General features: G+C 67.9%; 57 protein-coding genes and 1 tRNA gene (2 of these 58 cut by a window edge). 33 read left to right on the top strand and 25 right to left on the bottom strand.

Annotated features, from left to right (window positions below; all coding sequences use genetic code 11):
* The 8 genes from BM436_RS04695 to BM436_RS04730 all read left to right on the top strand — a co-directional run.
* Positions 1-1186, top strand: the 3' portion of a protein-coding gene (locus BM436_RS04695) for an NAD(P)-binding protein (protein ID WP_093554041.1). It extends 458 nt beyond the left edge of the window; only the last 1186 of its 1644 coding nucleotides appear in the window; the start codon falls outside the window, past its left edge; its stop codon occupies positions 1184-1186.
* 106 nt (positions 1187-1292) lie between these two features.
* The gene (dgoD, locus tag BM436_RS04700) at positions 1293-2441 is read left to right on the top strand and encodes a galactonate dehydratase (RefSeq protein ID WP_093554043.1); all 1149 of its coding nucleotides are present in this window, start codon (positions 1293-1295) and stop codon (positions 2439-2441) included.
* A 2-nt stretch (positions 2442-2443) separates the two neighbouring features.
* Positions 2444-3424, top strand: a complete 981-nt coding sequence (locus BM436_RS04705; protein WP_093554045.1) for a 2-dehydro-3-deoxygalactonokinase — start codon at positions 2444-2446, stop codon at positions 3422-3424.
* 14 nt (positions 3425-3438) lie between these two features.
* Entirely contained in the window at positions 3439-4074 is a 636-nt protein-coding gene (locus tag BM436_RS04710) for a 2-dehydro-3-deoxy-6-phosphogalactonate aldolase (protein ID WP_093554047.1), read from the top strand.
* Between the two features lie 46 nt (positions 4075-4120).
* Positions 4121-5083: an SMP-30/gluconolactonase/LRE family protein gene (locus BM436_RS04715; RefSeq protein ID WP_093554049.1), complete on the top strand. Its 963-nt coding sequence runs from the start codon at positions 4121-4123 to the stop codon at positions 5081-5083.
* A complete protein-coding gene (locus BM436_RS04720) occupies positions 5080-6075 on the top strand; it encodes a substrate-binding domain-containing protein (RefSeq protein WP_093554051.1) in 996 nt (331 codons plus the stop codon). The genes BM436_RS04715 and BM436_RS04720 overlap by 4 nt, the downstream gene beginning before the upstream one ends.
* Positions 6076-6212: 137 nt before the next feature.
* Positions 6213-7166: a LysR substrate-binding domain-containing protein gene (locus BM436_RS04725; protein WP_093554053.1), complete on the top strand. Its 954-nt coding sequence runs from the start codon at positions 6213-6215 to the stop codon at positions 7164-7166.
* A 64-nt stretch (positions 7167-7230) separates the two neighbouring features.
* Complete coding sequence (locus tag BM436_RS04730) at positions 7231-8037, top strand: PPK2 family polyphosphate kinase (RefSeq protein WP_093554055.1); 807 nt, start codon at positions 7231-7233, stop codon at positions 8035-8037.
* Between the two features lie 30 nt (positions 8038-8067).
* Here the strand turns inward: BM436_RS04730 and BM436_RS36935 are convergent, their stop codons facing one another.
* Together BM436_RS36935 and BM436_RS04740 are read right to left on the bottom strand one after the other, a co-directional pair.
* Positions 8068-8469, bottom strand: a complete 402-nt coding sequence (locus BM436_RS36935) for a hypothetical protein (protein WP_177306957.1) — start codon at positions 8467-8469, stop codon at positions 8068-8070.
* A 3-nt stretch (positions 8470-8472) separates the two neighbouring features.
* Positions 8473-9579 (bottom strand): extracellular catalytic domain type 2 short-chain-length polyhydroxyalkanoate depolymerase, encoded by a 1107-nt coding sequence (locus BM436_RS04740; RefSeq protein WP_093554057.1) that lies wholly within the window; start codon positions 9577-9579, stop codon positions 8473-8475.
* Positions 9580-9713: 134 nt separating this feature from the next.
* Here BM436_RS04740 and BM436_RS04745 point away from each other — a divergent pair, with 134 nt between their 5' ends.
* Positions 9714-10304: a glutathione peroxidase gene (locus BM436_RS04745; protein WP_093554059.1), complete on the top strand. Its 591-nt coding sequence runs from the start codon at positions 9714-9716 to the stop codon at positions 10302-10304.
* A gap of 13 nt (positions 10305-10317) precedes the next feature.
* Positions 10318-11490, top strand: coding sequence for an esterase/lipase family protein (locus BM436_RS04750; RefSeq protein ID WP_093554061.1), 1173 nt, complete (start codon positions 10318-10320; stop codon positions 11488-11490).
* A gap of 32 nt (positions 11491-11522) precedes the next feature.
* Here the strand turns inward: BM436_RS04750 and BM436_RS04755 are convergent, their stop codons facing one another.
* Positions 11523-11927, bottom strand: a complete 405-nt coding sequence (locus BM436_RS04755) for a rhodanese-like domain-containing protein (protein ID WP_093554063.1) — start codon at positions 11925-11927, stop codon at positions 11523-11525.
* Between the two features lie 96 nt (positions 11928-12023).
* On the opposite strand from BM436_RS04755, the gene ftrA reads away from it, so the two are divergent.
* Together ftrA and BM436_RS04765 are read left to right on the top strand one after the other, a co-directional pair.
* Positions 12024-12980, top strand: coding sequence for a transcriptional regulator FtrA (gene ftrA / locus BM436_RS04760; protein WP_093554065.1), 957 nt, complete (start codon positions 12024-12026; stop codon positions 12978-12980).
* A gap of 98 nt (positions 12981-13078) precedes the next feature.
* Positions 13079-13438, top strand: a complete 360-nt coding sequence (locus BM436_RS04765) for a DUF1428 domain-containing protein (protein ID WP_093554067.1) — start codon at positions 13079-13081, stop codon at positions 13436-13438.
* On the opposite strand, the gene BM436_RS04770 is transcribed toward BM436_RS04765, so the two are convergent.
* From BM436_RS04770 to BM436_RS04790, 5 genes are all read right to left on the bottom strand, one after another.
* Positions 13439-14653 (bottom strand): sensor histidine kinase, encoded by a 1215-nt coding sequence (locus BM436_RS04770; RefSeq protein ID WP_229489055.1) that lies wholly within the window; start codon positions 14651-14653, stop codon positions 13439-13441. It lies immediately after the preceding gene.
* Positions 14654-14661: 8 nt separating this feature from the next.
* A complete protein-coding gene (locus BM436_RS04775) occupies positions 14662-16839 on the bottom strand; it encodes an ATP-binding protein (RefSeq protein WP_143132970.1) in 2178 nt (725 codons plus the stop codon).
* Between the two features lie 157 nt (positions 16840-16996).
* Positions 16997-18868, bottom strand: coding sequence for an aminodeoxychorismate synthase component I (gene pabB, locus BM436_RS04780; protein ID WP_093554071.1), 1872 nt, complete (start codon positions 18866-18868; stop codon positions 16997-16999).
* Position 18869: 1 nt separating this feature from the next.
* On the bottom strand, positions 18870-19445 hold the full coding sequence (gene slmA, locus BM436_RS04785; protein ID WP_093554073.1) for a nucleoid occlusion factor SlmA: 576 nt from the start codon (positions 19443-19445) through the stop codon (positions 18870-18872).
* A 29-nt stretch (positions 19446-19474) separates the two neighbouring features.
* Positions 19475-20200, bottom strand: coding sequence for an HAD-IA family hydrolase (locus BM436_RS04790; RefSeq protein ID WP_093554075.1), 726 nt, complete (start codon positions 20198-20200; stop codon positions 19475-19477).
* 24 nt (positions 20201-20224) lie between these two features.
* Here BM436_RS04790 and BM436_RS04795 point away from each other — a divergent pair, with 24 nt between their 5' ends.
* A complete protein-coding gene (locus BM436_RS04795; RefSeq protein WP_093554077.1) occupies positions 20225-21145 on the top strand; it encodes a TraB/GumN family protein in 921 nt (306 codons plus the stop codon).
* Between the two features lie 84 nt (positions 21146-21229).
* Here the strand turns inward: BM436_RS04795 and BM436_RS04800 are convergent.
* Positions 21230-21304 (bottom strand) — tRNA-Thr (locus BM436_RS04800).
* A gap of 42 nt (positions 21305-21346) precedes the next feature.
* Positions 21347-22273: an acetylglutamate kinase gene (argB, locus tag BM436_RS04805; protein WP_093554079.1), complete on the bottom strand. Its 927-nt coding sequence runs from the start codon at positions 22271-22273 to the stop codon at positions 21347-21349.
* Between the two features lie 118 nt (positions 22274-22391).
* Between argB and BM436_RS04810 the strand changes: the two genes are divergently transcribed.
* Genes BM436_RS04810 through BM436_RS04830 form a run of 5 tightly spaced genes read left to right on the top strand, consistent with a single transcriptional unit; the run spans position 22392 to position 27630 of the window.
* On the top strand, positions 22392-22976 hold the full coding sequence (locus tag BM436_RS04810) for a sigma-70 family RNA polymerase sigma factor (protein ID WP_093554081.1): 585 nt from the start codon (positions 22392-22394) through the stop codon (positions 22974-22976).
* Positions 22977-22992: 16 nt separating this feature from the next.
* The gene (locus BM436_RS04815) at positions 22993-23202 is read left to right on the top strand and encodes a zf-HC2 domain-containing protein (RefSeq protein ID WP_093554083.1); all 210 of its coding nucleotides are present in this window, start codon (positions 22993-22995) and stop codon (positions 23200-23202) included.
* Positions 23199-23411: a cysteine-rich CWC family protein gene (locus BM436_RS04820; protein WP_093554085.1), complete on the top strand. Its 213-nt coding sequence runs from the start codon at positions 23199-23201 to the stop codon at positions 23409-23411. Before BM436_RS04815 ends, BM436_RS04820 begins: the two co-directional genes overlap by 4 nt.
* Before the next feature lie 26 nt (positions 23412-23437).
* On the top strand, positions 23438-26470 hold the full coding sequence (locus BM436_RS04825; RefSeq protein ID WP_093554087.1) for a hybrid sensor histidine kinase/response regulator: 3033 nt from the start codon (positions 23438-23440) through the stop codon (positions 26468-26470).
* A gap of 11 nt (positions 26471-26481) precedes the next feature.
* Positions 26482-27630, top strand: coding sequence for a response regulator (locus tag BM436_RS04830; RefSeq protein WP_093554089.1), 1149 nt, complete (start codon positions 26482-26484; stop codon positions 27628-27630).
* 12 nt (positions 27631-27642) lie between these two features.
* Here BM436_RS04830 and BM436_RS04835 read toward each other — a convergent pair whose 3' ends face one another.
* Positions 27643-28575 (bottom strand): extracellular catalytic domain type 1 short-chain-length polyhydroxyalkanoate depolymerase, encoded by a 933-nt coding sequence (locus BM436_RS04835; RefSeq protein ID WP_093554091.1) that lies wholly within the window; start codon positions 28573-28575, stop codon positions 27643-27645.
* A 227-nt stretch (positions 28576-28802) separates the two neighbouring features.
* Between BM436_RS04835 and BM436_RS04840 the strand changes: the two genes are divergently transcribed.
* The 3 genes from BM436_RS04840 (at position 28803) to BM436_RS04850 (ending at position 30972) form a co-directional block, all read left to right on the top strand.
* A complete protein-coding gene (locus BM436_RS04840; RefSeq protein WP_093554093.1) occupies positions 28803-29018 on the top strand; it encodes a DUF1289 domain-containing protein in 216 nt (71 codons plus the stop codon).
* A 1-nt stretch (position 29019) separates the two neighbouring features.
* A complete protein-coding gene (locus BM436_RS04845) occupies positions 29020-29937 on the top strand; it encodes an MBL fold metallo-hydrolase (protein WP_093554095.1) in 918 nt (305 codons plus the stop codon).
* A gap of 81 nt (positions 29938-30018) precedes the next feature.
* Positions 30019-30972, top strand: a complete 954-nt coding sequence (locus BM436_RS04850) for an NAD(P)H-dependent flavin oxidoreductase (RefSeq protein ID WP_093554097.1) — start codon at positions 30019-30021, stop codon at positions 30970-30972.
* Between the two features lie 103 nt (positions 30973-31075).
* On the opposite strand, the gene BM436_RS04855 is transcribed toward BM436_RS04850, so the two are convergent.
* The 10 genes from BM436_RS04855 to BM436_RS04900 all read right to left on the bottom strand — a co-directional run bounded on the left by BM436_RS04855 (position 31076) and on the right by BM436_RS04900 (position 41051).
* Positions 31076-31684, bottom strand: coding sequence for a helix-turn-helix domain-containing protein (locus BM436_RS04855; protein WP_093554099.1), 609 nt, complete (start codon positions 31682-31684; stop codon positions 31076-31078).
* 49 nt (positions 31685-31733) lie between these two features.
* Positions 31734-32303, bottom strand: a complete 570-nt coding sequence (locus BM436_RS04860; RefSeq protein WP_093554101.1) for a hypoxanthine-guanine phosphoribosyltransferase — start codon at positions 32301-32303, stop codon at positions 31734-31736.
* A 102-nt stretch (positions 32304-32405) separates the two neighbouring features.
* Positions 32406-33659 (bottom strand): phenylacetate--CoA ligase family protein, encoded by a 1254-nt coding sequence (locus BM436_RS04865; RefSeq protein WP_093554103.1) that lies wholly within the window; start codon positions 33657-33659, stop codon positions 32406-32408.
* Positions 33656-34009 (bottom strand): MmcQ/YjbR family DNA-binding protein, encoded by a 354-nt coding sequence (locus BM436_RS04870; RefSeq protein WP_093554105.1) that lies wholly within the window; start codon positions 34007-34009, stop codon positions 33656-33658. Before BM436_RS04870 ends, BM436_RS04865 begins: the two co-directional genes overlap by 4 nt.
* 8 nt (positions 34010-34017) lie before the next feature.
* Positions 34018-34851, bottom strand: a complete 834-nt coding sequence (locus BM436_RS04875) for an ABC transporter ATP-binding protein (RefSeq protein ID WP_093554107.1) — start codon at positions 34849-34851, stop codon at positions 34018-34020.
* A 51-nt stretch (positions 34852-34902) separates the two neighbouring features.
* Complete coding sequence (locus BM436_RS04880) at positions 34903-36219, bottom strand: ABC transporter substrate-binding protein (protein WP_093554109.1); 1317 nt, start codon at positions 36217-36219, stop codon at positions 34903-34905.
* Positions 36220-36256: 37 nt separating this feature from the next.
* The gene (locus BM436_RS04885; RefSeq protein ID WP_093554111.1) at positions 36257-37315 is read right to left on the bottom strand and encodes a branched-chain amino acid ABC transporter permease; all 1059 of its coding nucleotides are present in this window, start codon (positions 37313-37315) and stop codon (positions 36257-36259) included.
* Between the two features lie 22 nt (positions 37316-37337).
* Positions 37338-38234, bottom strand: a complete 897-nt coding sequence (locus tag BM436_RS04890) for a branched-chain amino acid ABC transporter permease (protein ID WP_177306965.1) — start codon at positions 38232-38234, stop codon at positions 37338-37340.
* A 25-nt stretch (positions 38235-38259) separates the two neighbouring features.
* Positions 38260-39075, bottom strand: coding sequence for an ABC transporter ATP-binding protein (locus tag BM436_RS04895; protein ID WP_093554115.1), 816 nt, complete (start codon positions 39073-39075; stop codon positions 38260-38262).
* Between the two features lie 14 nt (positions 39076-39089).
* Positions 39090-41051, bottom strand: a complete 1962-nt coding sequence (locus BM436_RS04900; RefSeq protein ID WP_177306959.1) for an AMP-binding protein — start codon at positions 41049-41051, stop codon at positions 39090-39092.
* A gap of 132 nt (positions 41052-41183) precedes the next feature.
* On the opposite strand from BM436_RS04900, the gene BM436_RS04905 reads away from it, so the two are divergent.
* Entirely contained in the window at positions 41184-41876 is a 693-nt protein-coding gene (locus BM436_RS04905) for a Crp/Fnr family transcriptional regulator (RefSeq protein WP_093554119.1), read from the top strand.
* 112 nt (positions 41877-41988) lie between these two features.
* A complete protein-coding gene (locus tag BM436_RS04910; protein ID WP_143132971.1) occupies positions 41989-42279 on the top strand; it encodes a hypothetical protein in 291 nt (96 codons plus the stop codon).
* A gap of 7 nt (positions 42280-42286) precedes the next feature.
* Here the strand turns inward: BM436_RS04910 and BM436_RS04915 are convergent, their stop codons facing one another.
* The gene (locus BM436_RS04915; RefSeq protein WP_093554123.1) at positions 42287-43063 is read right to left on the bottom strand and encodes a nucleotidyltransferase domain-containing protein; all 777 of its coding nucleotides are present in this window, start codon (positions 43061-43063) and stop codon (positions 42287-42289) included.
* A gap of 59 nt (positions 43064-43122) precedes the next feature.
* Here BM436_RS04915 and BM436_RS04920 point away from each other — a divergent pair, with 59 nt between their 5' ends.
* From BM436_RS04920 to BM436_RS04945, 6 genes are all read left to right on the top strand, one after another.
* Positions 43123-44937 (top strand): aminopeptidase P family protein, encoded by a 1815-nt coding sequence (locus BM436_RS04920; protein WP_093554125.1) that lies wholly within the window; start codon positions 43123-43125, stop codon positions 44935-44937.
* A complete protein-coding gene (locus BM436_RS04925; protein WP_093554127.1) occupies positions 44934-45197 on the top strand; it encodes a hypothetical protein in 264 nt (87 codons plus the stop codon). The genes BM436_RS04920 and BM436_RS04925 overlap by 4 nt, the downstream gene beginning before the upstream one ends.
* A gap of 11 nt (positions 45198-45208) precedes the next feature.
* Positions 45209-45952, top strand: coding sequence for an MgtC/SapB family protein (locus tag BM436_RS04930; protein ID WP_093554129.1), 744 nt, complete (start codon positions 45209-45211; stop codon positions 45950-45952).
* A gap of 22 nt (positions 45953-45974) precedes the next feature.
* Positions 45975-46562, top strand: coding sequence for a DUF924 family protein (locus BM436_RS04935; RefSeq protein ID WP_093554131.1), 588 nt, complete (start codon positions 45975-45977; stop codon positions 46560-46562).
* Entirely contained in the window at positions 46562-47383 is an 822-nt protein-coding gene (locus BM436_RS04940; RefSeq protein ID WP_093554133.1) for a Rossmann-like and DUF2520 domain-containing protein, read from the top strand. The genes BM436_RS04935 and BM436_RS04940 overlap by 1 nt, the downstream gene beginning before the upstream one ends.
* Before the next feature lie 157 nt (positions 47384-47540).
* Complete coding sequence (locus BM436_RS04945; RefSeq protein ID WP_093554135.1) at positions 47541-47903, top strand: hypothetical protein; 363 nt, start codon at positions 47541-47543, stop codon at positions 47901-47903.
* Positions 47904-47916: 13 nt separating this feature from the next.
* On the opposite strand, the gene BM436_RS04950 is transcribed toward BM436_RS04945, so the two are convergent.
* The gene (locus BM436_RS04950; protein WP_093554137.1) at positions 47917-48495 is read right to left on the bottom strand and encodes a putative pterin-binding protein; all 579 of its coding nucleotides are present in this window, start codon (positions 48493-48495) and stop codon (positions 47917-47919) included.
* 17 nt (positions 48496-48512) lie between these two features.
* Here BM436_RS04950 and BM436_RS04955 point away from each other — a divergent pair, with 17 nt between their 5' ends.
* Complete coding sequence (locus BM436_RS04955) at positions 48513-49118, top strand: alpha-ketoglutarate-dependent dioxygenase AlkB family protein (RefSeq protein WP_093554139.1); 606 nt, start codon at positions 48513-48515, stop codon at positions 49116-49118.
* 191 nt (positions 49119-49309) lie between these two features.
* Complete coding sequence (locus BM436_RS04960) at positions 49310-49900, top strand: outer membrane beta-barrel protein (RefSeq protein WP_093554141.1); 591 nt, start codon at positions 49310-49312, stop codon at positions 49898-49900.
* A 129-nt stretch (positions 49901-50029) separates the two neighbouring features.
* Here BM436_RS04960 and ettA read toward each other — a convergent pair whose 3' ends face one another.
* Both ettA and rarD read right to left on the bottom strand, forming a co-directional pair.
* A complete protein-coding gene (gene ettA, locus BM436_RS04965) occupies positions 50030-51697 on the bottom strand; it encodes an energy-dependent translational throttle protein EttA (protein WP_093554143.1) in 1668 nt (555 codons plus the stop codon).
* 148 nt (positions 51698-51845) lie between these two features.
* Positions 51846-52736, bottom strand: a complete 891-nt coding sequence (gene rarD / locus BM436_RS04970) for an EamA family transporter RarD (RefSeq protein WP_093554145.1) — start codon at positions 52734-52736, stop codon at positions 51846-51848.
* Positions 52737-52876: 140 nt separating this feature from the next.
* Between rarD and BM436_RS04975 the strand changes: the two genes are divergently transcribed.
* Entirely contained in the window at positions 52877-54754 is a 1878-nt protein-coding gene (locus BM436_RS04975; protein ID WP_093554147.1) for a potassium transporter Kup, read from the top strand.
* A gap of 144 nt (positions 54755-54898) precedes the next feature.
* A protein-coding gene (locus BM436_RS04980; RefSeq protein WP_229489057.1) for an FKBP-type peptidyl-prolyl cis-trans isomerase crosses the window boundary here: on the top strand, positions 54899-55073 show its beginning. It continues 641 nt past the right edge of the window; the window shows 175 of its 816 coding nt (coding positions 1-175); its start codon is at positions 54899-54901; its stop codon lies beyond the right edge, outside the window.

Below are 55073 nucleotides of genomic sequence, written 5' to 3' on the forward strand. Positions count from 1 at the left end.
CTTCCTGCTGCACGCGCCGGAGGAGCGCCTGCTGTACCAGGGCAAGTGGCAGGAAGGCTTCATCCCCACCGAGGGCGTGGCGCCGGAGGAGCTGGCGGAACACAAGCGCTTTTTCGCCGAGGTCGAGCGCCTGCGCCAGACGCGCGGCGCCGACGGCAGGCGGATTTTCGTGTTCCCCACCGTGTTGTCGTCGGAGGACCCCGAGTGGCGCAAGCTGGACGACATCACCCTCAAGCGGTGGCTGGAACAAAACGGCTACCGCTCGCCCACCCTGCACTGGTACCTGAACTACTGCTGCCGCGACGACTACGGCACCCGCTACGACCAGGTGTCCGCCTGGGCCGGGCTGCACTACTACTGCAGCCGCTGGGGCGAGGCCGCCAACGCGGCGCCCGGCGCCTGGCTGACCTGGCCCGGCGGCCTGCAGCCGGTGGCGTCGGCCATGGAAAAATCGGCCGGCGTCGAGCGCATGGCCGGCGCCGCCGTCAGCGTGCGCCACACGGCGGCCGGCGTGGAAACGCTGTGCTTCGCGCTGGAGGACGGGCCCAGCGGTCCCCGGCCGCGCACCTGGCTGGTGAAATCCCGCAAGGCCATCTGCGCGATGCCGCTGTACGTGGCGGCGCGCGTGGTGGAGGGCATGGAGCGCCACGGCTTCGACGCTGAGCGCCACACGCCGCTGTACGCGCCCTGGCTGGTGGCCAATTTCCTGCTCAAGCGCTTCCCCCTGGAGCCGCAGGGGCGGGGCGACGCGCCGCTGTGCTGGGACAACGTGGTGTACCAGGAGCCGGGCCTCGGTTACGTGGTGTCCACCCACCAGGACATCCGAGTGCGTCCGCCGGAGAAAACCGTGTTCAGCGCCTACGTGGCGCTGTCGGACCGCAATCCGTCGGCGGCGCGGCGCTGGCTCGCCAGCGCCACCCCGGCCGAGCTGCTGGCGCTGGCCGGCGCCGACCTGCACACGGCCTACGGCGCCGAGTTCGCCTCCTGCGTGGAACGGGTCGACATCACGCTGCGCGGCCACGCCATGGCGGCGCCGCTGCCCGGTTTCCGGAGCAACGCGGGGCTCAAGGCGCTGCGCGAGCTGGACGGCCCCATCCTGTTCGCGCACGCCGATTTGTCCGGCTTTTCCGTGTTCGAGGAGGCCGCCTGGTGGGGATGCCGGGCGGCCGCGCTGGCGGCGGCCTGATCCGTTTACCTATTCCAATTCAATATAGGTTTTGGCAAAAGAAGCATATTCCTGAAGTAGCTGGTGGCTTTAGACTGGCTGGCATCACTTACACAGATGACCCGCCATGAAAATCACCAAGCTGACCACTTACCGCGTTCCACCCCGTTGGATGTTGCTGAAAATCGAGACCGACGAGGGCGTCGTCGGCTGGGGCGAGCCCGTCATCGAGGGCAAGGCCCGCACGGTGGAAGCCGCCGTCCACGAATACTCCCAGTACCTGATCGGCCAGGATCCCCGCAACATCAACGACCTGTGGCAAGTCATGTACCGCGGCGGTTTCTACCGCGGCGGCGCCATCCTGATGAGCGCCATGGCCGGCATCGACCAGGCGCTGTGGGACATCAAGGGCAAGGCCCTGGGCGTGCCCGTGTATGAGCTGCTGGGCGGCTGCGTGCGCGACAAGATGAAGACCTACAGCTGGGTGGGCGGCGACCGTCCGTCCGACGTGATCGAAGGCATCCGCACGCTGCGCGCGGCCGGCTTCGACACCTTCAAGATGAACGGCACCGAGGAACTGGGCTTCATCGACAGCGCCAAGGCCATCGACGCCGCCGTGGCCCGCATCGCCGAGATCCGCGGCGCCTTCGGCAACGACATCGAATTCGGCATCGACTTCCATGGCCGCGTGGCCGCGCCGATGGCCAAGGTGCTGATGAAGGAACTGGAGCCCTACCGTCCGCTGTTCATCGAGGAGCCGGTGCTGGCCGAGCAGGCCGAGTACTACCCGCGCCTGGCCGAGTCGACCTCGATCCCGATCGCCGCCGGCGAGCGCATGTACTCGCGCTTCGAGTTCAAGAACGTGTTCCACGCCGGCGGCCTGTCCATCGTGCAGCCGGACCTGTCGCACGCCGGCGGCATCACCGAGTGCCTGAAGATCGCCGCCATGGCCGAGGCCTACGACATCGCGCTGGCGCCGCACTGCCCGCTGGGCCCCGTCGCGCTGGCGGCCTGCCTGCACGTGGACTTCGTGTCGTACAACGCCGTGCTGCAGGAGCAGAGCATGGGCATCCACTACAACAAGGGCGCCGAAGTGCTGGATTACGTCACCAACAAGGAGGACTTCCGCATCGAGAACGGCTACATCAAGCCGCTGCCGAAGCCGGGCCTGGGCGTGGTGATCGACGAGCAGCGCGTGATCGAGGCCAGCCGCAACGCGCCCGACTGGGCCAACCCGCTGTGGCGCCACGCCGACGGCAGCGTCGCGGAGTGGTAAGCATGGAAAACCGGGCGGATGGACAGGCCGATGAGCGGCGGGCGCTGGCCCTGGCCAGCCTGATCGGCGTCGACTGGGGCAGCACCGGCCTGCGCGCCTTCCTGGTGGGGACGGACGGGCTGGCGCTGGCCGAACGCGCCACCTCGCGCGGCGCCTCCACCCTGTCCGGCAAGGAGGCCTTCGCCGAAGTGCTGGAGCAGGTGGCCGGCGACTGGATGCGCGCCCGGCCCGACCTCAAGGTGCTGGCCTGCGGCATGGTCGGCAGCCTGCACGGCTGGCTGGACGTGCCGTACGCGGTCTGCCCGGCCAACGCCCCGGCGCTGGCGGCCGGCGTCGCCGTCACCCCGAACGGCGAGGCCCACATCGTGCCCGGCCTGCTGTACGACGACGGCGAACTGCCGCCGGACGTGATGCGCGGCGAGGAGACGCAAATCCTGGGCGCGCTGGCGCTGCGGCCCGAATTGCAGGGCGCGTCCTGCATCGTCCTGCCCGGCACCCATTCGAAATGGGCGCAGGTGCGCGACGGCGAGGTGCAGCGCTTCGCCACCCACATGACGGGCGAGCTGTACGCCGTGCTGCGCCAGCACTCGGTGCTGGGCCGCCTGATGGAGAGCGGCGGCGGGTTCGACGAGGCCGCCTTCAACGACGGCATCGACGCCGCGCGCGTGAACGGCCACCTGGGCGTGGGCCACCAGATGTTCGCGGCCCGCACCCTGGGCGTGACGGGCAGGCTGCCCGCCGCCGCGCTGGCGGACTACCTGTCCGGCCTGCTGATCGGCCATGAACTGCGCGCCGGCCTGGCCTGGCGCGGCGAGGCCGGGCTGGACCAGGCGCCGCTGGCGCTGGTGGGCAGCCGCGAACTGTGCCGCCGCTACGAACTGGCGCTGCGGCGCTACGGCGACGTGCCGTCGCTGGCGCTGGACAACACGGCCCCGGCCGGCCTGCTGACGCTGGCGCGCGCCGCCGGCCTCGCCCCCAACTGAATCCCGGAGCCATTATGAGCAACGAAGCACTGTTTGAGAACGCCTTCCAGGCGCTGCCCCTGGTCGCCATCCTGCGCGGCCTGCGTCCCGAGGAGGCGGTGGACATCGGCGCCGTCCTGTACGAGGCGGGCTTCCGCATGATCGAGGTGCCGATGAATTCGCCGCAGCCGCTGGAGTCCATCAAGCGGCTGGCCGCCAGCCTGCCGCCGGACGCGGTGCTGGGCGCCGGCACGGTGCTGAGCACCGAGGTGGTGCACGCCGTGCGCGACGCGGGCGGGCGCCTGATCGTGATGCCGCACGCGGACACCGAGGTGATCCGCGCCGCCAAGGCGGCCGGCATGTACTGCGTGCCCGGCGCGGCCACGCCGACCGAGGCCTTCGCCGCCGTGAAGGCGGGCGCGGACGCGGTCAAGCTGTTCCCGGCCGAGCTGGTGACGCCGCCGCTGGTGCGCGCCATGCGCGCCGTGCTGCCGCCGGAGCTGCGCCTGCTGCCGGTGGGCGGCATCACCCCGACCAACATGGGCGAATACCGCGCCGCCGGCGTGGCCGGCTTCGGCCTGGGTTCGGCGCTGTACAAGCCGGGCATGAGCGCCGCCGCCGTGGCCGACAACGCGCGCGCCTTCGTGCGCGGCTGGCGCGGCGAGTCGTAGGCATGGCGCCGCGCCAGCCGGACGCCGCGCGCGCGGGAGCGGCGCGATGATGGCCGGCGCGGAGCGGGACGGCCCCGTCCCGGCTGACGCCGCCCCGCGTTCCCTGCGTACGGCCGGCCATGTGGACGGCCTGCGCTGGCACGGCGGCCACTGGTGGTGGACCGATCCCGACGGCGCCGCGCTGCACCTGTGGGACGGCCTGCGACTGGACGAGCACAGCAAGCCGCTGCGCTGCCGCCTGCCGGACCGCGTGGCCGGCTTCGCCTTCTGCCGGTCCGGTCGCGTGCTGCTGGGCCTGGCCAAATGGCTGTGCTTCGTGGACCCGGCTCCGCCGCCGGCCGCGGGTCTGGGCCGGCGCGCGCCGCAGCCCGGCGTGGCGGTCGATCCCGCCGAACCGCGCACCAGCATCAGCGACGGCGCCACCGACCGCCACGGCAACTTCGTCTTCGGCACCCGCAACGTCACCGCCGAGGCGCGCCAGATCGGCAGCTATTACCAGTATTCGCAGGCCCAGGGACTGCGCCGGCTGGCCCTGCCCGCCGCCTCGGCCGCGTACAGCATCGCCTTCAGCGTGGACGGGCGCACCATGTACTTCAGCGACGCCGCCACCCGCCAGATCATGCAGTGCGACTACGACCCCGACACGGCGCGGGTGGACAATGTGCGCCTGTTCGCCGACGTGCCGGACGCGCAGCCGCGCGGCGCCGTGCTGGACGAGGAGGGCTGCCTGTGGAGCGCCCAGGGCGGCGCGGCCCGCGTGGTGCGCTACGCGCCGGACGGCGCCGTGCTGCGCAGCGTGGCGCTGCCGGTGGCGCATCCCACCCGGCCCGCCTTCGGCGGCCCGCTGCTGGACCGCTTGATGGTGGGCGCCATGCCGCAGCCGGGCGCCACGGGCGGCGTTCACCTGCTCGACGCGGCAGGCGTGCGCGGCCTGCGCGACGTTTTGTTCGATGATGGTCCCTCCGCCACCGCGGCGATCGCGAGTGCCAACCGAAGGAGACCAAAATGAAGCCCAAGCTTTCCCTTGTCCTGTCGTTGTCGTGCCTGGCCCTGGGCGCGCTCGCCCTGCCCGGCGCCGTGTCCGCCGCCGACCCCGTCAAGATCGGTTTCCTCGTCAAGCAGGCCGAGGAGCCGTGGTTCCAGGACGAATGGCGCTACGCCGAACAGGCGGCCAAGGAGAAGGGCTTCACGCTGGTCAAGATCGGCGTGCCCAACGGCGAGAAGATGATGTCGGCGATCGACAGCCTGGCCGCGCAGAAGGCGCAAGGCTTCATCATCTGCGCGCCGGACGTGAAACTGGGCGCCGCCGTCGAGCGCCTGGCCAGGCGCCACAAGCTGAAGGTGATGTCGGTCGACGACCGCCTGGTGGACGGCGCCGGCAAGCCCATCGCCAGCATTCCGCACATGGGCATCTCGGGCCACGAGATCGGCCGCCAGGTCGGCATCGGCCTGGCCGAGGAAATGAAGGCGCGCGGCTGGAACATGGCCGAGGTGGGCGCGCTGCGCGTGGCCTACGACCGGCTGCCGACGGCGCGCGAGCGCGCCCAGGGCGCGGTGGAGGCGCTCAAGGAGGCCGGCTTCCCGGCGGCCAACGTGGTGGACGCGCCGCAGACCAGGACCGACACCGGGAGCGCCTTCGACGCCGCCGGCGTCGCGCTGGCCAGGCAGGCCCGCTTCAAGCGCTGGGTGGCCTTCGGCCTGAACGACGAGGCGGTGCTGGGCGCGGTGCGCGCCGCCGAGGCCCGCGGCGTCAAGGCCGACGACATGATAGGCATCGGCATCGGCGGCAGCAAGACGGCGCTCAACGAGTTCGTCAAACCCGCGCCCACCGGCTTCCACGGCACGGTGCAGATCAGCCCCAAGCGCCACGGCTACGAGACCGCGCTGATGATGCACCAGTGGATCACCGCCAACCAGGCGCCGCCGGCGCTGACCCTGACCTCGGGGGCGCTGAGGACCCGCAAGAACCAGGCGGAGCCGCAGGCCCGGGCCGGGGATTGACAGGTCCACCCGCCCGCGGTTCGGGGCGGCCGGCGGGGCGGCCGGCGAGGCGCGTTTCATTAATGCAACAGACATCCCGATTGACGGTGGCGGGTCCCAGCCCTATCATGTTTAACAAACTCTAGCGTCAGCCCCGCATGCCCGATCCACGATCAGACCGTTTTGTCCGCTCCCACCTCAAGACGCGCCACCTTGTTCTACTTGTGGAACTGGGCCGGCACGGCTCCATCCTGCACGCGGCGCAGGCGGCCAACCTGACCCAGCCCGCCGCCTCCAAGCTGCTGGCCGAGCTGGAACACGCCCTCAACGTGCAACTGTTCGAGCGCCTGCCGCGCGGCGTGGTGCCGACCTGGTACGGCGAGGTGATGATACGCCGCGCCGGCGCCGCCTTGGCCGAGATGGATTCGGCCCACCAGGAGGTGATGGAGCTGCTGTCCGGCCTGAGTGGCCGGGTCTCGATCGGCACGGTGCTGACGCCGTCCGCCGGCCTGGTGACGGACGCCGTCAAGCTGATCAAATCGCGCAACGCGCGGCTGCAGGTGTCGATCAGCGTGGACACCAGCAAGCTGCTGACCGAGCGCCTGCGCGCGGGCGAACTGGACCTGGTGATCGGCCGCATCCTGGACAGCACGCTGGCCGCCGAGCTCCATTTCGAGCCGCTGACCGACGAGCCGCACAGCCTGATCGCCGGCGCCGGCCATCCGCTGGCGGGCCGGAACGACCTGACCCTGGCCGACCTGGCGAGCACGCCGTGGGTGTTGCCGCCGGCCGGCAGCATCCTGCGCGACCGGCTCACCACGCTGTTCCTGTCGCAGGGGCTGGAGCCGCCGGTGGAGACCATCGAGACCTTGGCGCTGCCGGTGGTGACCAGCCTGCTGACCGGCAGCCGCATGGTGGCCGCGCTGCCGGAGGAGCTGGTGCGGCCCTACCTGGACGCGGGCCTGCTGATCGTGCTGCCCTACGAGCTGGGCCTGCGCATGGACATGTACGGCATCATCACGCGCCGGCAGCACCGCCTGTCGCCGGGCGCCGAGGCCATGCACGCCACGCTGCGCGAAGTGGCGGCCCGGCGCTACCCGGCGGCGCGCTAGGAGCGCGCGCCGGAGCGCGGCCGTATCTGCTACGCTGGGCCATCGCCCACCACCGGTCCGCGCCATGAAAGCCACCGCACTGTTACGCGCCCCCTCCAAGCTCAAGCTGCGCGAATCGGACGCCGCCAGGCGGCCGCTGGACGACGGCGACAAGGCGGCGGTCAAGGACAGGACGGAGAAGCTGCTGGAGCGCGTGGCGGAACTGCAGCCCATGCTGCACGCGCAGCGCCGGCACAAGGTGCTGCTGGTGTTGCAAGGCATGGACGCGTCCGGCAAGGACGGCGCCATCCGCACGCTGTTCGGCCAGATCAACCCGGTCGGCATCCGCGCCGAATGGTTCCAGGCGCCCACCGCCGTCGAGGCCGCGCACGACTACCTGTGGCGGGTGCACCGGAAGGTGCCCGGGCTGGGCGAGCTCACCGTGTTCAACCGCAGCCATTACGAGGACGTGCTGGTCGCGCGCGTGCTGGGCACGGTGGACGCCAGGGAGGCCGGGCGGCGCCTGGCGCAGATCCGCGACTTCGAGCGCATGCTGGCGGAAACCGGCACCACCATCCTGAAAGTGTTCCTGCACATTTCCAAGGACGAGCAGCGCGAGCGGCTGCAGGCCCGCATCGACGACCCGGAAAAGCAATGGAAGTTCGACCCTTCGGACATCGCGCAACGCGCGAAGTGGAACACCTTCCAGCGCCTGTACGAGGAGGTGATCGCCGCCACCGACGCCGACCACGCGCCCTGGTACGTGGTGCCGGCCGATTCGAAGCCGCACCGCGACCTCGCCATCGCCGCCCTGCTGCTGGAGACGCTGAAGGGGCTGAAGCCGCGTTGGCCCAAGCCCCATCCCATGGTCAAGGACCTGAAGATCAGGTAGGGCGGATTCCTGGTCCGCCTTGCGCGCGTCTCACCGCGGCGCGGCCAGCAGCGGCAGCAGCCGCTCGCTGAGCCGGGCGAAGCGTTCGCCGTCCTGCCGCCGCAGCGTGTCCAGGTAGGCCGCGATGCGCTCGCCCGCCTGGCCCTGCTTTTCGATCTTCAGCAGTTCGATGTCCGCGCTGGCCAGGCGCAGCTTGCCCAGCGCGCTGTCGTCGTCCGCGGGGGTGTTCCTCGTCAACTCCAGCAGCACTTCCGTGATCCAGCCCAGCTGGCTGCCGTAGGAGGCGCGCTTGAACGCCGCGTATTCGATGCCGCCGTCGCCGGACGAGCGCGGGATGGCGTTGAAAAAGCGCTCCAGCGCGATTTCCTGGGTGACGCTGCCGCTCCAGGGCAGGAAGAATTGCGGCGACCACAGCCAAAGGAAGGGAAACATGGCTCAGCTCCCCGACGCCGGCGCCGCGGCGGGCCGGGCGCCGCCGGTCAGCCGGTCGACCATGGCCTTGACGGCGGCCATCTGGCGGCCGTTCTTGCGCGCGTGCCTCGGATCGCCGAAGTTCTGCCAGTCGCCGCAGGCGGACGCCCCGGCCTGGCGCGGCGCCGCCTGCGGGTACAGCACCATGATGCGGTTGGTGTCGGCCCAGGCGTTGTAGCCGGCGTTGCGGATGAACTTGTCGCCGATGGCGCGCGCGTTCTGGCCGCAGCCGTGGAAGGCCACGTGCAGCCGGCAGCCCTCGCCCCGGCTGGCCTCGCAATCGGGCGGCAGGTACAGGTAGCCGGTGGCGGCCATGCCGTGGCGGGCGGGCTGGCGCAGGAAGCGGGCCTGGTCGAAGGCGATGAAGCGGCCGGCCGGGGGCGCCGCGCTCTTCATGTCCAGCCCGCCGTAGATCCAGTCCAGCAGTTCGCCGGCGGCGTCGAAGGCGCAGTTGTTGAGGTAGGGCGGGGCCAGCACGGCGCAGGGCGGGCCGTAGCCGTCGGTCGGCATCGCGTGCTGGGCGGCGATGTCGTTGCGGTAGACGATGGCCTCGGTGTAGCGCGCGTAATAGTGCCGCAGGTCGTTGACCACGGGCTCGGGCACCAGCGTGTCGGCCGAGCCCGAGAACAGCCAGATGCGGTGCGCCGCCAGGTTGGCGGTCGGGTCGATGGCGCCCTGTTCGGCGTAGCGCTCGGTGGCGGCGGCCAGTTCCTGCACATTGGTGCCGCCGGGCTGCACGCGGCAGGGCGCCGGGCCGGCGCAGCCGCACACGGTGGCCGCCCGCTCGGCCCGGCCGCGCGCGCAATCGTAGGGGGCGCCCGCGATGACGCCGGCGCCCTTGACGGTGGCGGAATAGGCGATGTCGAACTGCACCGCCATGTCGCCGCCGGAGGCCAGCCCGGACACCGACACGTCGGCCGCGCGCATGGCCGGCAGGCTGGCTGGCGTGGTTTGCGCGCTCGCCGGCAGCAGCACCGACGCCAGGGCGATCAGGCCGCACAACGTCAGCACGTGGTACAGGCGCGCATGGTAGTGGCGGCGGATCCGATATAAACGGCCAGGTTGCGGCATCGCGGGCTCCAGAATGACATGGTGGGAAAACCATTGTGCTCTGGCAAGAATGGCGGAGTTTAATCTGGATCAAATGTGTGGCGGAGCGCCGGCTTGGCATAGAATGGGTTTTTTCACCATATTGCGCCCACGCCATGTCCATGAAACTCGCCACGCTCGCCCTCGTGTCCACCCTCGCCATGCTGGGCGGCGCGCCCGCCGCCCACGCGCAGGCCGCCGCGCCCGCCGCCGCCGCCCCGGCGGCCTGCCCGGCCATTCTGAAACAGTCCTTCACCCGCCTGCAGGACGAGGCGCCGCAGGACCTGTGCCAGTACGCCGGCAAGGTGATCCTGGTGGTGAACACGGCCAGCTACTGCGGCTACACCAAGCAGTACGAGGGCCTGGAGGCGCTGTACGCGAAATACGGCGCCAAGGGCCTGGTGGTGCTGGGTTTCCCGTCGAACGACTTCGGCAAGCAGGAGCCGGGCTCGGCCAAGGAAATCGCCGACCTGTGCTACAACACCTACGGCGTGAAGTTCCCCATGTTCTCCAAGACCGTGGTGTCGGGCGCCGCGCCCAACCCCTTCTACGCCAGCCTGATCAAGGCCACCGGCAAGACGCCGGCCTGGAACTTCCACAAATACCTGATCGACCGCAACGGCAAGGTGCTGGAAAGCTTCCCCAGCAAGGTGACGCCGGAGGACAGGCAGCTGGTCGGCGCGGTGGAAAAAGCGCTGGCGGGCTAGGGGGGCGGCCGCGATGCCCCGCAAAATCCCGCGCGCGGCGGAACTGGCCGGCGTCGCGCGCCTCGCCACCGGCGCCGTGCAGGGCGTGACGGACCTGGCCGAGGCGGTCCACCTGAACATCCTCGGCGGCATGCCGGCGGCGGTGGGCGAGCCGCTGGCGCGCGCCACGTCGCTGGTGTACGGCGGCGTGCGCGGCGTGGCGGGCCTCGCGGGTGGCGGCCTGGACCGCATGCTGGCGCTGCTGCAGCCCTTCCTGGGCGAGCACGGCGGCGGCGAGCGGCGCGAGGCGCTGGTGGCGGCGTTGAACGGCGTGGTGGGCGATCACCTGGCGCGCAGCGGCAATCCGCTGGCGGTGGACATGCGGCTGCGACAGGACGGCGCGCCGCTGGCCATGGGCGGCAAGCCGGTCTCCGGCCGCGTGGCGGTGCTGGTGCACGGCCTGTGCATGAACGACCTGCAATGGCGGCGCAACCATCACGACCATGGCGAACTGCTGGCGCGCGAGCGCGGCTACACGCCGGTCTATCTGCATTACAACAGCGGCCGCCACATCTCCGAAAACGGCCGCGAATTCTCGCGGCAGCTCGAGGGGCTCGTGGCGTCGTGGCCGGTGCCGGTGGAGGAACTGGTGATCGTCGGCCACAGCATGGGCGGCCTGGTGGCGCGCAGCGCCTGCCACGACGGCGCCTTGCTGGGACGCGCGTGGCTGGGACGCTTGAAGCAGCTGGTGTTCCTGGGTTCGCCGCACCATGGCGCGCCGCTGGAGCGCGGCGGCAACTGGGTCCACGTGCTGACGGACATGACGCCCTACAGCGCGCCGTTCACGCGCCTGGCCAAACTGCGCAGCGCCGGCATCACGGACTTGCGCCACGGCAGCCTGGTGGACGGCGACTGGCAAGGGCGCGACCGCTTCGCGCATGGCGCCGCGCCGCCCGAGGTGGTGCCGCTGCCGGCGGGCGTGCGGTGCCGCGCGGTGGCCGCGTCCATCGCCAGCAGCCCGGGCGCGCTGGCCGGCAAGCTCGCCGGCGACGGCCTGGTGCCGCTGGACAGCGCGCTGGGCCGGCATGCCGACCCCGCGCGCAGCCTGGCGTTCGACGAGGACAGCCAGGCCACGGTCTACGGCGTCAACCACATGGCGCTGCTCGACTCGCCGCAAGTGGCCGGCCTGCTGCTGCGCTGGCTATAGTCGGCCATTGCCGACGCCGCTTCCCCGCGGCATTACGCGGCGGCGGCCGTTTTCTCCAGCGCGAAGCCCTCGTCCAGCCAGCCGGTGATCCCGCCCGGCATCACCTTGACCGGCCGCCCCAGCCTGGCCAGGCGGACCGCCGCGCGCGCCGCGCCGTTGCAGTGCGGCCCCGCGCAATACACGACGAACAGCGTGCCCTCCGGGTAGGCCGCGATCCGCGAGCCGATGATCTTGCGGTGCGCCAGGTCCAGCGCGCCCGGCACGTGGCCGGCCGCGTATTTCTCGCTGCCGCGCACGTCCAGCAGCACGAAGTCCTGCCGGCCCGTGCCCAGCGCGTCGTGCACGTCCCAGCAGTCCGTTTCAAAGGTGAACGCGGCCTCGAAGTGGGCCAGGGCGGCCGCGCTTGGCGCCGCTGCGATGTCGGTGACGAGGGACATGGGATGCTCCTGTGCTTGGTTGGGGAGACGCCATTATCGGGCCGCCGTTCGGGACGCCACAGTGGCGTCCATGCCGATATGCGTTAAGATCGCGCCATGAACAAACATCTCGTCGTCGCCCTGGCCTACGACCGCCTCTGCACCTTCGAATTCGGCTGCGTGGTGGAACTGTTCGCGCTGGAGCGGCCGGAGCTGGGCGTGGACTGGTACGACTTCAAGGTCTGCGCCGTCGAGCCCGGCCCCATCCGCGCGGCGGGCGGGATCACGCTGCAGGCGCCGTACGAGCCCGGGCTGCTGGCGCTGGCCGACACCATCGTCATCCCCGGCTGGCGCGACGCGGACGAACCGCCGCCGCCGGCGCTGCTGGAGGCGATCCGCGCCGCCCACGCGCGCGGCGCGCGCCTGTGCTCGATCTGTTCCGGCGTGTTCGTGCTGGCGGCGGCGGGCGTGCTGGACCACAAGCGCGCCACCACCCACTGGCGCTACACGGAGCGGCTGGCGCGGCGCCATCCGCGCGTGATCGTGCGGCCGGACGATTTGTACGTGGACGAGGGCCAGGTCATCACCTCGGCCGGCTCCGCCGCCGGCATCGACATGCTGCTGCACCTGGTGCGGCGCGACCACGGCGCGCGGGTCGGCAACCTGGTGGCGCAGCGCCTGGTGGTGGCGCCGCACCGCGAGGGCGGCCAGGCCCAGTTCCTGCCGAGGCCGATGGCGCCCGGCGAGCGGGGCCGCTTGTCGGGCCTGATGGAATGGCTGCGCGCCCATCCGGCCGAGGCGCACACCGTCAAGAGCATGGCCGGGCGCGCCGCGATGAGCCCGCGCACCCTGCAGCGCCGGTTCCAGGAGGCCACCGGCATGGGGCCGGTCGAATGGCTGACGCGCGAGCGCGTCGCGCTGGTGAAGGACCTGCTGGAGACGGCCGACATCCCGCTGGCGCAGGTGGCGCAGCGCGCCGGCTTCGGCTCCGAGGAATCCTTGCGCCACCATTTCCGCCGCCTCGCCGCCACCAGCCCCGGCGCCTACCGCCGCCGGTTTTCCGGCCCGGCCTGAGAGGCTGAGGGCGCCGGCCGGGAATCGTGCGGCGCTTGCGCGCGCGCCGGAGTTGACCTACCCTGAACGCCCACAATCACAACCCGAAGGAGTACGCCATGCCGTATGTCGATGGATTTGTGTTGCCGCTGCCTACCAAGAACCTGGAGGCGTACAAGAAAATGTCCCATGCCTGTGGCGCCGTCTGGAAGGAGTACGGCGCGCTGGAGTACCGCGAGTGCATCAGCGACGACGTCAAGCCCGGCGAGCACACCTCGTTCCCGCAGGCCGTCAAACTGGAGGAGGGCGAGTCGGTGGTGTTCGCGTGGATCGTCTACGAGTCGCGCGCCAAGCGCGACGAGGTGAACGAGAAGGTGATGAAGGATCCCCGTCTGGCCGGCTTCATGAAGCCGGAGGAACTGCCGTTCGACGGCAAGCGCATGTTCTGGGGCGGTTTCGAGATGATCGTCGACCTGTGATCAGGCCGCCAGGGGCAGCGTGATCACGAAGCGCGCGCCCTTGCCCGGTTCGCTGTGCGCGGCGATGTGGCCGTTCAGGATCTTGGTGGCGATGTTGTAGCTCACGTACAGCCCCAGGCCCGATCCGCCGGCGCCCAGCTTGGTGGTGAAGAAGGGGTCGAAGATGCGCTGCAAATGCGCGTCCGGGATGCCGCTGCCGTCGTCCTCCACCACCAGTTCCACCGTGGCCTCGTCCAGCATGCGCGCCGCGATCCGTATGGTGCCGTGCGGGCGGCCGTCGAAGCCGTGCAGCAGGGCGTTGTTGATGAGGTTGGTGATGATCTGCCCCAGCGGACCGGGAAAACTGTCCAGCTCGATGTCGGGCGGCACGTCGCGCTCCACCACATAGGGCGAGTTCTTCAGCACCGGCGTCAGGATCATCACCGTTTCCAGCACCACGTCCGTCAGCGCGAACTTGCGCCGCTGCGAGCTGGCGCGGTCGATCGCGACCTGCTTGAAGCTGTTGATCAGGCTGCCCGCGCGCTGCAGGTTGCGCTGCAGCACGTCGCCGGCGTCGTTGGCGTCGGCCAGGTATTTTTCCAGCGTGGACTTGGTCAGGCCGTGGTTGTCCCGCAGCTTGCGCGTCAGGTCGCGGCTCAGATCGGTGAGCGTGCTGGCGATCAGCATGCCGTTGCCGATCGGCGTGTTCAATTCGTGGGCGATGCCGGCCACCATGGCGCCCAGCGCCGCCAGCGTCTCGCTGCGCACCAGCTCGTTTTGCGCCAGGTGCAGCTCGGCCACCGTGCGCTCCAGCTCCTGGGTGGTCTGGCGCAGCGCCAGGTGGGTGTTCAGCCGCACCAGCACCTCCTCGATCTGGAACGGTTTCGTGATGTAGTCCACGCCGCCGGCGCGGAAGCCGGTCAGCTTGTCGCTGGTCTCGCCCAGCGCCGTCATGAAGATCACGGGGATGTCGCGGGTGCGCTCGTCGGCCTTCAGGCGGTGGCAGGTGGCGATGCCGTCCAGCACCGGCATCATCACGTCCAGCAGGATCAGGTCGGGGCACAGGAAGCGGGCCCGCATCAGCCCCTCCTCGCCGTCCTGCGCGACCACCACGCACAGCTCGTGCTGTTCGAGGTAGTCCACCAGCACGCCCAGGTTGGCGGGCGTGTCGTCGATGATGAGCACCGTCTTTTGCGGCGCGTCGGGCGGGGTGGCGGCATTCATGTCGGAATTCATGTCGGAACTCATGGCTGTGCGCTGCGCTCCAGGTGGTGGCTGGCCAGTTCCAGCAGGGCGCGCGACTGGTAGCCCTCGGCCAGTAGACGCAGCTTGTCGGCGAAGGGACGGTAGCGCGGGTCGCGTTCGCCCAGCTCGGCGGCGTAGTCGCGGATGCTGCGCATATTGCCCGCCATCGCCAGCGCGTGCAGCCGTTCGATGTCGGCCGGCGGCGGCGGCAACAGCGGCGCGGGTTCGGCGCCGCCGGGCGCGGGCGTCTCGTCCATCACCCAGCGCAGCCCCAGGTATTCCCCGATCTTGCGCAGCAGCGCCTCCTGGTTGATGGGCTTGGCCAGGAAGGCGTTGGCGCCGGCCACCAGGCTGGCCGCCTCGTCGGTTTGCGACACGCTGGCCGACACCGCGATGATGGGCAGGCCGGCGAAGCGCGGCAGCGCGCGCAGGCGGCGTATGGCCTCCATGCCGTCCATGCGCGGCATGGCGATGTCGGTGAGGATCAGGTCCGGCATGTCGCGCTGCGCGCTGGCGAGGCCCTCCACGCCGTCGCGGGCCAGGCGTGTGACGAAGCCCAGCCCGTCCAGCAGGTCGGCCAGCATGGCGCGGTTCGGCTCCAGGTCGTCCACGATCAGGATGCTGCGGCGCGGCCCATGGTAGCCGACGATGGCCGGCGCGCCGCGCGCCGGCCGCGCTTCGGCCCGCGCCAGCGGCGGCGCCAGGTCGAACCAGAAACGGCTGCCCGCGCCCGGCTGACTGCGCACCTCGATCCGGCTGTCCATCATTTGCACGATCTGCGCGCTGATCGCCAGGCCCAGGCCGGTGCCACCGGCGCGCCGCGCCGCGTCGCCGGCCTGTTCGAAGGGCCGGAACACGCGCACCAGCTCGGCCGGCCGCATGCCCACGCCGCTGTCCTCCACGGTGAAGCGCAGGCGCGCGGCGCGCTCGTCCCGTTCCAGCAGCTCCACCCGGAAGCCGACCTGGCCGGCCTCGGTGAACTTGATGGCGTTGCCCAGCAGGTTGAGCAGCACCTGGCGCAGCCGCTTCTCGTCCAGCAGCACGGCGCGCGGCAGGCCGGCGTCGGCCTGGCAGGTGAACCGCAGCTGTTTTTCCTCCGCCTTCACGCGGACCAGGTCGCCGATCTCCTCGACGAACGCCGCCAGGTTCACCGCGTGCGGCGCCAGCGTGAACTTGCGGGCCTCGATCTTGGACAGGTCCAGCACGTCGTTGATCAGCGCCAGCAGGTGGGCGCCGCTGCGCTCGATGGTGGCGACGCCGCGGCGCTGGCGCTCGCTCAGCGTGTGCTCGCGCATCAGGATCTGGGCGTAGCCGAGGATGGCGTTGAGGGGCGTGCGCAGCTCGTGGCTCATATTGGCCAGGAACTGGCTCTTGGCCTGCGTGGCGCTCTCGGCCTCGCGGCGCGCGCTCTGCACCTCGGCGTTCAGGCGCTGCAACTCCAGGTTTTGCTGGCGCAGGCTGTCGGTGCGCGCCGCCACTTGGTTTTCCAGGAAGCGGTCGGCCGAGGCCAGCAGGGCCTCCATGGAGGAATCGGCGTGGCGGTCCAGCTTCACGTGCAGGCCGGTCTCGGTGCGCCGCGCGCCCGCCTCGGCCAGCGCCTGCGAGAGCCGGGTCAGCGGCCGGGTCAGCGTGTAGTAGAACACCACGCTGACGGCCAGCGCCAGGGCCATGGCCTCGAGGAAGCCGAACAGCAGCGTCAGGCCGGCCCGGCGCAGCACGCCGGACGCGATCACGGTGGCGTCCACCCGCACGGTCATCGCGCCCACCTCGAGGGCGCTGCCGTCCGCCCGCAGGGGCAGCGTGAATTCGCTTTCACCCTTGGTCAGCCAGCCGGCCAGCCAGGCCATGCCGCCGGGCGCGGGCGCGCGGCTGCGCTGGGCCAGCATCTGGCCGGTCTCGGTGCGGATCGCCACCTGGTAGATGGGCTGGTACTTGAGCAGGCTGTCGGCCACCCCCTCGGCCAGGTAGGGGCTGACGGTGAACGCGGCCTGGCTGGCCGGGCCGCGCAGGCCCTCCAGCACCTGCGCGATGGTGGCGCGCACGCTGTCGCGCTCGCTGCGCAGGTCGGCGCCGATCTGCACAGCGCTGAACAGCAGGCCCAGCGCGACCGCGACCGCCATCACGCGCGCGGCCTGGCGCACGTGCAGGTGGTTCAGGAAGTCGGCCTTGGCGTTCATTGCCTGCCCGCCCCCATGGCGCCGCGCCGCGCGAAGGCTGTGGATCGTGCCGGCATGCCCATTCCCTCCAGAATTGAAAGCAAGCAACATCGCTATGCGAACGTCCTGTCGCAGGGCAATTGTAATCCAGTGGCGCCGGCGCAGGGTGGTAAAAGCGTCAGACCAGCGTGGCCCGCAGCGGCCCGCGCAGGGCGTTGCACAGGACGATCGCGTCGGCCCGCGCCAGCATGTCGCGCGTGACGACGGCCTCGCTGGCGCCCCAGGCGGGATCGTCCAGCAGCATGGCGCGCATCACGCCCGGCAACAGGCCGGAGGACAGCGGCGGCGTGAGCCAGCGGCCGTCCAGCCGCACGAACACGCTGCTGCGGCCGCCCTCGGTCAGTTCGCCGCGCTCGTTGAAGAACAGCGTGTCGAACGCGCCCCGCGCCTCGGCGGCGCGCCAGGCGGCGTCGTAGCGGGTGCGGATGGTGGTCTTGTGGCGCAGGAACAGCTCGTCCGCGCTGGTGGCGTCCGCGGCCAGCAGCGCGCGCACCGGCTCGGCGAGCGGCGCCAGCGCGCCCTGCTGCGCCGAGTAGGCGCCGGCCTGGTTCAGGGCCAGGCGCAGGCGCGTGGGAGTGGCCGGCGCCATCGCCGCGACGGCCAGGGCGACGTGGGCGCGCGCCGCCGCCTCGTCGTGGGCGTAGCCGAAGTAGCGCGCGGACGCGGCCAGCCGCGCGAGATGGCGCTCCAGGTGGCGCACGCCGTCCTCGCGGGTGGCGTACATGGTTTCGAACAGCTCGAAGTCGTTGGACAGGCCGGTGAGGAAGCGCGCCTTCAGCGCGCATTCGGCGTATTCGTCCCGCGGGTCGCTGTCGTGGACGATGCCGGCGCCCACGCCCATCTCGCCCCGGCGCACGCCGCCGCGCGGCGGCCGCAGGGCCAGCGTGCGGATGGGGACGGACATGCAGAAGTCGCCGATGGCCTCGCCCTCCGCCGGCGGGTCGAACCAGCCGATGGCGCCCGTGTACAGGCCGCGCGGCGCCGGTTCCAGTTCGGCGATGATTTCCATGGTGCGGCGCTTGGGCGCGCCGGTGATGGAGCCGCAGGGATAGAGCGCGTGGAAGATGCCGGCCAGCGTGACGTCCGGACGCAGCCTGGCGCGCACGGTGGAAGTCATCTGCAGCACGCTGCTGTAGCGCCGCACCTCGAACAGCGCCGGCACCTCCACGCTGCCGGTGCGCGCGACGCGGCCGATGTCGTTGCGCAGCAGGTCCACGATCATCAGGTTTTCCGCGCGGTTCTTGGGGTCCGCCGCCAGCGCGGCGGCGCGGCGCTGGTTTTCGGCCTCCTCGCCGGCGGCGGCGGCGGGGGCGGTGCCCTTCATCGGGCGCGCGGTCAGCTCGCCGCCCGCGTGGCGCACGAACAGCTCGGGCGACAGCGACAGCACGCCGCCGCCGTCGTCCAGCGCGACCAGCGCGCCGTACGGCACCGGCTGGCGCGCGCGCAGGCGCCGGTACAGCGCGGGCAGGGAGCCGAAGGCGTCGAAGCGCAGGCGGTAGGTGTAGTTGACCTGGTAGGTGTCGCCGGCGGCGATGTAGTCGCGGATGCGCCGGATGGCGTCCGTGAACGTGGCCTCGTCGACATTCGCGCGCACGGCGGCGATGCCGGCCGGGGCGTCGTCCCCGGCCCCAGCGCGCGCCGCCAGCCAGGCGGCCACCTGGTCATGGGACAGGATGTCGCGGCGATCGAAGATCAGCACCTGGGCCAGCGGCGGGGCGTCGGCTTCCGCGTCCGCGTCCGCGTCGCCGTCCGCGTCGCTGTGCGCGCGCGGCGGCAAGCCCACGATGTGCGCGCCCAGCTCGTAGCCGCACAGCGCGACGGCGAACCGGCCGCGCGCCAGCGCCGCCTGCATTTGCTCCAGCACCCGTGTCCATCCCGCCAGGTCGTGGCAGCGCAGGGTGGCGGCGTGGCCCGTGTACAGGCGCGAGCGGGAGGCCGCCCGGCCGTCCGGGCTGGCGTCGTCCAGCAGGGCGTAACAGCGGTCGCTCATGTCAGTTCAGCAGCATGGCGATCTGCAGGGCGGCGTCCTGCGCGGGATTGAGTTTGAAGCCGCTCTTGGCGTAGCGGTGCCAGCGTCCCAGCACGAAAGCGAGCAGCATGGCGGCGCGCGCGGCCACGTCGTCCTCGTGGCCGTGGCCCTCGGTGGCGGCCAGGCGCAGCGACTGCTTCAGCGCCAGTTCCACGCGGTCGTGCAGCTGGTTCATGCGCGATTGCAGGCGCTCGTCCTCGTTCACCAGCGCGTCGCCGATCAGCACCCGCGTCATGCCCGGATTGCTGGCCGCGAAATGCAGCAGCATGTTCAGCATGTCGCGCACCTGCGCCAGCCCGGCCGGCTGCTTGTCGGTGATCTGGTTGATCACGCCGAACACGCTGGACTCGATGAATTCGATCAGGCCCTCGAACATCTGGGCCTTGCTGGCGAAATGGCGGTACAGCGCCGCCTCGGAGAACGCGAGCTTGCGCGCCAGCGCGGCGGTGGTGATCTTGTCGCCTTTGGGCTGCTCCAGCATTTCCGCCAGCGCGACCAGGATCTGTTGCCTGCGCTGGCCAGGCAGTGTGCTTGCCATGATGTAGGTTATGTCTAAAAGATAAGGTTTTATCGCAGCCGGGACAGGCGCGCCGGCAGGTGCCGCACAGATTTTACTTTGACATCGACCCAAGCGGGGCGATTAAGTCTTTTCGGCAGATGCGCCATGGCGATCGGATCGGCCGCCGTCAGGTATTGCGTGACCCAGGCCGTGCGCATGCCCAGCTGGCGCGCCGCGCGCAGGTTGGCCAGCGTGTCCTCCACCAGGATGCAGCGGCGCGGCGTCAGGCGCTGGCTGCGCATCAGCTTGCGCAGCATCAGGCGCGAGGGCTTGGGCCGCAACTGGCGGTGCACGTGCATGGACTCGATCGCCACGTGGTGCGAGAAGTGGCGGTGCAGGCCCAGGTGGCGCAGCACCTCGCGCGAATAGCGCCGCGGCGCGTTGGTCAGCAGCACCTTGCGGCCGGGCAGGGCGCGCAGCAGCCGCTTCAGGCCCCTCTCGGCGCGCACCATGCCGCCCAGGCCGGGCATGTCGTGCGTCTCGCGCAGGAAGTGGTCGGAGCGCACGCCGTGGTGCTTCACCAGGCCGAGCATGGTGGCGCCGTAGCGCGTCCAGTACAGCTTGCGCGCGGCGTTCACCACCTCGTCGCTGGCCGGCGTGACGCCGTCGCCCAGTACCCGCGCGATGTAGGTGTTCATCCTGGCGGTGATGGCGGGGAAGATCGCGTGCGAGGCGTTGTGCAGCGTGTTGTCGAGGTCGAACAGCCAGACGGGTGCGGAAGGTTTAATATGCATACGAGAGTATCCGCGAAGGAAAACATGCGACGCCAGATTATAGTGATGTTTTGCAGTCTGCTCCTGCTGGCGTTCGCGCCGGCCGGCGCCAACGAAGCGCCGCCGCAATCCACCATCCCCAACCGGGGCGCCCTGTTCAAGCTGGAACAGGGCGGACACACAGCTTACCTGTTCGGCACCATCCATGTCGGCGCGGCCGATTTCTATCCGCTGGAGCCGCGCGTGACGCAGGCCTTGCGCGCCTCCACCGCGCTGGCGCTGGAGGTCGACCCGCTGGGCGACCAGGGCAAGATCGCCAGGGCCGTGCGCGAGCACGGCATGTACCAGAACGGGCGCGGGCCGGCGTCGGCCGAGCTGTCGCCGCCCTTCCGTCCGCGGCTGGAAAAACTGCTGCGCCGCTACGCCATCCCGGACGAGGCGGTGGCCATGATGAAGCCGTGGATGCTGGCCACCATGCTGACGGTGAGCGAGTTCGCGGCCCAGGGCTACGAGCCGGCGCTGGCGGTGGACGTGTGGCTGTCGCGCCAGGCCAGGGAACGCAAGCTGCGCGTGGTGGAGCTGGAATCGGTGGCGGGCCAGATGGCGCTGTTCAACCGCATGAGCCTTGGCGACCAGGCGCGCTTCCTGGAGGAGGGCATCGCCGCCATCGAGGACCAGGAACAGGCGGAGCAGGCGCGCGAGATCGCCCAGGCCTGGCGCAACGCGGACGTGGCGGCGCTGGACGCGCTGGCGCTCAAGGCGCAGCAGGACGACACGTTTTCAGGCAGGTTTGTGCGGGAGGTGTTGCTGGAACAGCGCAATCCGGGGCTGGCGGATGGCATCGCGAAGCTGCTGGCGAACGAAAAGCACAGTATCGCCGCGATCGGCATCTTGCATCTGGTCGGAAAAGGGAGTGTGCCGGAGTTGCTGCGTCGGCGGGGAGTGCTGGTGGAGCGGATCTACTAGCTGGGGAAAATCACCAGGGCTAGGCGTAGCGCCGAAGGCAGTACGCTGTACGGCGAGGCGCTACAACGACGCCATGGGGATTTTTGGTGCCCTTTACGTGGATTGAACACGTGGCCTCTCCCTTACCAAGGGAGTGCTCTACCACTGAGCTAAAAGGGCATCTTGACTTGGCGGCTGTGGCTTTGCTTCGCCGCCAAATTTTTAGTGAGACCGGATCATAGTGCCAAAAGCCTGTTCCGTCAAGACTTCCAGCAACAAAGAATGCTCGATGCGGCCGTCGATGATGTGCACCGTGTTCACGCCGGACTTGGCCGCGTCCAGCGCGGAGGAGATTTTCGGCAGCATGCCGCCGGAGATGGTGCCGTCGGCGAACATCTCGTCGATCTCGCGCGCCGACAGGTCGGTCACCAGGTTGCCGTTCTTGTCCTGCACGCCGGCGATGTTGGTCATCATGATCAGCTTTTCGGCCTTCAGGATCTCCGCGATCTTGCCCGCCACCACGTCGGCGTTGATGTTGTAGGCCTGGCCGTCCTGGCCGAAGCCGATCGGCGAGATGATGGGGATGAAGGCGTCGTCCTGCAGCGCCTTCACCACCGCCGGGTTGATCGCGTCGATCTCGCCGACGAAGCCGATGTCCAGGAACTGGCCCGGGTTTTCGCGGTCCGGCATGGCCATCTTGCGGGCGCGGATCAAGCCGCCGTCCTTGCCGGTCAGGCCCACCGCCTGGCCGCCGTAGTGGTTGATCAGCATCACGATGTCCTGCTGCACCTCGCCGCCCAGCACCCATTCCACCACTTCCATGGTTTCCTCGTCGGTGATGCGCATGCCCTGCACGAAGGTGCCCTGCTTGCCGATCTTCTTCAGCGCGTTGTCGATCTGCGGACCGCCGCCGTGCACCACCACCGGATTCATGCCCACCAGTTTCAACAGGATCACATCGCGCGCGAAGCCGTGTTTCAGGCGCTCGTCGGTCATCGCGTTGCCGCCGTATTTGATGACGATGGTCTTGCCATGGAAATTGCGGATGTAAGGCAGGGCCTCGGCCAGGATCTGGGCCTTGATCGCGGGGGAAACGGCGGTCAGGTCGCCAGCGGGCACGTCCAGGTTCAGGGGGGTGAAGTGGGTCATGGCAGGTCCGGAAAAGATGGAGGTGGAATACTTGTTGGGCGCGATTTTACAGCGTTCAGTCCGAATTATAGGGCTTTTTCGGGTTGTCTTTTCCCGGACGTTCCGCTAGGCTGGCCGGATGAGCGATCCCGACCTCGATCCCGCGACACTGCACCGCCAGCTTGAAGCCATGCGGCCCCAGCTCGTCCGCTTCGCTTTGTTGCAACTGAGAAATGAAGCGCTGGCCGAGGACGCCGTGCAGGACACCCTGATCGCCGTGCTGGAGCGGCCCGGGGGCTTCCAGGGCAAGTCCGCGCTGCGCACCTACGTGACCGGCATCCTCAAGTACAAAATCATCGACAACCTGCGCGCCGCCACCCGCGAGCGGCAGATCGACTGCGCCGAGGACCAGTCCGAGGACGACGCCATCGACGCGCTGTTCGCCGCCGACGGCCACACCGTCGAGACGCCGCGCCAGTGGGGCGACCCGGACCGGACGCTGGAGCAGAAGGATTTCTTCAAGGTGCTGGAAGTGTGCCTGGAGAAGCTGCCGGCGAAATGCGCGCGCATTTTCATGATGCGCGAGTGGCTGGAACTGGAAACCGACGAAATCTGTAAGGAATTGGCGATCAGTTCGTCCAATGCATGGGTGCTGCTGTACCGCGCGCGCCTGCGGCTGCGGGAATGCCTGGACTTGAACTGGTTCGGCGCCCGCCAGGCATAGACGAGACGACCATATCATGGAAAAAGACGGCCTGAAACCGACCTGCAGGGAAGTGCACCGCCTGGTCTCCGAGGGGATGGACCGCGACCTGACGATGGTGGAGCGCACCCGCATGCGGCTGCACCTGATGGTGTGCGCCGCCTGCACCCGCTTCGACAACCAGATGGACACCCTGCGCAAGGCCATGCGCGGCTTCCCGCTGGGCGGCGACGGGGACCAGCCATGAGCGTGTGCAAGCGCTGCGGCGCGGAGTTCAGCTGCGCGATGGCCGACGGCGGCGACGGCGGCCCGTGCTGGTGCACGGCGATGCCGCCGGCGGTCCCGGTGCCCGCCGCCGACACCGACGTCAGCTGCTGGTGCCCGGCCTGCCTCAAGCTGCACATCGAAAATAAAAGGCGCGGCGGCGAAGCCGACCCCGCCGCCAAGCATCAGTAATCATAAGTAATCAAGAAAGCAATCCCATGCGCTTCCGGGACGTCCGCATCAGTGTCCGCATCAACGCCGGCTACGCCATCCTGATCCTGCTGATGATGGGTGTGATCCTGGTGGGCGTGAGCCGCATCTACGCGATCCGCGCCGAAACCGATCATATCCTGGGTCAGGACTGGGCCGCGGCCGACGCCATCAACAGCATCGACACCCAGTCGCGCGAGGCCGCCACCAGCATCGTCACGCTGATCATCCAGAAAAAGCTCGAGCACCGGGTCGACAGCTACGCCCGCATCGACAGCATCAAGCTCAATATCGACCGCGAACTGGAGCGCCTGGCGGAACTGGACGCCACCGACGAGGCGCGCCGGCTGATCGAAAAGATCAAGGAGGCGCGCGCGGCCTACTACGAGACCTTCATCGACGTGGCCGACATGGTGGAGGCGGACGACCGAGAGGCCGCCGAGGCGCGCATGAACCAGCTGTCCTTGCCGGCGCTGAACGTCCTGCTGGGCCATATCCGCGAGCTGGACCAGCTGCAGCAGCGCCAGGTGATGGCCAGCGCGGACCGCGCCCGCGCCGACATCAACTCCTCGCTGATGGCGATGTCGCTGTTCGGCCTGGCGGCGGTGGTGGTGGCGCTGGCCTTCGCCTACTCCGCGCGCGCCATCACCCGGCCGCTGGACGAGGCCATCGCCATCGCCACCCGCGTCGCCAAGGGCGACCTCAGTTCCGTCATCGAGGTCACCTCCAGGGACGAGACGGGCGAATTGCTGCGGGCCTTGAAGGACATGACGGTGAGCCTGGCGGCCGAACAGGCGCTGCGCCAGGCGGTGATGGTGGCCGAGGACGCGACCAAGATGAAGTCCGACTTCCTGGCCAATATGTCGCACGAGATCCGCACGCCGATGAACGGCATCATCGGCATGACGCACCTGGCGCTGCAGACCGACCTCACGCCCAGGCAGCGCAACTACCTGGAGAAAGTGGAGTCGGCCGCGCGCCACCTGCTGGGCATCATCAACGACATCCTGGACTTCTCCAAGATCGAGGCCGGCAAGATGGCCTTCGAGCGCATCGACTTCCACCTGGAGGACGTGATGGCGCAGATCGCCGACCTGTCCGTGATGCGCGCGCAGGACAAGGGCCTGGAACTGCTGTTCGACATCGGCCCGGGCGTGCCCGGCGCGCTGGTGGGCGATCCGCTGCGCTTCGGCCAGGTGCTGATCAATCTCACCAACAACGCCATCAAGTTCACGGAGAAGGGCGAGATCGTCGTCACCATCCGCCTGCTGGAGCGCGACGCCGACGGCGTGCGCCTGCGGGTGGACGTGCGCGACACAGGCGTCGGCCTCACGGCGGCGCAGCGCGCCCGCCTGTTCCAGGCCTTCACCCAGGCCGACACTTCCACCACGCGCCACCACGGCGGCACCGGCCTGGGGCTCACCATCAGCAAGCGGCTGGTGGAAATGATGGATGGCGAGATCGGGCTGGAAAGCCAGCCCGGCGTGGGCAGCGATTTCTGGTTCACCGCGAAATTCGGCGTGGCCGACGGCGCGCGCGAGGAGATGGCGGCGGACGCCGACATCTCCGGCGTCCGCGTGCTGGTGGTGGACGACAACCTGACGGCGCGCGAAATCTTCGGCGGCATGCTGGCCTCGCTGAAGTTCGACGCCGCGACGGTGGACGGCGCCGCCGCGGCGCTGCAGGCGCTGGCGCGGGCGCGCGCCGAGGGCCGCCCCTTCGGGCTGGCGCTGGTGGACTGGCAAATGCCGGGCATGAACGGCGTCGAACTGCTGCGGGCGCTGCGCGCGCAGGCCGCGGAGGCCGGGGCGGAGGCGCCGCGCGTCATCATGGTCACCGCCTATAACCGCGACGCGCTGCTGGACGAGGTGCGGGAGCTGGCCGTCGACGGCATGCTGAACAAACCGGTCAGCGCGTCCACGCTGCTGGACGCGATCTCTTCGGCCTACGGCAAGCAATTCACCGGCTGCCGCAAGACGCGCCGCGACGCCGACTACCAGTCCGCCGCGCGGGCGGTGCGCGGCGCCTGGCTGCTGCTGGTGGAGGACAACGAGGTGAACCAGGAGGTGGCGCAGCAGCTGCTGGGCGACGCCGGTGTGCGGGTGGACGTCGCCAGCAACGGCGCCATGGCGCTGGCCAAAATCGCCGTCAACGACTACGACGGCGTGCTGATGGATTGCCAGATGCCGGTGATGGACGGCTACGACGCCACCCGCAAGCTGCGCGAAAACCCGCGCTTCTCGGAGCTGCCCGTGATCGCGATGACGGCCAACGCCATGGTGGGGGACAAGGAGAAGTGCCTGGAGGCGGGCATGAACGACTTCATCGCCAAGCCCATCGAAGTGGCGCAGCTGTTCACGACGCTGGCGCGCTGGATCAAGGTGCGCGATCCGCAGCGGGTGGCCGAGGCGCCGCCGCCGCCGGCGCGGGACACGCTGCCGCCGATACCGGGCTTGAAAATGGAGGCCGCGCTGCGGCGCGTGGGCGGCAACGTGAAGCTGATGCGCAAGCTGCTGGGGCGCTTCGTCGAAACCCAGATGGACGTGATGGACCGCATCGCCGCCGCCATCGACGACAACGACCTGGTGGCCGCCACGCGCGAGGCCCACACCTGCAAGGGCCTGGCCGGCAATATCGGCGCCAGCGGCGTGGCCGACAGCGCCGCGCGGCTGGAGTACATGCTGGGCCACGGCGTGGAGGCGGGGCGCGACGAGGCCATCGCCGCGCTGGCGCTGGAACTGCGGGAAGTGATCGGCGTGATCGTGGCCGCCATCGGCCGTGGCGAGGGCGCGGCGGGAACGCATGGCGCGCAGCCGCCGGACCTCGACGCGCTCGCCGCCGCCATGCGCGAACTGGCGCAACTGCTGGCGCAGGACGACTCGGCGGCCGCCAAGCTGGCCGACGCCATGTGCGCGCGCTTGCACGCGGCCGGCCAGGGCGAGCATGGCCGCCAACTCAAACGCCAGATTGCGCAGTATGATTTCGAAGGCGCGCTGGCGCAGCTGAACGAAGCCGCCGGCGCGCTGCGCCTCACCCTCTAAGCGAGAAAGCCATGGAACCCCTCATCGCCAAGCCCACCATCCTGGTGGTGGACGACACGCCGGACAATATCGACCTGCTGTGCGCCGTGCTGGAACAGGACTACCGCACCAAGATCGCCGTCAACGGCGAGCGCGCGCTGAAGATCGCCAACGGCGACGCCAAGCCGGACCTGATCCTGCTGGACGTGATGATGCCCGGCATGAGCGGCTACGACGTGTGCAAGGCGCTGAAGGCCAATCCCGCCACGCGCGACATCCCCGTCATCTTCGTCACCGCCATGAGCGAGGTGACGGACGAGCAGACGGGCCTGGGCCTGGGCGCGGCGGACTACATCACCAAGCCCATCTCCGCGCCCATCGTCCTGGCGCGCATCAAGACGCAGCTGTCGATGAAGCGCGTGCACGACTTCCTGCGCGACCAGAACCACTTCCTCGAAACGGAGGTCGAGCGGCGCACGCGCGAGGTCGCGGCCGTGCAGGACGTGGCCATCCACACCATGGCCTCGCTGGCCGAAACGCGCGACAGCGAAACCGGCAACCATATCCGCCGCACCTCGTGGTACGTGAAGGCGCTGGCGGAAAAACTGAAGGACCATCCGCGCTTCGCCTCCTTCCTCACCGAGAAAAACATCGAGATGCTGTTCAAGTCCGCGCCGCTGCACGACATCGGCAAGGTGGGCATCCCGGACCGCATCCTGCTCAAGCCCGGCCGCTTCGAGGGCAACGAGATGGAGATCATGAAGACCCACACCACGCTGGGTCGCGACGCCATCATCGCCGCCGAGCGGGAGCTGGGCATCGAGGTGGACTTCCTCAAGTTCGCCAAGGAGATCGCCTACGGCCACCAGGAGAAGTGGGACGGCTCGGGCTATCCCGAGGGCCTGGCGGGCGACGCGATCCCGATCTCGGCGCGCCTGATGGCGGTGGCCGACGTGTACGACGCGCTGATCAGCCGCCGCGTCTACAAGGAGGGCATGCCGCACGAGCGGGCGGTGGCCATCATCGCCGAGGGGCGCGGCACGCACTTCGATCCGGACATGGTGGACGCCTTCATGGCCATCCTGGACCAGTTCGTGGACATCGCCCGCCGCTACGCGGACACCGACCACGACATGGACAGGAAGCGCGAGCGCCTGGAGCTGTTCACGCAAGCGCCGTGAGCCGGCGCCCGGTCAAGCGCCGACGGTCTTGAAGAAGCGCAGCATTTCGCGGCTGGCGTCCGGCCCGCGGTTGTCGGTGTAGCTGCCGTCCGCGCTGCCGCCGGACCAGGCGTGGCCGGCGCCGTGCACCACCCAGTGCTCGCCCAGCGGCTTGCCGCCCAGGTGGCGCAGGATGGTGCGGGTGTAGTGGTGGCCGTCCGGCACGCTGCCGGTGTCGATGGCGCGCTCGTGCGGCTGGCCGTGGCCGGCCAGTTTTTGCTCCATCAGCTGCTCGCCGTTGCGCGGATGGACGGTGTTGTCCTGGTCCCCGTGGAACACGATGATGGGCAGGCCGCCGCCGGCGATGGGTTCGGTGCGCCCCATGCCGCGGCGCATGGCGCTCAGGGCCGACGGCAGGTCCTTGGCGGAGGCGAAGGGCAGGCCGGAATGCACGCCCACGGCGTGGAACAGGTCCGGATACAGCGCGCCGACGATGGCCGCCATGGCGCCGCCGGCCGACAGCCCCGCCACGTAGACCTCCTTGCGCCGCACCGCGTAGCGCGCCATCACCTGTTGCGCGATGCCGGCGATGATGGACGGCTCGCCCTGGCCGCGCTGCTGGTCCAGGGCGCTGAACCAGTTCCAGCAGCGGTGCTGGTTGGCCTCCTGCGTCTGGGCGGGATAGACCACGAAGCAGCGCATTTCCTCCGCCAGCTCGTTCATGCGGGTGCCGACGGCGAAATCGTCCGGGTCCTGGGTGCAGCCGTGCAGCATCACCACCAGGGGCAGGGACTGGCCGCGATAGCCGCCGGGAACGTAGAGCTTGTATTGGCGGGTGCCGGCGTGGTTGCCGAATTCGCCGTTGAGGAAGTGGCCGGGTTGCGCCGGGCGGGAAGGGAACAAGGCGGCGATGAAAGACTGGGTCGCCTCGCGCATGTGCGCAAACAGATCGTGGTCGAGCTTCATGGTACCTCCAACGGTGATAAGGACGTCTCCCTCCGCCTCAAGTGGCATCGTCGGCCATCTGTGGTCACTGCAAGTATAGAAGTGTACTCGCATCCGATTTGTGCGGTGCAGCACAGAACGGGTATTTTTTGTTTTTCGAGAATGTCTAAATGGCAATAATTCGCACGGTCGGACGGATGGCGGGCCAGTCGCGGTAAAATAGGCCATCGCCCCAAGAAAGATGCGTCATGAGCCCTGACTCCCCCACCGGCGCGCCAGCCCTGGCCTCGCTGGTGCCATCCCCCTGCGTCAGCCTGTGCAAGATGAACCGCGAAACCGGGTATTGCGAAGGCTGCCTGCGCTCGATCGATGAAATCGTGGCCTGGGGCCGCGCCGACGACGACTTCAAGCGCGCCGTCTGGGAAGCCATCCGCCAGCGCGAGCAACTGATCGACTTCGAATAGCATGTCCTTAGACAAATTACCCGACAGCATCCACGTTTTCGAGCGGGGCTGGCTTTCGTCCAACAATGTGCTGATGTTGGGCCGCGACGACGCCACCCTGGTCGACAGCGGCTACATGATCCACGCCGAGCAGACGCTGGACCTGGTGCGACACGCCCTCAAGGGCCGCAAACTCGATCGCGTCGTCAACACGCACTTGCATTCCGACCACTGCGGCGGCAATGCGGCATTGCAGCAAAAATACGGCTGCACGGCCTGGATACCGGTGTCGGAGGCGGACAATGTGCGCGACTGGGACGAGGACAAGCTCAGCTTCAAGGCCACCGGCCAGCGCTGCCCCCGTTTCAGCTTCGACGGCACCCTGTCGCCCGGGGACACGCTGGCCATGGCGGACCTGGAATGGCAAGTGCTGGGCGCGCCCGGCCACGACGCCCACTCGCTGATGCTGTTCTGCCAGAACGAGGGCATCCTGATCTCGGCCGACGCATTGTGGCAGAACGGTTTCGGCGTGATCTTCCCGGAACTGGACGGGGAATCGGGCTTCATCGAGGAACGCGCGACCTTGGAACTGATCGCCTCGCTGGACGCGCGCATCGTGATTCCTGGCCACGGCGCCGTGTTCACGGACGTGGCGGCGGCGCTCAAGCGCGCCCGCACGCGGCTCGATTTCCTGTCCGGCAACCCGGTGCGCAACGCGGAATACGCGGTGAAGGTGCTGCTCAAGTTCCTGTTGCTGGAACGCCAGCGCATGCCGGTGGACCAGGTGCCGGCGCTGTTCGCGTCGCTGCCCATCGTGGTGGCGGCGTCGCAACGGTATCTGGGCAAGCCGCCGGAGGAGGTGGCGGCCTGGACCGTGAAGCAACTGGTGCGCGCCTGCAGCGCCCGCATTGAGGACGGCTACCTGCTCAACGATGGCTGAACCCGCGCCGCCGCCGGGAAGTCGTGATATTTTCGCACGATCGTTCTATAATCATCTGATCGATAACCAGCGGAGTCCGCCATGGCCTTGCCCACCGTGCTGCAAAACCTGTCCCTGCCCGTCATAGGGTCCCCGATGTTCATTGCCAGCGGGCCGAAGCTGGTCGCGGCGCAGTGCAAGGCCGGCATCGTCGGCTCCTTCCCGGCGTTGAACGCGCGGCCCGCCGAGCTGCTCGACACCTGGCTGACCGACCTGCAGGCCGAACTGGCCGCCTGGCAGGCCGGGCATCCGGACCGGCGCGTCGGCCCCATCGCCGTCAACCAGATCGTCCACCAGTCCAACGACCGCCTCGCGCACGACGTCGAGGTCTGCGTGAAGCACCAGGTGCCCATCATCATTTCCTCGCTGCGCGCGCCGCCGAAGGAGATGATGGACGCCATCCACGGCTACGGCGGCATCGTGCTGCACGACGTGGTCTCGATCCGCCACGCGCAAAAGGCGCTGGAGGCGGGCGTCGACGGCCTGATCCTGGTGGCCAGCGGCGCCGGCGGCCACGCCGGCACCCTGTCCCCGTTCGCGCTGGTGGGCGAGGTGCGCAAGTTCTTCCAGGGGCCGGTCGCGCTGTCCGGCTCCATCGCCACCGGCGACGCCATCCTCGCGGCGCAGGCCATGGGCGCGGACTTCGCCTACATCGGCTCGCGCTGGCTGGCGACCGAGGAGGCCAACGTCACGGACGACTACCGCAACGCCATCATCGAATCGGCCGCCTCGGACATCGTGTACACCAACCTGTTCACCGGCGTGCACGGCAACTACCTGAAGAAGTCGATCATCGCGGCGGGACTGGACCCGGACGCGTTGCCGGAATCCGACAAGAGCAAGATGAGTTTCGGCTCCGGCAGCGCCAAGGCCTGGCGCGACATCTGGGGCGCGGGCCAGGGCGTGGGGCTGATGCACGACGCGCCGTCGGTGGCGGAGGTGGTGGCGCGGCTGAAGGCCGAATACGCCGCCGCCCGCGCACGGTTGGCTTTGTAAAAACCAACGGCAGAGTCTGGGGTCAGACCCGCGATCCGAGTCCCATGCCTATGTTGCGGCGTGTGGCGCGTAGGGTCTGACCCCGGTGTTGCGCCGTTGGTTTTTAATTCGCGGCGGTGGCGCTCAGCTTGACCAAATCCGCCTCCGTGCCCTTGATGAAGATCTTGGTCTGTTCCAGCACCGCCCGCAGGGGCGCGTCGCCGCCGCGCCACAAGCCGGCGAATTCCGCCGCCGTGTAGCAGGCCGGGTTGACGGCCCGTCCCACCAGCCCGGGCAGCGGCGCCAGGATGGCGCGCAGTTCGTCGTGGATGGCCCGCGGCGCCACCGCCACCAGTTCGATGCCGCCGTCGGCGTGCACGGTGCCGGTGACCGCCGCGCCGTGGATGAACACCGCCTCGGCCTGCGCCAGCACCGGCTGCAGCGCGGCGCGCAGCACCTCGCCCGCGCCGAAGGTCTTCACGACGATGCCGCGCAATTCCTCGAAGATGGGCGCCTCGTGGTTGACCTGGTAGTGCTTCTGGTTGCCCGCGCGCCAGCCGTGCACCAGGCCGGATTCCTCCAGGCTGGCCAGTTCGCGCTGCACCGCGCCCGAACCGCAGGCGGCGAGGGAGATGATCTCGTTGGCGTAAAAGGAGCGGTACGGCTGGCCGTAAAGCACGGCCAGTACCCGTTGCTGTGTCTTGGTGAACAAGACGTCTGCGAAGATACCCATATTGGGCATCTTAGTGCCCGGGCCGGGCTAAGTCAAAACTAAAGCGGTGTCAGTCTTCGGTCTTGATGGCCCACAGGCCGGGCAGGTTGCGCCAGTAGCCATAGGCGTCCATGCCGTAGCCGACCACGAAGCGGTTGGGGATGGTGATGCCGACCAGGTCCGGCTTGACCGGTTTGGCCTTGCCGATGGCCTTGTCCGCGAACACGGCCAGGATCACCTCGGCGGCGCCCATGTCCAGCAGGCGCTGTTTCACGTGCGCCAGCGTCTCGCCCTCGTCCAGGATGTCGTCCAGCACGATCACGGTGCGGCCCACCACGTTGGAGCGGGGGATCACCTTCCACACCACCTGGCCGCCCTTGTCCTCGTCGCCGTAGCGGCTGACGTGGATGTAGTCGAATTCGAGCGGGAAGGTCAGCTGCGGCAGCAGGTTGCCGGTGAAGACCACCGCGCCGCCCATCACGCCCAGCACCAGCGGGAATTCCTGGTTGTCCGGATTGTCGAAACGCTCGTTCAGCTCTTTCGCCATGCGCGTCACGGACGCGTCGACGGTGGCCTTGTCAAAGATTTCTTCCGCGTTCTCGAGGAGGGAGCGGGCGCGATTGTGGTGGAAGTCTTGCATGATATATAAATAAAATGACAGCTGCTAGGGAAGTCATATTATCCGCCATATCCCGCCGCGCCGCCTCCACCTTGGACGAGTGTCACACCCAGGCCACAAAGCTCAGGAATAGTCGCGTACGTCGTCGATCACCTTGCCATCGTTGGGCAAACTGCCGCGAACCGCGAATTCCACCTCCCCGCGCAGCTTGGTCAGATCCCGTATAGTCTCTATGATGGCGGGCGCATGAGCCTGGCCGGGATCCTCCACCTCGCAGTGCAGCGTCATCACGTCGTTGGCCATGCGGCCCGACACCACCAGGCGCGCCTTCAGGATCTCCGGATGGCGGCGCGCGATCTCGTTGACCTGGGCCGGATGCACGAACATGGCGCGCACCTTGGTGGTCTGGTCGGCGCGTCCCATCCAGCCGCGGATGCGGGTGTTGGTGCGGCCGCACGGCGAGGGCGGCGCGTCCACCATGATGGCGGACAGGTCGCCGGTGGCGAAGCGCACCAGCGGGTAGTCCTGGTTGAACAGCGTGACCAGCACCTCGCCCACCTCGCCCGGCGGCACCGGGTCGCCGCTGCCGGGGCGGACGATCTCCACGATCACGTCCTCGTCGAGCACCATGCCGGGATGGACCACGTCGCCGCTGCGGGTCTCGTAGGCCATGCTGCCCACGTCGGCCGAGGCGTAGGTTTGCAGCACGTGCGGCACGCCGTTCTCGGCGAACCAGCGCCGCAGCGATTCGGGCAGCGCCTCGGCGCCCATCAGCGCGTGCCTCACGCTGCTGATGTCGGCGCCCATCTCGCGCGCCTTCTCGATGATGATCTTGAGGAAGGACGGGGTGCCGATATAGGTGTCCGGCTTGAGGTCCACCATGGCCTGCACCTGCAACTCGGTCTGGCCGCTGCCGGCCGGGATCACCGTGCAGCCGATGCGGGCCGCGCCGCCCTCCACCATGTAGGCGGCGGGCGTGAAGTGGTAGGAGAAGCAGTTTTGCAGCAGGCCGCCGGCGCGCACGCCGGCCGCGTACATCGGGCGCGAGAAGCGCCACCAGTCGGTGCCGCGGCCCTCGGGATCGAAGATGGGGCCGGGCGACATGAAGATGCGGTTCAACTGGCCGTTCGGCGTGGCGGTCAGGCCGCCGAAGGGCTTGTGCTCCTGCTGCAGGCTTTTCAGGTCGGACTTGCGCGTCACGGGCAGCGCCGCCAGCGCGGCGCGGCTGGTGACGCGGTTGGCGTCCACGCCGGCCAGGATGCGGCCCCAGCCCGATGTGCCCTGCGCCCGCGCGATCAGGCCCGGCAGGCGCGCCATCAGTTCGCGCTCGCGCTGTTCGGGGGCGCGCGTTTCCAGGCTGTCCAGGGTATCACTCATGCTTGCGCTCCCGCGATTTCTCGTTGCAGTTTTTTGGTCAGTTTGCCGAACACCAGTTGGTGCGAGCGTTTCAGCAGTTCCGCGGCCTCGGTGTCGCCGACGGCTTTCAGGTCGGTGATCTTCACCCACTTCACCCGCGCCAGGTAGGGCGCGGGGATGATGCCCTCGCGGTCGGTCAGCTCCAGGAAGCGGTCGTCGTCGACCTTGAAGCTGATCCCCTCCGCGTCCTCGGCGCCCATGCAGGCGAACATCTTGCCGCCCACCGAGAACACCAGGTCGGCGCCCCATTTGATGTCTTCCGTGGCGCCGGGCAGGCCGCGGCACAGTTCTTTCGCTTTGCTGATCTTCATGGGGCCCCTCACGCCAGCCAGCGCTTGCGGCGGCGGTAGAATTTCATGTCGCGGAAGCTCTTCCGGCCGGCGCCGGACATGCCGAGGTAGAACTCCTTGACGTCCTCGTTGCTGGCCAGGTCGCTGGCCGCGCCCTCCATCACCACGCGGCCGTTCTCCAGGATGTAGCCGAAGTCCGCGTAGCGCAGCGCCACCATGGTGTTCTGCTCGGCCAGCAGGAAGGACACGTTTTCCTTGGAGTTCAAGTCCTTGACGATGCCGAAGATCTCCTCGACGATCTGCGGCGCGATGCCCATCGAGGGCTCGTCCAGCAGGATCATGGAGGGCTTGGCCATCAGCGCGCGGCCGATGGCGCACATCTGCTGCTCGCCGCCGGAGGTGTAGCCGGCCTGGCTGGTGCGGCGCGTTTTCAGGCGCGGGAAGTAGTGGTAGACCTTGTCCAGCGACTCCTTCAGCTGGGCGCGGCTCAGGCTGCGGGTGTAGGCGCCGGTCAGCAGGTTTTCCTCGATGGTGAGGTGGCCGAAGCAGTGGCGGCCCTCCATCACCTGCGACAGGCCGCGCTTCACCAGTTCGTTCGGCGTCAGCTGGTCCACGCGCTCGCCCTTGAACTGGACCTCGCCCTTGGTGACGTCGCCCCGTTCGCCGCGCAGCAGCGTGGAGATGGTTTTCAGCGTGGTCGATTTGCCGGCGCCGTTGGCGCCCAGCAGCGCCACGATCTTCCCTTGCGGGACTTGCAGCGAGACGCCCTTCAGGACCAGGATCACGTGGTCGTAGATGACTTCGATGTTGTTCACCGACAGGTAGGGCGGCGGCGCGGCCGTGGTAGCGGTAGCAGTATTCATTGGTGTTCCCGGTGAGGTGGCCGCCCCGTTCGCGCGGTGCGGCCTTGTTGCTTATTTCGCGCAGGCGGCCGTGATGTTCTTCTCGGCGGCGTACTTGGCCGACGATTCCTCCACCAGCTTGCGCGTCAGCGCCTTGTCGCCCACCACCCAGTTCGGCGTGATGGCGTTCCACTTCTTGCCGTCCCACTGCTGCACCTTCACGGCGCCCGAGCCCTCGTGGTCGTCGCAGCTGGTCTTCACCGGCGGGAACATGCCGAACGCGCCCAGCGCCTTCTGGCGCGCCTCGTCGATGTTCATGTTCTCCAGGCCCCAGCGCACCTGTTCGCCCGTCATGACCTTGCCCTTGCCGAACTTCTCCTGCGCCGTGCGGATCGCCTCGGTCCACAGGATGCCCGCCGTCAGGCCGCGCATGTGGTACACGGAACCGATGCGCGTCTGCTCGGACAGGTTGCCCTTGCCGCCCGCGTACACCTTCTTGCGCAGCTCGTCGATGACGGGGTAGTTGCCCGGGGTGTTGAAGGTCATCGAGGTGTAGCCCTTGGCCGCGTCGCCGGCGGCGATGGTGTCCTCCTCCGAGCCGGCCCACCACACGCCCAGCATCTTCTCGCGCGGGAAGCCGTTGCGCTGCGCGGTCTTGATGGCGACCGAATTCATCACGCCCCAGCCCCACAGGATCACGTGGTCCGGCTTGGCCTGGCGGATTTGCAGCCACTGCGACTGCTGCTCGCTGCCCGGCGGCGCCACGGCGATCTTGATCAGCTCGAAGCCGTACTGCTTGGACAGCGCCTCCAGCACCGGCAAGGGTTCCTTGCCGAAGGCCGAGTCGTGGTACAGGTGGACGATCTTCTTGCCTTTGAGCTTGTCCATGCCGCCGTTCTTGTCGCCCAGATACTTGATCATGGCCGCGGCCTGGTTCCAGTAGCTGGTGATCAGGGGGAAGACGTAGGGGAAGACCTTGCCGTTGGCGGCGTCCGAACGGCCGTAGCCCAGGGTGGTCATGGGGACTTTGTCCTGCGCCACGCGGTCCAGGATGCCGTAGGCGATGCCGGTGGACAGCGGCTCGACCAGCGAGGCGCCGCCGTTCTTGGTTTTCATGCGCTCGTAGCACTCGATGCCGCGCGAGGGGTTGTATTCGGTTTCGCATTCCTCCCACTGGATCTTGACGCCGTTGATGCCGCCGTTGGCGTTGACCAGGTTGAAGTAGTCGATCATGCCGCCGTAGAAGCCGGAGCCGCCGGACGCGTAGGGGCCGACGCGGTACGAGGGCAGGGCGACGAACTGCTCGGCCTGGGCCCAGGCCTGGCCGACGCTGGCCAGCAGCACGGCGCCTGCGATGACGGATTTGATTGCGGGTTTAATCGATTTCATATGTCTCCTCCGAATGGATGGTTGTGTGCGCGGGCCATTAGTGGGGGAATGGCCACAGACGCAGTTTCTCTTTACCGATTTGCCACAAACGCGCCAGACCGTGGGGTTCCACGATCAGGAAAAATATGATGAGGGCGCCGAACACCATCAGTTCGAGGTTGGACGCCACGCTGGTCGGCAGCGCCAGGCCGTGCGCCAGGATGTTGAGGAACACCGGCAGCAGCACGATGAAGGCCGAGCCCAGGAAGGCGCCGAGGATGGAGCCGACGCCGCCGATGATGATCATGAACAGGATGCGGAACGACAGGTCCAGGTTGTAGGCCTCCGGCTCCACCGTGCCCAGGTAGGCGTAGGCGTACAGCGCGCCGGCCACGCCGCAGTAGAAGGAACTGACGGCGAAGGCCAGCAGCTTGGTGCGCATCAGGCGGAAGCCGATCACCTCGGCCGCCACGTCCATGTCGCGCACCGCCATCCAGGAACGGCCCACGTTGGAGCGCACCAGGTTCTTGGCCAGCAGCGCCATCAAGGCCACCACCACCAGCACCAGCACGTATTTGCGCGCCGGGGTGTCGAAGGCGTAGCCGAGGATCTCCATCTTTTGCGCGGTGATCACGCCGGAGGAACTGTAGTTGGTGAGCCAGCCGATCTTGGTCAGGCACCACACCACGAAGAACTGCGTGGCCAGGGTGGAGGCGGCCAGGTAGAAGCCGCGGATGCGCAGCGACGGCAGGCCGAAAGCGATGCCGACCATGGCCGCGCACAGGCCGCCCAGCACGAAGGCCAGCAGCAGCGGGATGCCGGGGATGCGCAGCACGAAGTTGTAGGAGGCGAAGGCGCCCACCGCCATGAAGGCGGCGGTGCCCAGCGACAGCTGGCCGGCGTAGCCGGTGAGGATGTTGAGCCCCAGCGCGGCCAGCGCGAAGATGAGGAAGGGGATGAAGATCGCCGACAGCATGTAGGGCGAGGCCAGCAGCGGCAGCGCCAGCAGCGCGACGGCCAGCGTGGCGAGCAGCGCGACGCGGTCCTGCCGGATCGGCAGGATCTGGCCATCGGCCTCGTAGCTGGTCTTGAATTGTCCGGTTTCGCGGTAGAACATGGTTCTCCTCTCGGTGGTTCTGTCAGATTCTGCGGATGATTTTTTCGCCGAACAGACCCTCGGGCCGTACCAGCAGGAACAGCAGGGCCAGCACGTAAGGGAACCAGCCCTCGATGCCGCCGCCCACCATCGGGCCGATGTACACCTCGGCCAGTTTCTCGGAGGCGCCGATGATCAGGCCGCCGACGATGGCGCCCGGCACCGACGTGAAGCCGCCCAGGATCAGCACCGGCAGGGCCTTGAGCGCGATGAAGGTCAGCGCGAACTGCACGCCGTTGCGCGCGCCCCACAGCAGCCCGGCCACCAGCGCCACGATGCCCGCCACCGCCCACAGCACGGCCCAGATGCGCTGCAGCGGAATGCCCACGGCCAGCGCGGCCTGGTGGTCGTCGGCCACGGCGCGCAGCGCGCGGCCCACCTTGGTCTTGGAGAAGATCAGCGACAGCAGCAGCACCATCACGCCGCACACGCCGGCGGCCATCACGTCGAATTGCGAGACGATGATGTTGAAATTGTCCGCCAGGTACTGCAGCGGCACGTCCTCGATCGGCAGTTCCAGGCGGTGCACCTGCGCGCCCCACACCAGTTGCGCCAGGCCCTCGATGAAGAAGGCCAGGCCGATGGTGGCCATGAACAGCGTGATCTCGGGCTGGTTGACCAGCGGCCGCAGCACCACGCGCTCGATGGCCAGGCCGAGGACGATCATCGCAGCCACCGTGGCCGGTATCGCCAGCCACAGGGGCAGGCCGAACTTGTCCATGATGCCGACGCAGGTCAGCGCGGCGAAGAACACCATCGCGCCCTGGGCGAAGTTGAAGACGCCGGAGGCCTTGTAGATCAGCACGAAGCCGATCGCCACCAGCGCGTACATCACGCCGGACAGCAGGCCGCCGATCAGCACCTCGAAGAAAAAGCTAATGTTCATCGTGTATGTCCCCGTGAGCTCAGTGCGAAGTGCCGAGATAGGCGTTGATCACATCCTGGTTGCCGCGCACCTCGTCCGGCGTGCCGTCGCCGATCTTCTTGCCGTAGTCCAGCACCACCACGCGGTCCGAGATGTCCATCACCACGCCCATGTCGTGCTCGATCAGCACGATGGTGGTGCCGAACTGGTCGTTCACGTCCAGGATGAAGCGGCACATGTCCTGCTTCTCCTCCACGTTCATGCCCGCCATCGGCTCGTCCAGCAGCAGGATCTCGGGTTCGGCCGCCAGCGCGCGGCCCAGCTCCACGCGCTTCTGCAGGCCGTAGGGCAGGCGGCCGACGGGCGTCTTGCGGATCGCCTGGATCTCCAGGAAGTCGATGATCTCCTCGGCCTTCTTGCGGTGCTCGATCTCCTCGCGCCGCGCCGGGCCCCAGTAGATGGCTTGCAGCAGGAAGTTGGACTTCATCTTCAGGTTGCGGCCGGTCATGATGTTGTCCAGCACCGTCATGCCCTTGAACAGCGCGATGTTCTGGAAGGTGCGGGCGATGCCGGATTTGGCGGCCGCGTAGCAATCCATGTTCTTGCGGTGCTCGCCGCGGTAGATGATGTCGCCCTGCTGCGGGCGGTACACGCCGTTGATCACGTTCAGCATCGAGCTTTTGCCCGCGCCGTTGGGGCCGATGATGGCGCGGATCTCGTGCTGGCGCACGTCGAAGGAGATGTCGGTCAGCGCCTTCACGCCGCCGAAGGACAGCGAAATATGCTGCAGGTCCAGTATCACAGGGCCGATGCGGCGCGTCGCGCCGAACAGCGCGTCGGGTTCGTTCATTTGCATGGGAAGCTCCTCGCTCAAGCGGCGGTCTTGGTCACGGCCGGGAAGGTCTTGCTATCCCTGATCCTCAGGTCCGCCGCCACCAGGCCGGTGCGGCCGTCCTCGAACTTGACCAGGGTTTCGATGTATTGCGAGGCCTTGCCGCTGTATAACGCGTCGATCAGCACCGCATACTTTTCGGCCACGAACTTGCGGCGCACCTTGCGGGTGCGGGTCAGCTCGTCGTCGTCGGGGTCCAGCTCCTTGTGCAGCACCAGGAAGCGGGTGATCTGCGTGGCGCTCATGGCCGGCTCGGTCGCCAGGCCGGCGTTCACCTTCTCCACGCATTCCAGCATCAGCTCATAGGTCTGCGGATGCGCGGCCAGGTCGGTGTAGCCGGAGTAGGCGATGTTGCGGCGCTCGGCCCAGTTGCCCACCGCGCCCATGTCGATGTTGAGGAAGGCGCAGACGTTGTCGCGCTGGTTGCCGAACACCACCGCCTCCTTGATGAAGGGGAAGAACTTCAGCTTGTTCTCGATGTAGTTGGGCGCGAACATGGTGCCGCAGTTCATCTTGCCCACGTCGGCCGCGCGGTCGATGATCTTCAGGTGGCCGTCGCCGTCGAACAGGCCGGCGTCGCCGGTGTGGAAGTAGCCTTGTTCGTCGATCGCCTCGCTGGTCGCGTCGGGACGCTTGTAGTAGCAGTCCATCAGCGTGGGCGACTTCACCAGCACCTCGCCGTTGTCGGCCAGCTTCACCTCCACGCCCGGCGCGGGCAGGCCCACGCTGTCGAACTTGATCTGGCCGTCCGGCTGCAGGCAGATGTAGGCGCAGGTCTCGGTGGAGCCGTAGAACTGCTTGAGGTTGACGCCGATGGAGCGGTAGAAGCGGAACAGGTCCGGGCCGATGGCGGCGCCGGCCGTGTAGGCCACGCGCACGCGCGTCATGCCCAGCACGTTCTTCAGCGGGCCGTACACCAGCGCGCGGCCCAGCGCGTACTTGACGCGGTCGGCCAGCGGCACCGGCTTGCCGTCCAGGATGTCGGAGCCGCAGCGGGTGGCCACGTCCATGAAGTAGTCGAACATGCCCTTCTTGATCCTGCCCGCGTCCTCCATCCGTATCATCACCGTGGTCAGCATGTTCTCGAACACGCGCGGCGGGGCGAAGTAGCAGGTGGGGCCGATCTCGCGCAGGTCGGTCATCACGGTGTCGCTCGACTCCGGGCAGTTCACCGTGAAGCCGGCCACCATGGCCTGCGCCAGCGAGAACAGGCAGTCGCCCACCCACGCCATCGGCAGGTAGGACAGGATGTCCTCGGCGTCGGTCAGCTTGTCGAAGTTGACGCTGCCGGCGCCGGCCGACATCAGCGCGGTGTGGGTCTGGCACACGCCCTTGGGCTTGCCGGTGGTGCCGGAGGTGTAGAGGATGATGGCGTTGTCGCCGCCCTTGCCCGCCTCCACGGCCGCGTCGAAGAAGCCGGGGTTGGCCTGGTCGTAGGCGCGGCCCAGTTCCAGCAGGCGCGACACCGAATACAGCTCCTTGTGCGTGTAGTGGCGCATGCCGCGCTCGTCGTCGTAGGCGATGTGGCTGACGCCGGCATACATCTCCTTGATTTCCAGCAGCTTGTCGACCTGCTCCTGGTCCTCGACGATGGCGTAGTGGATTTCCGCGTTTTCCAGCACGAAGGCCATGTCGGCGGCGGGGGCGTCCTGGTACAGCGGCACCGGCACGCCGCCCAGGCTCTGGGCCGCCAGCATGGCCCAGTATAGGCGCGGGCGGTTGTCGCCGATGATCGCCAGGTTCATGCCGCGCTCGAAGCCCAGCGCGGCCAGTCCGCACGCCATGGCGCGCACCTCCTCGTTGACCTGGCGCCAGTTCCAGGTCTGCCAGATGCCGAGGTACTTTTCGCGGAACGCGGGCTTGAGGGGCCGTTCCTTTCCGTGCGCCAACAGGCGACGGGGGAAGGTATCCAATACTGTTTGCACCTTAGTCTCCTTCATTGCCCTGGATCAGAGCGAGGCTAGTTATATTTTGGGGTCAGTGCGTTTTGTGTGATGATATTAGCCTGCGTTACACAGCCATGCTGTCTTTCCGGCGACAATTGCGGGACTTTTTGATGTTGCTTAATAATAATGACGTATAACCAACACAGCCTGGTCGCGGCGTTGCGCTCGGCGACTTGGGCGCCGTCCCTGACGCCGGAGCAAATGGCGCGCGTGGAGGCCGACACCTACGAGACTTTCGTGCCGAAGGGCGGCTTTGTTTGCCGCAAGGGCGAGCACGTGGAGAATTGGGTGGGCATCATCAGCGGCATGGTGAAGATGAACAATTTCTCGCCCAGCGGCAAGAGCGTCACCTTCACCGGCGTGCCGCCCGGCGGCTGGTTCGGCGAGGGCTCGCTGCTGAAGAAGGAGCCGCGCAAGTACGACGCGATGGCGCTGCGCGACAGCCGCATCGCCCGCATGCCGGCCGACACCTTCCACTGGCTGCTCGACAACAGCCTGCCGTTCACGCGCTTTCTGCTGATGCAGTTGAACGAGCGGCTGGGTCAGTTCATCGGCGTGGTGGAAAACGACCGCCTGCTCGACATCGACACCCGCGTTGCGCGCTGCCTGGCGACGCTGTTCAATTCCCAGCTGTACCCGGGCCTGGACCAGCTGGTGCAGATTTCCCAAGAGGAAATCGGCCTGTTGTCCGGCGCCTCGCGCCAGCGCGCCAATCAGGCCTTGCAGGTGCTGGAAAAGCGCGGCCTGCTGCGGCTGGACTACGGCGGCATCCGCATCCTCGACCTGGACGGCCTGCGCACCTTCGAAGCCCAGCCTTAGCCCGGTTGGGCGTGCTGAAGCTTGCGTTGCAGTGTTAGTCGGATCACACTGCACTGACTGCAATTGGATTATGCTTTGCCGTAGATATCCAACAATAGCGGAGGACGTGGACATGGACACCCTTGCACATCAGTTAGGCAAAACCCTGGTCGCGCGCGGCGCCGTCGCGGCCATCTCACGATGGGGGTTCTGGCGCGTCGCCGGCTTTGTCGGCGCCGCCGCCGCGGTGGCCTGGTACCTCGCCGCGCACAGGAAACCGCACGCCTCCGCCACGCCGCTGTTGCCGGCGCCCGAGGCGTCGCCCGGCAACGCCGCCGCCCGCACGCCGGACGAGGAACGCCGCCGCACGCCGGAAATCGACACCGGCGCCGGCTACCCCGAAGGCACCCGCACCCTGCACTGAGTCGACCTCATTCCCGCAAGGTCGCGTGGAACAATGCGTTGAGGCCATCGATGGCGTTGGCGCGTTTGGACACGGCGACCGGCGTGGCCTCCAGCCGCGCCAGCTCGGCCTCGATAAAGGCGTTCAGGCTGGCGACCGGCGCGGACAATCCCATTTCCGGCGCCGCGCGTTTCTTTTCCAGTAATACCTCGATATCGCTCAACAGTTGTGGATCGCTCAGCAAATGCAGCAGCTTGTGGAACTCGATGGGCGCCGGGCTGCCGTAGCGTTCCAGCCACCGCACGGACAGCAGCGGCCGCAGCACGTAGAAGTACTTCTTCAGCGGCACCATGTCGGCGCGCAGATATCCCCGGTAGTTGGTCTTGGCCATGCTGCGGTAGTGGTGGATGCCATGCTCCACCGAATACACCGATGGCAACAGTTGCCGCGCGCCCGCGCCGAAACCGCCTCGCTCGATGTAGTTGATGGGCGACTGTATCCATTCCACGAACGCCGGGTTGGACTTCCAGAACAGGCGCAGCGCCTTGCGGATATCCCAGCCGTTCAGATCGATGTCGTCGACGATCGGGTATTCGATGACGTCGCGGCGCTCTTCCATATCGACGGCGGCGTACCAGTCGGCCGGATGGGCGTAGATGAAGCGCACATCGTAATCGCTGTTCGGGGATTCGAATCCCCACGCCCGGCTGCCGGACTCGACAGCGAGCAAAACGCGCACGCCGTGCTCCTTTTCGGCGGCGGCCAGCCGCGCCATGATCTCTTCTCGCACCACTCCAGGAATCATCCCTTTCTCCCAATGAATACTTGCTATGATAGAGGCAAGTTGACTGTACCACCTAGCTCATGTTCCCACCCGACCACACCGGCATCGCCGTCCGCCTCGCCCAGCTGCGCGAGGCGATGCGCAGCCAGCGGATAGACGCCTTGATGGTGCCGTCCGCCGATCCCCATCTGTCCGAATACCTGCCGCCCCGCTGGAAGGGCCGCGAGTGGCTGTCCGGCTTCACCGGCTCGGTCGGCACCTTCATCGTCACCGCCGATTTCGCCGGCGTCTGGACCGACGGCCGCTACTGGACGCAGGCGGAAACCGAGCTGGCCGGCACCGGCGTCGCGCTGATGAAGATCGCCTCCGGCGCCAGCGTGCAGTACGTGGACTGGCTGGCCGAGCACCTGCGATCCGGCCAGACCCTGGCGGTCGACGGGGCCGTGCTGGGCCTGTCCATCGCGCGCCTGCTGGGACAGGCGCTGGCCGGCAAGGACGTGGCCCTGCGCACCGATCTCGACCTGCTGGACGGGGTCTGGACCGACCGCCCCGGCCTGCCGGACGCCCCAGTCCGCGAATTCCTCGCGCCCTACGCCACGCAAAGCCGGGCCGAGCGCCTGCAGGCGCTGCGCGCGGCCATGGCCAATCTGGGCGCCAGCCATCACGTGATCTCCACGCTGGACGACATCGCCTGGCTGCTCAACCTGCGCGGCGCCGACGTCAGTTTCAATCCCGTCTTCGTCGCCCACGCGCTGGTGGCGCCCGGGCGCGCCACGCTGTTCGTGGCGGATGGCAAGATCGCGCCCGAACTGGGCGCCACGCTGGCGGAACAGGGCGTGGACGTGGCGCCGTACGACGCCTACACCACGGCATTGCAAGCCCTGCCGGCGGACGCCACCGTGCTGATCGACCCGCGCCGCGTCACCCACGGCACGCGCCAAGCCCTGCCGTCCACCGTGCGCGTGGCCGAGGCGGTCAACCCCACCACCCTGGCGAAATCGCGCAAGAGCGCCGCCGAGGCGGACCATGTGCGCGCCACGATGGAACACGACGGCGCCGCCCTGTGCGAATTCTTCTGCTGGCTGGAGGGCGCGCTGGCCGATCCGCGGCGCGAACCGCTGAGCGAATACGCGATAGGCGAGCGCATCACGGCCGCGCGCGCGCGCCGTCCCCGTTTCGTCAGTCCCAGCTTCGGCACCATCGCCGGCTTCCGGGCCAACGGCGCCATCATGCACTACCGCGCCGGCGCGGAGGGCTCGGCGCGCATCGAGGGCGACGGCCTGCTGCTGATCGATTCCGGCGGCCAGTACCTGGGCGGCACCACGGACGTGACGCGCGTGGTGCCGGTCGGCGCCATCACGGACGAGCACAGGCGCGACTTCACGCTGGTGCTGAAGGGCCTGATCGCGCTGTCCGCCGCGCGCTTCCCCGCCGGCACCAGGTCGCCGCAGCTGGACGCGATCGCGCGCGCGCCGATCTGGGCCGCCGGGATAGACTTCGGCCATGGCACCGGCCACGGCGTGGGCTATTTCCTGAACGTGCACGAGGGCCCGCAGTCGATCTCGCCCTCGGCCATGCCGGAGCCGCACACGGCGATGGAGCCGGGCATGATCACGTCGATCGAGCCCGGCATCTACCGGCCCGGACGCTGGGGCGTGCGCATCGAGAACCTGGTGCTCAACGTGGACGCGGGGGACGCCGGATTCGGTCCCTTCCTGCGCTTCGAAACGCTGACCCTGTGCCCGATCGACACGCGCTGCGTCGCCCTGGACTTGCTGCGCGCCGACGAGCGCGCGTGGCTGAACGATTACCACGCCACGGTGCGCACGCGCCTGGCCCCGCACTTGGCCGGCGACGCGCTGGCCTGGCTGCATACCCGCACGGAGGCAATATGAGCGCACGCTCCACCCGCGCCAGCAATGCCGTGGACCGCTTGAAAGAGCGCAGCGGCAACAGGCTGTATTCGATGTCGATCACCGGCGCCGGCCATTTCTTCCTGACGGAAGGGCCGGGCAAGCCGCCCTTGTGCGAGCCCAAGGAACTGGATGATTTTGTCGCCTTCGTCAACGCGCAGGGGCCGCAAAAGCCCAAGCGCGTCAGCAAGCTCGACGTGGAGTTCGAAAAGCAGCTCGCCAAGAAAACGCCCAACAACTAGAAGAGGCTGTCATGCCCACCTACCACGTCCTGTCCGGCTATTGGTCTTCGGCGCAATTGGCCACCAATGGCATCATCTTGCTGCACATCGTCGGGGCGCTGCTGCTGGGGCTGGCGGTGGGCTATGAGCGTTCCTACCACGGCCGCGCGGCCGGCATGCGCACCTATGGCCTGGTGTGCATGGCGTCCTGCGCGTTGACGGTGATCGCCGGTTTTCCGCACCATTGGTTCGGCGGCAACATGACCCACCTGGTCGGCACCGATCCCACCCGCGTGATCCAGGGCATCGTCACCGGCATCGGCTTCCTGGGCGCCGGCGTCATCATGCGCGAGGGTTTCAATATCAGCGGCCTGACCACGGCGGCTTCGCTGTGGGCCTCGTCCGCCATCGGCGTCATGATAGGCATAGGCTTCTACCTGGGAGCGATGGGGCTGGCCTTCCTGTGCGCGATGTCGATGGTGTTCCTGTCCAAGGTGGAGGCGTGGCTGCCGTCGCGCCACGCGGTGGCGATGACGATGCGTTTCAAGCAGGGCTATATGCCGGAGGAAAAGGCGCTGCGCGACATCGCGCTCAAGCGCGGCTACCAGATTGCCGGCGGATCGATGATGATCAGCAGCGACAAAGGCGCGCAGGAATGGCGCTTCGTCGCCATCGCGCTGAGCAAGCGTTCCGGCGCCTCGATGTCGGAACTGGCCAAGGAAATGGCGGCGTTCGACGGGCTGGAAGGCTTCCAGCTGTCGCACGCCCGCAATTGAACGTGAGCGAAAGGTAAAGCCCATGGTATTGACCACCGCACAGGACGTGCTCGATTTCTGGTTCCTGCCGATAGGCGCGCGCGGGCACAACACGCAGCGGCCCGAATGGTTCCGCAAGGACGAGCGCTTCGACCAGCTGATCCGCGACCAGTTCGGCGACCTGACCGAGCTGGCCCTGTCCGGCGGCCTGCGCCAGTGGGACGACGAGGGCACCCAGGGCACGCTGGCGCGCATCATCGTGCTGGACCAGTTCACCCGCAACATCCACCGCGGCACGCCGCGCTCGTTCGCCGGCGATCCGCTGGCGCTGGAGGCCGCGCTGGCGCTGGACAACGCCGGCTCCAACCAGACCCTGCCGCCGGTGCAGCGGGTGTTCGCCTATCTGCCCTTCGAGCACGCGGAAAACCTGTCCATGCAGCAGCGTTCGCTGGACCTGTACGCCAATCTGCGCGCCTCGGCCAGCGGATTCGACGACACCTACGACTACGCGCGCCGGCACCACGACATCATCCGCCGCTTCGGCCGCTTCCCGCACCGCAACGCCATCCTGGGCCGGGTGTCGACGGCGGAGGAGCGCGAGTTCCTGCAGCAGCCGGGCTCGGGCTTCTGATGACGCGCAGCCTCAGCGTCATCGGCGGCGGCCATGTCGGTCGGGTGCTGGGCCGTTTATTGGGGTCGCGCTGCGCCGTGCTGGATGTGTTGACGCGTTCGCCGTCGTCCGCGCGGGCGGCGGTGGACTTCATCGGCGCCGGCGTGGCGGCCGACGGCTACGCCGCGCTGCGCCCGGCCGACATCTACCTGCTGTCCGTGGGCGACGACCAGATCGAGCCCGCCTGCGCGGCGCTGGCGGCCGCCGTGCCACTGCGGGGCGCCATCGTGTTCCACTGCAGCGGCGCCCTCGCGTCGGACCGGCTGGCGGCCGCGCGCGCGGCCGGCGCCCACGTGGCCAGCGTCCACCCCATCCGCAGCTTCGCCGACCCGGCCGCCGTGGCGGCGGACTTCGCCGGCACCTTCTGCGGCGTGGAGGGGGACGCGGAGGCGGTGGACGCGCTCAACGCGCTGCTGCTGGCGCTGGGCGCCCGTCCGGTCGCCATCGACGCCGCCGCCAAGACCGTCTACCACGCGGCCGCCGTGTTCGCCAGCAACTACCTGACCACGGTGCTGGACGCCGCCCTGCGCGCCTACCAGGCGGCCGGCATACCTGAGCAGACCGCGCGCGAACTGGCGCGGCCGCTGGCCGCCGAAACGCTGGCCAATGTGTTCAGGCTGGGCGCCGCGCCCGCCTTGAGCGGCCCGATCGCGCGCGGCGACATGGCCACCGTGGCCCGCCAGGAAGCCGCCGTCGCCCAGTGGGACGCCGCCACCGGCGAGCTCTACCATGCGCTGATCGCCCCCACGGTCGAACTGGCGCGCCGAAAGCACAACAGATAAAGCGGCTTGTTCCCCTGGCGACCCGATTTCCTTGTAAAAGGTCGCGAGAAGCAATAAGCTTAATTACTGGAATGTTTTTTTGGATCAGAAAAACACGTCGTAATGAGAGCACGCCGCCCCCGAGGGTGCCAGTGCCAACAAGGATAGAGGAAAGAACATGTTATTTCTGAAGAGTACATCTGTCACCAAGGCGCCCGGCATCTACGAGGTGGACATCGCCGCCAAGCCGCCGGGCAAGACCTTTGGTGTTTACCTGGCGACCGACCCGGACAATCCGCCGGCGACGGTGCTGGCCGCGCTGGCCGCCGCCGGGTTCCAGAACACGCACAGCTCCGGCTACACCCACAAGGATCGCGGCAAGGTGCTGGACCTGCACTTCCAGAAGGATGGCACCGACCTGTTCAAAGGCTGGAAGCCCGAAGAAGCCGAGGCCAACATGGCCGCCATCAACAAGATCTTCGCCGACATCGGCGTCACCATCACGCCGCGCGTGATGTCGCTGGCCGAAGCCTACGCCTGACCCCCCGCAAGACCTACACCTCGATGTGATACAAAGCCCATGGGCAGGAGCCGAAACGCTCCTGCACGGGCTTTTTCGCCATTTCCGGCACCTTGTCGGCCTCGTAGATGGCCCACAGCGGCCCCAGTCCACCCAGCGCCATCGCCGCGCCATCCATGTGCGTGGCGACGATGTAGCGCTGCGCGCGCGCCTGCGCCACCGTGATCGAGGCCGCGTAGCCGTCCACCGCGCGGAGCACGATCTTGCCGCCGTCCGGCGGCGTGGCCCCGGCCGCCTTCAGCACGTCCAGCAGCAGCGGGCCGCGCAGCGTGTGCGGCTTGCCGTCGTATTCCAGCGTGGGTTTGATTTGCCGCGCCGGCAGCGCGGTCAGCATCGCGAAATCGAAGGCGTGGGCCTTGTCGAAGCCGAGCTTTTGCTTGTGCATCATCTGGTCGCTGACCGGGTCGAACGGCCCCCGGTTGGGCTTGGCGATGGCGCCGGTGACGGTCAGCAGGGCGGGACCGCGCGCGGCGGGGGGGGCGTGGGCCACGCGGGCCGTGGCGGGGAGGGCGCCGGCTACCGCCAGCGTGGTCAGGAATTGGCGTTTTTTCATGCCTGATATCATAGCGCATGGACCTGTTTTCAGAGCAAGACGACACGCTGCGCGCCATCCCCATCGAGGACGGCGAGCTGTATTTCATGCGGCGCCTGCCGCTGCCGCTGGCGCCCGTCGAGGTGTTGGCGCGGCTGCTGGCCGAAACCGATTGGCGCGCCGAGGCGATCACGCTGTGGGGCAAGCAAATGATGCAGCCGCGCCTGACCGCATGGCATGGCGAGGCGCGCTACACGTATTCCGGCATGACCCTGGAACCGCTGCCGTTCACGCCGCTGCAACTGGCCATCAAGGACGCGGTCGAGCGGGCCAGCGGGCGCCGTTTCAACAGCGTGCTGCTGAACCACTACCGCGACGAGCGGGACAGCATGGGTTTCCACAGCGACGATGAAAAGGAACTGGGGCCGAATCCGGCGATAGCCTCGGTCAGCTTCGGCGAAGCCCGCACCTTCATCCTCAAGCACAAGCGCCAACCCAAGACCGTGAAGATCGACCTGGGCGACGGCAGCCTGCTGCTGATGGCGGGCGCGCTGCAGCACAACTGGCGCCACGGCATCAACAAGGAGAAGGTCGCGCGCGGTCCGCGCGTCAATCTGACCTTCCGCCTGATCGACCTTCCTTAAGTGGATCTTAAGCTAAGTTCCGTCATTTTGTGGCGATCCTCTTCGTTTCAAGCCCCATTACAACTCGTCACATTTCTTACTTAATTGCCGACGACGTAGGTGATTTATCAATGTATCTTTGAGACATCGCGATTCCGTGAAATTGCGATCCCAAGCAAGTCCTCAACCATTTTGCTGAAAGATCCAACGATATGAAAAACCTCATCTTTGCAATGATCGCCTCCGCCACCGCCCTGGGTGGTGTTTCCGTGGCCCACGCGGCCGAAGTGGGTCCTTACGTCGGCGTCGGCGTCGTGGCCAGCGAGCACAAGTACAACCTCGCCAACGACACCAGCAGCGGCGACCGCACGAGCGACGAATGGTCCGGCAAGGTCTACGGCGGCTACCAGTTCGACAAGACCTTTGCGCTGGAAGGCGGCTACACCGATTTCGGCAAGTCCGGCTACAACTACAGCGTCGGCACGGCCAACGGCCACATCGACAGCAAATCGCACTCCTTCTACGTCGCCGGCAAGGCCAGCATGCCGGTCAACGACCAGTTCTCGCTGAACGGCAAGCTGGGCCTGGCCTACAACAAGAACACCGTGAACGGCAGCGGCCTGGCCTCGTCGTACGCGGTGGGCGACAAGGACCGCACCGGCCTGTACGCGTCGGTGGGCGCCGAGTACGCGATCAACCAGAAGGTGTCGCTGTCGCTCGACTATGAGCACTACGGCAAGAACGATATCGAACAGGGCCGCAAGAAGGGCGCGTTTTCCCTGGGCGCGCGTTACAACTTCTAAAGGCCAGCCCGCGCAGTTCGGCGGGCGCGACAGCGGCGCCGTGGCGCTAATGTCCTTGCGCCCGCCACCCAATGAAAAAAGGCACGGTGACGATGATCACCGTGCCTTTCGTCGTTTCGCCTATGACGCTCAGGTCGTCAGCGGCTTGTAGCGGATGCGTTTCGGCTTCGCGCCTTCCTCGCCCAGGCGTTTCTTCTTGTCGGCTTCATATTCCTGATAGTTGCCGTCGAAGAAGGTGACTTGCGAATTGCCCTCGAAGGCCAGGATGTGGGTCGCGATGCGGTCCAGGAACCAGCGATCGTGGGAGATCACCATCACGGAGCCGGCGAATTCCAGCAGCGCGTCTTCCAGCGCGCGCAGGGTTTCCACGTCCAGGTCGTTCGACGGTTCATCCAGCAGCAGGACGTTGCCGCCCATCAGCAGGGTTTTCGCCAGGTGCAGACGGCCGCGCTCGCCGCCGGACAGGTTGCCGACGATCTTTTGCTGGTCGCCGCCCTTGAAGTTGAAGCGGCCCAGGTAGGCGCGCGACGGCATTTCGAAGCGGCCCACGCTCAACATGTCGGCGCCGCCGGTCACGTCCTGGAACACGGTTTTGGCATCGGACAGCGCGTCGCGGTGCTGGTCGACGATGGAGACCTTGGCGGTCTTGCCGATGATCACTTCGCCGCTGTCCGGCACTTCCTTGCCGGTGATCATCTTGAACAGGGTCGACTTGCCGGCGCCGTTCGGGCCGATGATGCCGACGATGGCGCCGGCGGGGATCGTGAAGCTCAGGTTGTCGATCAGCATGCGGTCGCCGAAGGACTTCGACACGTTTTTGAACTCGATCACTTCATTGCCCAGGCGCTCGGCCACGGGGATGAAGATCTCCTGCGTCTCGTTGCGCTTCTGGTATTCGTGCTCGCTCAGCTCGTTGAAGCGGGCCATGCGGGCCTTGGACTTGGCCTGGCGCGCCTTGGGATTCTGGCGCGACCATTCCAATTCCTTCTGCAGCGCCTTCTGGCGCGCCGATTCCGTGGCTTCCTCCTGCTTCAGGCGGGCCTGTTTCTGGTCCAGCCACGAGCTGTAGTTGCCTTTCCATGGAATGCCGCTGCCGCGGTCCAGTTCCAGGATCCATTCGGCCGCGTTGTCCAGGAAGTAGCGATCGTGGGTGATGCCGACCACGGTGCCGGGGAAGCGCACCAGGAACTGCTCCAGCCATTCGACCGATTCCGCGTCCAGGTGGTTGGTCGGCTCGTCGAGCAGCAGCATGTCCGGCTTGGACAGCAGCAGCTTGCACAGCGCCACGCGGCGCTTCTCGCCGCCGGACAGCACGCCGATCTTGGCGTCCCATGGCGGCAGGCGCAGCGCGTCGGCGGCCATTTCCAGCTGCAGGTTCAGGTTGCCGCCGTCGGACGAGGAGATGATGGCTTCCAGGCGCGCCTGCTCGGCGGCCAGCGCGTCGAAGTCCGCGTCCTCTTCCGCGTAGGCGGCGTACACGGCGTCCAGCTTGGCTTGCGCCTCGAAGGCCTCGCCCAGGCCGGATTCGACTTCCTGGCGCACGGTTTTTTCCGGATCCAGCTGCGGCTCCTGCGGCAGGTAGCCGATGTTCAGGCCCGGCATCGGGCGCGCTTCGCCCTGGATGTCGGTGTCGATGCCCGCCATGATTTTCAGCAAGGTCGACTTACCGGAGCCGTTCAGGCCCAGCACGCCGATCTTCGCGCCCGGGAAGAACGACAGCGAAATATCCTTCAGGATCTGGCGCTTGGGCGGGACAATTTTGCCCACGCGGTTCATGGTATAGACGTAATTTGCCATTAGGAAATCTCAGTAGAAAGTGTTAGGTACAGAAGGTCAACAGCATACGATAAACGGGCCGGACTAGCCACAAAACCGGGGTCAGACCACGTTTTTCGCGAAATATTTCTTGGAAAACGTGGTCTGACCCCGGTTTAAACGGGCCGGACTAGCCAGCTTGGGCGGACAGATTCTGGCGCGAGGTCCACCAGCCCTCGGCCATGTATACCCCCAGCGCGCTCCAGATCACGACGAAGCCGGCCAGCCGCGCCGGGTCGAAGGTTTCGTGGAAGATCCACAGCCCCAGCAGCATCTGCATGGTGGGCGACATGTATTGCAGCATGCCCAGCACGGACAGCGGAATGCGGCGCGCCCCGGCCGCGAACAGCAGCAGCGGCACCGCCGTGATCGGCCCGGCCGCCGCCAGCAGCCAGCGCGTGCCGTCGTCCGGGGCGTTGATGAAGGTGTTCTGGCCGTGCGCGCCGAGCCAGAGCACATAGGCCAGCGCCAGCGGGAACAGGATGATGGTCTCGAACGCCAGCCCCTCCAGCGCCGCCAGCGCGGCGGTCTTGCGCAGCAGGCCGTAGCCGCCGAAGGTCAGGCCCAGCACCAGGGCGATGTAGGGCGGCTGGCCGGCCTGCCAGGTCAGCCAGGCCACCCCCAAGGCGGCCAGGCCGATCGCCAGCCACTGGCCGCGGCGCAGTTTCTCCTTCAGCACCAGCAGGCCCAGCAGCACATTGATCAGCGGATTGATGAAATATCCCAGGCTGGCGTCCAGCACGTGGCCGTTCTTCACCGCCCAGATATAGAAGAACCAGTTGGCCGTCAGCAGCACGGCGCTGGCGGCGAAGCTGGCCACCACGCGCGGCCTGCGCAGCACTTGCGGCAGCCAGCGCCACTGGCTGCGCACGGTCAGCACCAGCGCCAGGAACAGCAGCGACCACAGCATCCGGTGCGCCAGGATCTCCAGCGGCGGCACCTCGCCGATGGCGTGGAAATACAGCGGGAACAGCCCCCACAGGAAGAAGGCGAGGGCGGCGTACAGAATGCCTGTGTTCATGGAAAGAGGGGGAGGGAAGGCGGCGCGGGTGTCCATTATCCCGGAATTCCGTCCACCCCGCTGAGCGCGGCAGAAGCCACTTGCAAATTGACCATGACTGGACTATTGTGCAACGCACCAGAACAACTTCAGGTGCAATCTTGACCTCGGAACATAAGAAAAGCAGCGTGGCCGCCCTGACGCTCGCTGCCGTCGGCATTGTCTATGGCGACATCGGCACCAGCCCCCTGTACACCCTCAAGACCATCTTCGACCCTGAACACGGCTTGGCCCTGAACACGCCCAACCTGCTGGGCGTCATTTCCCTGATTTTCTGGGGCCTGACGATGATCGTCTCGCTCAAATACGTGACGCTGGTGCTGCGCGCGGACAACCGCGGCGAGGGCGGCGTGATGGCGCTGATGGCGCTGGCGCTCAATTCCGTCAGCAAGCGCTCCGGCTGGCACGGCCCGCTGCTGCTGCTGGGCGTGTTCGGCGCCACCATGTTCTACGGCGACAGCGTGGTCACGCCCGCCATTTCGGTGCTGGGCGCGATCGAGGGCCTGGAAGTGGCGGCGCCCGCCTTGGGGCAGTACGTGGTGCCGCTGACCATCATCGTGCTGGTTTCGCTGTACGCGGTGCAGCGCCACGGCACGGCCGGCATCGGCCGCTGGTTCGGGCCGGTCATGGTGCTGTGGTTCGCGGCGCTGGCGGTGATGGGCGTGGTCAACATCGTCGAGGCGCCGCAGATCCTGGCCGCGCTCAACCCGCTCAACGCCTTCCGCTTCCTGCTGGCCAACGGCTTCCTGGCGTTCGTCGCGCTGGGCGCGGTGGTGCTGGCCTTCACCGGCGCCGAGGCGCTGTACGCGGACATGGGACACTTCGGCAAGAAGCCGATCCGCCTGGCCTGGTTCCTGGTCGCCTTCCCGGCGCTGGCGCTGAACTACCTGGGCCAGGGCGCGCTGCTGATCAACCATCCCGAGGCGATCTCCAACCCCTTCTTCAACCAGCTGGGCGGCTGGAGCGTGTACCCGCTGGTGCTGCTGTCGACCATGGCGGCGGTGATCGCCTCGCAGGCCACCATTTCCGGCACCTTCTCGATGACCAAGCAGGCCATCGCCCTCGGGCTGCTGCCGCGCATGCGCGTGGCGCACACCTCGGAAAGCGAGATCGGCCAGATCTACATCCCGGCCGTCAACTGGCTGCAACTGGTGGTGGTGCTGATCGCGGTGGTGGGCTTCGGCTCCTCCGACGACCTGGCCGGCGCCTACGGCATCGCGGTCACGGCCACCATGCTGTCCACCACCATCCTCACCTTCTTCGTCACGCGCTACCGCTGGCACCTGCCGCTGGCGGTGTGCTTCGGCGCCACCGGCTTCTTCATCGCGATGGACATCATGCTGTTCTCGGCTTCCACGCTGAAACTGCTGCACGGCGGCTTTTTCCCGCTGCTGCTGGGCGCCGTGCTGCTGACGGTGATGCTGACCTGGCGCACCGGCCGCCAACTGGTGTTCGAGAACCTGGAAAAGCACGCCATCCCGCTCGAGGCCTTCCTGGAATCGCTGTTCATGGCGCCGCCCACGCGGGTGTTCGGCACCGCCATCTTCCTGCGCGGCGAAGGCGACGGCGTGCCGCACGCGCTGCTGCACAACCTGTCGCACAACAAGGTGCTGCACGAGCGCGTGGTGTTCATCACCGTGAACATGCTGGAGGAACCCTGGGTGCCGCCGGAGGAGCGCGTGCGGATCACGGACCTGGGCCACCAGTGCTACCAGGTCAACGTCCACTACGGCTTCAAGGACGAGCCGGACATCCCCAACGTGCTGGGGCTGTGCGCGGAGCACGGGCTGGCCTTCGAGATGATGGAGACCTCCTTCTTCATCGCCCGCCAGACGGTGATCTCGGCGCCGGGTTCGGGCATGTCGTCGTGGCGCGAAAGCCTGTTCGTGACCATGTCGCGCAACGCCCGCGCGGCGGCGGACTATTACCAGATCCCGCCCAACCGGGTGATCGAGCTGGGCACCCAGGTGGAAATCTGAGCGTGGCGAATTTGTAAGCAGACCGCACGGGCCGAAATCCGGGCCGGACAGTCTGCTACACTTCTGCTCCGGCGCACGCACGGGCCGCCTGTGCGAGTTCTTCGTCCTAATAATGCAAAGGTCACTATGAAATCGATGTTCCAAATGATTGCAACGCTCGCCTGCGTGCTGGGGCTGACCGCCTGCGGCGGCGGCGATGACAACAAAACCGCCACCACCGAGACCCCGCAGCCGGCCTACGCCAAGACCGACCTGGTGACCGGCACCGGCGAGACGGCGGCCAACGGCGACCTGGTCACGATCCTGTACACCGGTTACC

It is taken from the genome of Pseudoduganella namucuonensis (assembly GCF_900116645.1).
Classification (GTDB): domain Bacteria; phylum Pseudomonadota; class Gammaproteobacteria; order Burkholderiales; family Burkholderiaceae_D; genus Rugamonas; species Rugamonas namucuonensis.

Bases quoted from the DNA above. Each gene is read 5' to 3' on its own strand.
- dgoD (WP_093554043.1), top strand. From the start codon at position 1,293: ATGAAAATCACCAAGCTGACCACTTACCGCGTTCCACCCCGTTGGATG.
- BM436_RS04705 (WP_093554045.1), top strand. From the start codon at position 2,444: ATGGAAAACCGGGCGGATGGACAGGCCGATGAGCGGCGGGCGCTGGCC.
- BM436_RS04710 (WP_093554047.1), top strand. From the start codon at position 3,439: ATGAGCAACGAAGCACTGTTTGAGAACGCCTTCCAGGCGCTGCCCCTG.
- BM436_RS04715 (WP_093554049.1), top strand. From the start codon at position 4,121: ATGATGGCCGGCGCGGAGCGGGACGGCCCCGTCCCGGCTGACGCCGCC.
- BM436_RS04720 (WP_093554051.1), top strand. From the start codon at position 5,080: ATGAAGCCCAAGCTTTCCCTTGTCCTGTCGTTGTCGTGCCTGGCCCTG.
- BM436_RS04725 (WP_093554053.1), top strand. From the start codon at position 6,213: ATGCCCGATCCACGATCAGACCGTTTTGTCCGCTCCCACCTCAAGACG.
- BM436_RS04730 (WP_093554055.1), top strand. From the start codon at position 7,231: ATGAAAGCCACCGCACTGTTACGCGCCCCCTCCAAGCTCAAGCTGCGC.
- BM436_RS36935 (WP_177306957.1), bottom strand. From the start codon at position 8,469: ATGTTTCCCTTCCTTTGGCTGTGGTCGCCGCAATTCTTCCTGCCCTGG.
- BM436_RS04740 (WP_093554057.1), bottom strand. From the start codon at position 9,579: ATGCCGCAACCTGGCCGTTTATATCGGATCCGCCGCCACTACCATGCG.
- BM436_RS04745 (WP_093554059.1), top strand. From the start codon at position 9,714: ATGTCCATGAAACTCGCCACGCTCGCCCTCGTGTCCACCCTCGCCATG.
- BM436_RS04750 (WP_093554061.1), top strand. From the start codon at position 10,318: ATGCCCCGCAAAATCCCGCGCGCGGCGGAACTGGCCGGCGTCGCGCGC.
- BM436_RS04755 (WP_093554063.1), bottom strand. From the start codon at position 11,927: ATGTCCCTCGTCACCGACATCGCAGCGGCGCCAAGCGCGGCCGCCCTG.
- ftrA (WP_093554065.1), top strand. From the start codon at position 12,024: ATGAACAAACATCTCGTCGTCGCCCTGGCCTACGACCGCCTCTGCACC.
- BM436_RS04765 (WP_093554067.1), top strand. From the start codon at position 13,079: ATGCCGTATGTCGATGGATTTGTGTTGCCGCTGCCTACCAAGAACCTG.
- BM436_RS04770 (WP_229489055.1), bottom strand. From the start codon at position 14,653: ATGAATTCCGACATGAATGCCGCCACCCCGCCCGACGCGCCGCAAAAG.
- BM436_RS04775 (WP_143132970.1), bottom strand. From the start codon at position 16,839: ATGAACGCCAAGGCCGACTTCCTGAACCACCTGCACGTGCGCCAGGCC.
- pabB (WP_093554071.1), bottom strand. From the start codon at position 18,868: ATGAGCGACCGCTGTTACGCCCTGCTGGACGACGCCAGCCCGGACGGC.
- slmA (WP_093554073.1), bottom strand. From the start codon at position 19,445: ATGGCAAGCACACTGCCTGGCCAGCGCAGGCAACAGATCCTGGTCGCG.
- BM436_RS04790 (WP_093554075.1), bottom strand. From the start codon at position 20,200: ATGCATATTAAACCTTCCGCACCCGTCTGGCTGTTCGACCTCGACAAC.
- BM436_RS04795 (WP_093554077.1), top strand. From the start codon at position 20,225: ATGCGACGCCAGATTATAGTGATGTTTTGCAGTCTGCTCCTGCTGGCG.
- argB (WP_093554079.1), bottom strand. From the start codon at position 22,273: ATGACCCACTTCACCCCCCTGAACCTGGACGTGCCCGCTGGCGACCTG.
- BM436_RS04810 (WP_093554081.1), top strand. From the start codon at position 22,392: ATGAGCGATCCCGACCTCGATCCCGCGACACTGCACCGCCAGCTTGAA.
- BM436_RS04815 (WP_093554083.1), top strand. From the start codon at position 22,993: ATGGAAAAAGACGGCCTGAAACCGACCTGCAGGGAAGTGCACCGCCTG.
- BM436_RS04820 (WP_093554085.1), top strand. From the start codon at position 23,199: ATGAGCGTGTGCAAGCGCTGCGGCGCGGAGTTCAGCTGCGCGATGGCC.
- BM436_RS04825 (WP_093554087.1), top strand. From the start codon at position 23,438: ATGCGCTTCCGGGACGTCCGCATCAGTGTCCGCATCAACGCCGGCTAC.
- BM436_RS04830 (WP_093554089.1), top strand. From the start codon at position 26,482: ATGGAACCCCTCATCGCCAAGCCCACCATCCTGGTGGTGGACGACACG.
- BM436_RS04835 (WP_093554091.1), bottom strand. From the start codon at position 28,575: ATGAAGCTCGACCACGATCTGTTTGCGCACATGCGCGAGGCGACCCAG.
- BM436_RS04840 (WP_093554093.1), top strand. From the start codon at position 28,803: ATGAGCCCTGACTCCCCCACCGGCGCGCCAGCCCTGGCCTCGCTGGTG.
- BM436_RS04845 (WP_093554095.1), top strand. From the start codon at position 29,020: ATGTCCTTAGACAAATTACCCGACAGCATCCACGTTTTCGAGCGGGGC.
- BM436_RS04850 (WP_093554097.1), top strand. From the start codon at position 30,019: ATGGCCTTGCCCACCGTGCTGCAAAACCTGTCCCTGCCCGTCATAGGG.
- BM436_RS04855 (WP_093554099.1), bottom strand. From the start codon at position 31,684: ATGGGTATCTTCGCAGACGTCTTGTTCACCAAGACACAGCAACGGGTA.
- BM436_RS04860 (WP_093554101.1), bottom strand. From the start codon at position 32,303: ATGCAAGACTTCCACCACAATCGCGCCCGCTCCCTCCTCGAGAACGCG.
- BM436_RS04865 (WP_093554103.1), bottom strand. From the start codon at position 33,659: ATGAGTGATACCCTGGACAGCCTGGAAACGCGCGCCCCCGAACAGCGC.
- BM436_RS04870 (WP_093554105.1), bottom strand. From the start codon at position 34,009: ATGAAGATCAGCAAAGCGAAAGAACTGTGCCGCGGCCTGCCCGGCGCC.
- BM436_RS04875 (WP_093554107.1), bottom strand. From the start codon at position 34,851: ATGAATACTGCTACCGCTACCACGGCCGCGCCGCCGCCCTACCTGTCG.
- BM436_RS04880 (WP_093554109.1), bottom strand. From the start codon at position 36,219: ATGAAATCGATTAAACCCGCAATCAAATCCGTCATCGCAGGCGCCGTG.
- BM436_RS04885 (WP_093554111.1), bottom strand. From the start codon at position 37,315: ATGTTCTACCGCGAAACCGGACAATTCAAGACCAGCTACGAGGCCGAT.
- BM436_RS04895 (WP_093554115.1), bottom strand. From the start codon at position 39,075: ATGCAAATGAACGAACCCGACGCGCTGTTCGGCGCGACGCGCCGCATC.
- BM436_RS04900 (WP_177306959.1), bottom strand. From the start codon at position 41,051: ATGAAGGAGACTAAGGTGCAAACAGTATTGGATACCTTCCCCCGTCGC.
- BM436_RS04905 (WP_093554119.1), top strand. From the start codon at position 41,184: ATGACGTATAACCAACACAGCCTGGTCGCGGCGTTGCGCTCGGCGACT.
- BM436_RS04910 (WP_143132971.1), top strand. From the start codon at position 41,989: ATGGACACCCTTGCACATCAGTTAGGCAAAACCCTGGTCGCGCGCGGC.
- BM436_RS04915 (WP_093554123.1), bottom strand. From the start codon at position 43,063: ATGATTCCTGGAGTGGTGCGAGAAGAGATCATGGCGCGGCTGGCCGCC.
- BM436_RS04920 (WP_093554125.1), top strand. From the start codon at position 43,123: ATGTTCCCACCCGACCACACCGGCATCGCCGTCCGCCTCGCCCAGCTG.
- BM436_RS04925 (WP_093554127.1), top strand. From the start codon at position 44,934: ATGAGCGCACGCTCCACCCGCGCCAGCAATGCCGTGGACCGCTTGAAA.
- BM436_RS04930 (WP_093554129.1), top strand. From the start codon at position 45,209: ATGCCCACCTACCACGTCCTGTCCGGCTATTGGTCTTCGGCGCAATTG.
- BM436_RS04935 (WP_093554131.1), top strand. From the start codon at position 45,975: ATGGTATTGACCACCGCACAGGACGTGCTCGATTTCTGGTTCCTGCCG.
- BM436_RS04940 (WP_093554133.1), top strand. From the start codon at position 46,562: ATGACGCGCAGCCTCAGCGTCATCGGCGGCGGCCATGTCGGTCGGGTG.
- BM436_RS04945 (WP_093554135.1), top strand. From the start codon at position 47,541: ATGTTATTTCTGAAGAGTACATCTGTCACCAAGGCGCCCGGCATCTAC.
- BM436_RS04950 (WP_093554137.1), bottom strand. From the start codon at position 48,495: ATGAAAAAACGCCAATTCCTGACCACGCTGGCGGTAGCCGGCGCCCTC.
- BM436_RS04955 (WP_093554139.1), top strand. From the start codon at position 48,513: ATGGACCTGTTTTCAGAGCAAGACGACACGCTGCGCGCCATCCCCATC.
- BM436_RS04960 (WP_093554141.1), top strand. From the start codon at position 49,310: ATGAAAAACCTCATCTTTGCAATGATCGCCTCCGCCACCGCCCTGGGT.
- ettA (WP_093554143.1), bottom strand. From the start codon at position 51,697: ATGGCAAATTACGTCTATACCATGAACCGCGTGGGCAAAATTGTCCCG.
- rarD (WP_093554145.1), bottom strand. From the start codon at position 52,736: ATGAACACAGGCATTCTGTACGCCGCCCTCGCCTTCTTCCTGTGGGGG.